Below are 56,667 nucleotides of genomic sequence, written 5' to 3' on the forward strand. Positions count from 1 at the left end.
CACCTGGGACTGCTCCTCCGGTCCCTCGCTCATCTCCGGTTACGACGGGACTCCCACGTCGTACGGCATCGGGCTGCGCGACCACCTGCGCGCCCTGAACGGATGATCCTCCCCGATCCTCTACAGGACAGGAAACCCGCACTCATGAGTCGTACCAGAACAGCGTTGCTCGCCGCCCTGGCGCTGATCGCCGCGTCCGCCGGGACGGCGGTGGCCGTCGCCCCCGTGGACGCCGCGCCCGCCGCCGTGCCCTGCACGGTGGACTACACGGTGCAGAACCAGTGGGACACCGGCTTCACCGCCGCCGTGACGGTCACCAACAACGGTGCCGCCAAGAGCAGTTGGGCGGTGAAGTGGTCGTACGCCGGAAACCAGAGGGTCACCAGCGGCTGGAACGCGAAGATCACCCAGAGCGGCACCGCCGTCACCGCGGCCAACGAGACCTACAACGCCACGCTGGGAGCGGGCGGTTCGGTGAGCTTCGGCTTCAACGGCTCCTACAGCGGCACCAACGCGGTGCCGACCGCCTTCACGCTCGACGGGGTCACCTGCAACGCCGACGACGGAAGCGGCGGCGGAGACGGTGGAGACGGCGGGGGCGGCACCACGGATCCCGGTGGCCGTGTCGACAACCCCTACGACGGCGCCACGGTGTACGTGAACCCCGAGTGGTCCGCGAAGGCCGCCGCCGAGCCGGGCGGCAGCCGTGTCTCCGGCCAGCCCACCGGCGTCTGGCTCGACCGCATCGCCGCGATCAACGGGGTGAACGGCGGCATGGGCCTGCGCGACCACCTCGACGCGGCGCTGCAGCAGCAGGGCGGCGGCGAGGAGGTCGTCCAGCTGGTGATCTACGACCTGCCCGGACGTGACTGCGCGGCCCTCGCCTCCAACGGCGAGCTCGGCCCGACGGAGATCGACACGTACAAGACGCAGTTCATCGACCCGATCGCGGCGATCCTCGGCGACAGCAAGTACAGCTCGCTGCGGATCGTCACCACCATCGAGATCGACTCGCTGCCCAACCTGGTCACCAACACCGGCAGCCGGGCGACGGCGACCCCGCAGTGCGACACCATGCTCGCCAACGGCAACTACGTGAAGGGCGTCGGCTACGCGCTGGCCACGCTCGGCGCGATCCCCAACGTCTACAACTACATCGACGCCGGTCACCACGGCTGGCTCGGCTGGGACGACAACTTCGCCCCCTCGGCCACCCTGTTCCACCAGGCGGCCACCAGCGAGGGCGCGACCGTCGACGACGTGCAGGGCTTCATCACCAACACGGCCAACTACAGCGCCCTGAAGGAGGACAACTTCACCGTCGACGACACGGTCGGCGGCACGTCGGTGCGCCAGTCCACATGGGTCGACTGGAACCGGTACGTCGACGAGCTGTCGTACGCGCAGGCCTTCCGCAACCAGCTGGTCTCGGCCGGCTTCAACTCCGGCATCGGCATGCTGATCGACACCTCCAGGAACGGCTGGGGCGGCAGTGCCCGGCCCACCGGACCGGGCGCCACGACCAGCGTGGACACCTATGTCGACGGCGGCCGCTACGACCGCCGGATCCACATCGGCAACTGGTGCAACCAGTCCGGAGCCGGCCTCGGCGAGCGTCCGCAGGCCGCCCCGGCCGCCGGGATCGACGCCTACGTGTGGATGAAGCCGCCGGGTGAGTCCGACGGTTCCAGCACCGCCATCGCCAACGACGAGGGCAAGGGCTTCGACCGGATGTGCGACCCGACGTACACGGGCAACGCCCGCAACGGCAACAACATGTCGGGCGCGCTGCCGAACGCCCCGCTGTCCGGGCACTGGTTCTCGGCGCAGTTCCAGCAGCTGATGCAGAACGCATACCCGCCGTTGTAGGACGCGGGTCGCGCCGAGACGGCGACCGCCGGCCGTTTCGTGGCCGGTCGCGCTGTTCCCCGCGCCTCTGAGGTACGCCGGGGTCACCCCTCGTGGGTCAGACCCCGGCGTATCGCGAACTCCACCGCCGAACAGTCGCCGTCCGCGCGGCTGAGATCGTGCGGGACCGCCGGCATGAGGGGCGGCTGGGCCATGAGGCGGGGGCGGGTGCCGTGGTGCGGCTGGGCGGCGTGGACCAGGAAGGGATGGCAGAGGTAGACGTCGCCGGGGCGGCCGGTGGCGTGCGCGAGGGGCCGGGCCGCGGAGGCGGCCGCGACCTTCGGGCCGAGTTCGAGGAAGGAGGCGCCGTCCTCGCCGTACGGTTCGAGCACCTTGGGCACGTCGAGGTGCGAGCCGACCCGGATACGGGTGGGGGCGTCGGCCTCGGTGACCTCGCTGAACAGGAACAGCAGGAGCAGGGCGCGCTCCCGCGAGCGGAGGTTGGTGTGCCAGAGCGTGGCGCCCTCCGGGAGATAGCTGCCCTCGATGTGCCAGCCCGCGTCGTCGGGCTCCTCCGCGTGCGGGAACCGGAGCGGGAAACTGCCCAGCGAGTAGCGCGGCTCCCAGCGGCGCTCGCCCACCAGCAGGTCGAACGCCTCGTGCAGGACGGGGGAGTTGGCGGCTGCGGCGAACGGGCCCTGGGCCATGCCGGCCACCCACACCACGGGGTCCTTCCAGGTGCCGGGGTCGTCCGGGTCGTACCCGGTCTCCCGCCACAGCAGCCGGGCGCAGCTCTCCGCGACACGCGGCGGGAAGGCTCCCTCGATCTTCACGAAGCCGTCCGCGAGGAAGTCCTCCACCAGCGTTTCGTCCATCGGGTCATCGTGGGTGACCCCCGCGGCGTCGCGCATCTCATTTTTCGGCGCCACTTTTTGCGGCGACGGCAACAGTGCTTGCCGTTGCGCGGTGCGGCGACGCACCCTGGCCGGACCTGGACGAGAGGCTGACCACCATGGCGCACGGACATCACGGCGGACACCACGGCGAACCCCGCGAGGGAGGAAGCCACGGGCCCCACGGGGGGCACCACCACGACCACACCGACATCGACTGGGCCGAGATGGCGCCGCTGCTGGAGTCGCAGGCGGAGCTGTTCGCGCCCCTGTACGAGCGGGCGATGGCCTGGCTCACCGACAAGCAGACCGAGCCGGGGCTGATCGTCGACGCGGGCAGCGGTCCGGGTGTCGTCGCGTGTCTGCTCGCCGAGGCATTCCCGGGGGCGCGGGTCGTCGCGGTCGACGGCTCCGAGCCGCTCCTCCAGCGGGCCCGCGCCCGTGCCGAGCGGCTCGGTGTGGGGGACCGCTTCGACACGATCGCCGGTGAACTCCCCGGAGTGCTCGAAGAGTTGGACTATCCGGCGGATCTGCTCTGGGCCAGCCGCAGCCTGCACCACCTCGGCGACCAGCGGGCCGCGCTGGCCGCCTTCGCCGACCGGCTCGCACCGGGCGGCACGCTGGCGATCCTGGAGGGCGGACTGCCCGCGCGCTTCCTGCCGCGGGACATCGGCATCGGCCGCCCCGGCCTGCAGGCACGTCTCGACGTGCTGGAGGAGGAGTGGTTCGCCGAGATGCGCGCGAGCCTGCCCGGCTCGGTCGCCGAGGCCGAGGACTGGGACGCCCTGATGTCCTCCGCGGGCCTCAGGCCGACCGGCACCCGCACCTTCATGCTCGACCTGCCCGCCCCGGCCAGGGACCGGGCCCGCGCCTACGTCGCCGCCTCCCTCGCCCGCCTGCGCGACGGCTTCGGCGACCACCTCGACGCGACCGACCGCGCCACCCTCGACCGCCTCCTCGACCCCGACGACAAGGCGAGCGTCCACCACCGCCCGGACGTGTTCGTGCTGGCGGCGCACACGGTGCATACGGCGGTTCACGCGATGTGAGGCGGCGGGGAGGACGCGGTGGTCCCCGCGGAGCGGCACCTGGGCGCTTGACTTCGAGAATGCTCCAACTGATCTACTCCCCCTGTCGGACCGGGGCTGCCGGACCGAGACACGTCGGACGAGACACAGGGGGTCGTCATGTCCACCAGCGCGGACAGCAACCGTCACGCGGAATCTCCCGTCACGCTGATCACCGGCGGTGCCACCGGCATCGGCGCCGCCGTCGCGCGGCAGCTGCTCGACGCCGGCGGCCGGGTGACCGTCACCGGCCGGCGGGAGGAGCGGCTGCGCGCCTTCGCCGGTGAACTCGGCAACCCCGAGGGCCTGTTGACGGTCGCCGGAAACGCGGCCGAGTACGCGGACGTGCAGTCCGCGGTGGATGCCACGCTCAAGGCGTACGGGCGGCTGGACACCGTCGTCGCCAACGCCGGGTTCGCCACCCACGACTCGGTGGCGGACGGCGACCCGGCGGGCTGGACCGAGATGGTGCTGACCAACGTCCTCGGCCCGGCGCTGCTGATCAGGGCCGCGGTCGAGGCACTCAAGGAGACCCGGGGCCGGATCGTGCTGGTGGGCAGCGTCGCCGGGTTCGTGAACACGCCCGGCAACATCTACGGGGCGACCAAGTGGGCGGTGACCGGCCTCGCCGAGAACACCCGCCGTCAGGTGACGGAGTTCGGCATCGGGGTCACGCTGATCGCGCCCGGCCGCGTGGAGACGCCGTTCTGGGACGGCAGCCTGCCGCCCGGTCATCTGCTGACCGCCGCCCAGATCGCGGACTCCGTCGTCTGGGCGCTGCGCCGGCCGGCCGGAGTGGACGTCAACACCGTCGTCGTACGGCCGGTCGGGCAGCCCAACTGACCTCCGTGCGAAGGCCCGCCGGGCTGCCCCGCGCCCTGCCCGGACGCCCTAGTTGTTCCGGAGGAACTGCCGGGCCAGCTTGTCGCCCAGCGTGACGGCCGCGCTGTGGCTCTCGATGGGGGAGACCCGTGAGTTCTTGAACAGGATGTAGGTCACCCCGGAGTCGGTGCCGCCGTTCTCGGGGTCGGGATCGATGCCGAGCGCCTGGGCGGTGGCGTAGGAGGCCTCGCCGATGATCTTCGTGGGGCCGGTGTCGCCGACGACGGCGTACTCGACCTTGTTGTGGTAGATCACGGCGACCACGCCGCCGCCCTTGATGCCGGCGCCGGAGTAGTTCCAGATGCCGCTGGAGCTGGGCACGACGACGTACGGCAGTGAATCCGCCCGCAGCGGGCTGCCGTCGGACTGGTGGAAGGCCGTGTCGTCCTGGTACCAGGGGTCGGTGTCCTCGTTGCACTTCGACGTGCGCCGGCCGTCGCAGTCGATGTCCATGTCGGCCTTCCAGAACACGGCGCCGTTCTTGCCGCAGACGGGAATCGTGGCCGACGTCTCGTCGTCGGTCCGGTACTTGCCGTGGGAGATCTGGGAGCAGGACGTCACCTTGGCGAGCAGGTCGGCCGCGCTGACCGAGCCCTCCTGGGTGGACGCCGGTCCCGGGGAGCCGGAGGCGTTCGCGGGGAGCACGCCGGCGGCGAGCAGGGCGGCCCCGGAGGCCGCGGCGAGGGTCAGTGTTCGGATGCGCACTGTGGGGGACCCTTCTGTTAGGAAAGTTTCCTTACCGGGTTGCCGTACAAGGTGGACCCGGGAGCATGCTCGCGTCAAGTCCGTGAACGCGGCCGTGTGCGGCGGCCGTTGGGGTCGGAAGGGTGAACCGGCAGCTCGCTGCGGGCAATCACCTGTCGCGGAGAACTGCCGTTGCAGTGCCCGGTCGGCGGGAGAAGACTGGCGATGTCGCACCATCCGGATACCGCCCGACTCTGGGAGGCGAGGCGACATGTTCGTTCGGACCGTGTACTCGACCGGCGACCCCTCGAAGATCGACGCGGCCGTCAGGGCGCTGAACGCGCAGGGGCGGGACCTGCTGGAGGACCGTCCCGGCTACCGGGGCTCGGGCATCTTCGTGGACCGGACCCTCGGCAAGCTGCTCGCGGTCAGCTGGTGGACGACCGAGGACGCCCGGCGCAACAGCGACGAGGTCATGCGGGAGCGGCGGGGACCGATGCTGGAGCCGTTCGCCGCGACGACGCTCGTGGAGAACTACGAGGCGGTGGTCTTCCACCGGATCCGCCCGCCCGGGGCGCACGGCGGACTGCGGCTGACCCGGCTGGAGTTCGACCCCATGGACACCGACCTGCTCGCCGAGACCTTCCGCGCCTCGGTGGTCCCCGGGCTGGAGGCGCTGGCCGGGCTGGCCCGCACGTCCCTGCTCGTCGACCGGGAACGCGGGCGCGGCATGGTCGGTGCCCTGTTCGCCGACCTCGCCTCCCTCGCCGGGTCCCGTGGCGCCCAGGCGGCGGTCCGGCACGAGGGCGCGGCCAAGGCGCATGTGGCCGTGACCGCGCTGGAGGAGTTCGAGACCGTCTTCACGGACGTACGGGGCGAGTGACGCGGCAAGCCGGTGCCCCGAACACGTCCGCCCCGCTCCGCCGGGATCGCGGGGCGGGGCGGACGCGCGTCCGGGGCCGGAGTCAGCCGGCGTTGAACGTGGCCGGGTCCGGGCCCAGGCGGCGGTCCTCGTTGAGCGCGCTGATGGCCGCCAGGTCCTCGGTGTCCAGGCTGAAGTCGAAGACCTCGATGTTCTCCTTGATCCGCGACGGCGTCACGGACTTGGGGATCACGATGTTGCCGAGCTGGAGGTGCCAGCGCAGCACGACCTGGGCCGGGGTGCGGCCGTGCTTCTGGGCGATGGCGACGATCGCCGGGACCCCCAGCAGGCCCTTGCCCGAGCCGAGCGGCGACCAGGCCTCGGTCGCGATGCCCTGCTCGGCGTGGAACTCCCGGGCGGCGTGCTGCTGGAGGTGCGGGTGCAGCTCGATCTGGTCGACCGCCGGGACGACCGAGGTCGCGTCGATCAGCCGGCGCAGGTGCTCCGGCTCGAAGTTGGAGACGCCGATCGCGCGGACGCGGCCGTCGGCGTGCAGCTTCTCGAACGCCTTGTAGGTGTCGACGTACCGGTCCCGGGCCGGGGCCGGCCAGTGGATCAGATACAGGTCGACGTACTCCAGGCCGAGCTTGCGCAGCGACGTGTCGAAGGCGCGCAGGGTCGAGTCGTAGCCCTGGTCGCCGTTCCAGAGCTTGGTGGTGACGAAGATGTCCTCGCGGGGGACGCCGGAGGCCGCGATCGCCCGGCCGGTGCCCTCCTCGTTGCCGTAGATCGCCGCTGTGTCGATGCTGCGGTACCCGGCCTGCAACGCGGTGGCGACAGCCTGCTCCGCCTCGTCGTCCGGCACCTGCCAGACGCCGAAGCCCAGCTGGGGCATCTCGACGCCGTTGTTGAGGATGATCGGGGGGACCTTGCTGCTCACGAGCTCTCGATCCTTACGGTTGTCGTCAGGTGTCACTCCCCATCGTCAACGATCACCGGCCGTGATGCATTCCTGACGGGGGAATTCACCGGAACCGGCCCGCGGGTCGGTGCAGGGTGCCCGGAGGTGACTCGGGCGACGGCGCGTCAGGCCTGGTAGAGGGCCTCGACCTCGTTGCCGTAGGCGTTCTCGATGGCCTTCCGCTTCAGCTTCAGGGACGGGGTCAGCAGACCGTGTTCCTCGGTGAACGGCTGGGCCAGTATCCGGAACGTGCGGATCGACTCGGCCTGGGAGACGAGGGTGTTGGCGGCGACCACCGCGCGCCGCACCTCCGTCTCCAGGTCGGCGTCGCGCACCAGCTGGGCGGGGGCCATCTGCGGCTTGCCGCGCATCTGCAGCCAGTGCTCCACGGCCTCCTGGTCGAGCGTGACCAGGGCGGCGATGTAGGGGCGGTCGTTGCCGACGACGATGCACTGGTTGACCAGCGGATGGTCGCGGACCCGCTCCTCCAGCACACCGGGCGAGACGCTCTTGCCGCCGGAGGTCACGAGGATCTCCTTCTTGCGGCCGGTGATGGTGAGGTAGCCGTCCTCGTCCAGGGAGCCCAGGTCGCCGGTGCCGAGCCAGCCGTCGTGCAGGGTCTGGTCGGTGGCCTTCTGGTTGTTGAGGTACCCCGCGAAGACGTTCGGGCCGTTCAGCCAGATCTCGCCGTCGTCCGCGATGTGCACGGTGACGCCGGGGATGGGCTGGCCGACGGTGCCGTAGCGGGTGCGCTCGGGCGGGTTGGCGGTCGCGGCCGCCGTCGACTCGGTGAGGCCGTAGCCCTCGTAGATCTGCACGCCCGCGCCCGCGAAGAACAGGCCGAGCCTGCGGTCCATCCCGGAGCCGCCCGACATGGCGTTGCGGATCCGGCCGCCCATCGCGGCGCGCACCTTGGAGTAGACGAGCTTGTCGAAGAGCTGGTGCTGCACGCGCAGACCCGCCGAGGGCCCGGGCCCGATGCCCCATGCCTTCGCCTCGATGGCGTCCGCGTACTTCACGGCGATGTCCACGGCCTTCTCGAAGGGCCCGGACTTGCCCTCCTTCTCGGCCTTGCGGCGGGAGGCGTTGAAGACCTTCTCGAAGATGTACGGCACCGCGAGGATGAACGTCGGCCGGAAGGCCTGCAGGTCGGGCAGCAGGGCGGACGCGTTCAGCTGCGGCTGGTGGCCGAGTCGCACCCCGCCGCGGACGGTGGCGACCTCCACCATGCGCCCGAAGACGTGCGCGAGCGGCAGGAAGAGCAGGGTCGAGGCCTCGTCGCCGCGCTTGGTGTGGAACACCGGCTCCCAGCGCTCGATGACGGTGTCCGACTCGTACATGAAGCTGCCGTGGGTGATCACACAGCCCTTGGGGCGGCCCGTCGTGCCCGAGGTGTAGATGATCGTCGCCACCGACTCCGGGGTGATCGCCTGCCGGTGCCGGTGCACCAGGTCGTCGTCGAGGTGGGCGCCGGCGTCGTAGAGCTCCTGCACGCAGTCGTTGTCGAGCTGCCACAGCTGGCGCAGCTGCGGCAGCCGGTCGATGACGGTGGCGATCGTCATCGCGTGGTCCTCGTGCTCCACGATCGCGGCCGTGCACTCGGCGTCGTAGAGCATCCAGAAGCACTGCTCGGCCGAGGACGTGGGGTAGATCGGCACCACCTGGGCGCCGATCGACCACAGCGCGAAGTCGAACAGGGTCCACTCGTAGCGGGTGCGGGACATGAGCGCGACGCGGTCGCCGAACCGGATGCCCCGGGCGAGCAGCCCCTTGGCCAGGGCCAGCACCTCGTCCCGGAACTCGGCGGCGGTCACGTCGCGCCAGTGCCCGCCGTCGTCCTTGCGGCCGAGCGCGATGTGCAGCGGATCCTTCTGGGCACGCTCGAACACCACGTCGGCCAGACCGCCCACTGTCGGTGCCAGCGTCAACGCAGGGCTGGTGAACTCGCGCAAACCCACTCCCCGCTCCCTCAGCGCTGTATCGAGTACTAGGCAAGCGCCGTGAAAGCTACCCCACCCCGAGACAGGGTGGGAGGGGGGTCAAAAGGGAACGGCGCTCAGCCGCGGCCTGGTCAGCGGCAGGAAAATGCGCTCACATCCGGAAGGGTCGGGCAGAAAACTGACGGTTGAGTAAGTTTCGGTTCCGTAATCTCCACCGAATCTGTACGACTGGACTACCGCCCTTGACCGCTGGTCAACGCCCCTCACCGGCGCGGCGGGGCCGTCTCCTGAGTCAGCGTGGAAGGGGCGGATTTCGTCACTGCGGTCCGGTCTGCGCGGGGCGTGCGGACCAGCGTCACGACCAGCGCCCCGGCGACGGCCGCGGTGAGTCCGGCCACCACCGCGGCGGTGTTCAGACCCGACGCGAACGCGGCCCGCAGCGTGTGCTCGGGGAAGGAACCGCGCAGCGCGCCCGCCGCCCCGCCCGCCAGCGCGTGGGCCGCGTCGTGCGGCAGCGTGTCGTTCATCCGCGAGGTCACCACCGTGCCGTAGACGGCGATGCCGAGCGCGTAGCCGAGCTGCCGGAACGTGTTCACGGCGCCACCCGCCATGCCGGACCGCTCCGGCGGCACGGCGGCCAGTGCGGCGCCCGCGATGCCGGGCGAGACGAGTCCCGTGCCGACGCCCACCAGGATCAGCCCCGGCACCAGCGCGGACGCCGTCGAACCCGCGTCCAGTCCGGTCATGCAGAACTGGCCCGTGCCGATCAGCAGCAGCCCGCCGCCGACGGTGATCCGCGCCGGCACCCCGTGCAGCAGCCGGCCGCCGGCCGCCGCCACCGCGAAGGACGACAGCGACAGCCACAGGAAGACCAGCCCGCCGCGCACCGGGCTCATCCCGAGCAGCGTCTGGAGCCAGATCGAGTCGTACGCCATGAGGCTGAACGCCGCCGCGTTGAAGGCGAGCGCGCCCACCATGACGCCCGAGAAGGCGGGCTTGAGGAACAGCCGGGGGTCCAGCAGCGGGTCGCCGCCGCGCCGCTCGACCGCGAGGAAGCACACCAGCGCCACGACCGCGGCCGCGAACGTGAGCAGCGTGCCCGTCTCGCCCCAGCCCCGCTGCCCGGCCCGCACCGCCCCGTACGTCAGCGCGCCCGCGAACGCGGCGAAGGTCACCGTGCCCGCCCAGTCCACGCGCCGTTCACGCGAGCCGTGCGACTCCGGCACGGCCCGCAGCGTCAGCCACACCGCGGCCACGCTCACCGGCAGATTGACGTAGAAGATCCAACGCCAGCCCGGACCGTCGGTCAGCAGCCCGCCGACCACCGGGCCCACCGCCGCCGCGGCGCCGCTGACCGCGCCCCACACACCGAGCGCCACGGACCGCTGCCTGCCCTGGTAGACGGAGCCGAGCAGCGGCAGCGTCGTGGCGAACATCGCCGCCGCGCCGAGCCCCTGCACCGCGCGCGAGGCGACCAGCATCCCCGGCCCGCTCGCGAGGCCGCACAGCAGCGAGGCACCGGCGAACACCACCACGCCCACCACGTGCACCCGCCGCCGTCCCAGGATGTCGGCGGCGGCGCCTGTGCCGAGCAGCAGGGCGGCCAGCGCCAGCGCGTACCCGTCCATCACCCACTGCAGATCGCTCAGCGACGCCTGCAGCGACCTGGCCATGTCCGGCAGCGCGACCACCGCGATCGTCACGTCCAGCAACAACATGAACGTGCCCAGGCACACGGCCGTGAGCGTCCCCCATGTACGCATGTCCTCAGCCCCTCGTCGATCTCCGCCGGTGCGTGCCGCCCCGGCGGCGTGGATCTCCGTACGATGGGCGTCGAGCGGCCGATCGCGGTGGTAAGGGGCCGCCTGGTGACGGAATCCGACGGGAGTGACCGTGCTGGAGATGGAATCCGACGTGTTCGACCGGCTCGACCTGCAGTTGCTGAACGCGCTGGAGGTCAACGGCCGGGCCTCCTTCAGCCGGATCGCCGCGGTGCTCGGCGTCTCCGACCAGACCGTCGCGCGCCGCTACCGGCGGCTGTGCGCGCGGGGCGGCCTCAGGGTCGTCGCGGTACGGGACGCCGACGCCCTCGGGCAGGACCAGTGGACGCTGCGGCTGCGCTGCGTCCCGGACAGCGCCCGGACCATCGCGGAGGCGCTCGCCAGGCGGCCCGACACCAACTGGGTCGGGCTCGCCTCCGGCGGCACCGAGATCGTCCTCGGCACCCGGCCGCGCAGCCCGGGCGACCGCGACGACCTGCTGCTCGGCAAACTGCCCCGCACCCCGCAGGTCCTGGAGATCCGCGCCCACCAGCTGCTGCACCGCTTCTACGGCGGCCCGAGCGGCTGGCTGCACAAGTTCGCGGCGATCACCCCGGACCAGGTCGCGGCCCTCACCCCGGACCCCGTACCGGATCCGGGTCCCGCCCGGATCGACCCGGAGGACGAGCCCCTGCTCGCCGTCCTGGAGCGCGACGGCCGCGCCACCCATCCCGAACTCCAGCGCGCCACCGGCCGCTCCGAGTCCGCCGTCAAGCGCCGCCTCGGCACGCTGCTCGCCTCGGGCGCCGTCTACCTGGACGTCGAGTACCACTCGGAGGCCATCGGCCACCCGGTGGCCGCGGCGCTCTGGCTCACCACGACCCCCGCGGCGCTGCACTCCGTGGGAGAGGCGCTCGCCCGGCACGACCAGATCGCCCACGCGGCCGCCACCGCGGGTCCCACCAACCTGACCGCGACGGCCGTGCTGCGCAACACGGCGGAGCTGTACGCCTACCTCAGCGGGCCGCTGGGCCGGCTGGAGGGCGTCCAGCACGTGGAGGCCACGCCGTTCCTGCGGCGGGTGAAGCAGCTGACGTACCGGCCCCGGCCGCGGTGAGCGCCGGTGCCCCGGGGGGCGCTACCCAGGCCGCCTCCGCTGCAACCTGTCGCCGCCCGCCAGGATCGTCGCCGCCAGGGCGTCCGCCGCCTCCTGGGCCGCGCCGTGGCGGCGGCCGTGGACCAGGACGAAGTCGACGCGGCCGAGTTCGGGCAGGCCCAGGCGGTCGGGGAGGCGGACCAGGCCCGGGGGGATCAGGCCGCGGGAGTGGGCCATGACGCCGAGGCCCGCGCGGGCCGCCGCGATCAGGGCGCTCAGACTGCCGCTGGTGCAGGCGATGCGCCAGGGCCGGCCCTCCCGCTCCAGCGACTCCAGGGCCACGGCCCGCGTGATGCCGGGCGGCGGGAAGACGATCAGCGGCACCGGGCGGTCCGCCTCCAGGCGCAGCCGCTCCGCGCCGATCCACACCAGCTCGTCGTGCCAGACCAGATCGCCGCGCCGGTCCTCGGGCCGCCGCTTGGCCAGCACCAGGTCCAGCTTCCCGGCCGCCAGCCGCTCGTGCAGCGTGCCCGACAGCTCGACCGTCAGCTCCAGGTCCACCTCGGGATGGTCGTGGCGGAAGCCCTCCAGGATCTCCGGCAGCCGGGTCAGCACGAAGTCCTCCGAGGCGCCGAAGCGCAGCCGGCCGCGCAGCCGGGTCCCCGTGAAGAACGCCGCCGCCTGCTCCTGCACCTCGAGGATGCGCCGGGCGAACCCGAGCATCGCCTCGCCGTCCTCGGTCAGCTCCACGGAGTGGGTGTCCCGGGAGAACAGCTGCCGCCCGGTCGCGTCCTCGAGCCGGCGCACGTGCTGGCTGACCGTCGACTGGCGCAGCCCGAGCCGCCGGGCGGCCTGGGTGAAACTCAGCGTCTGCGCGACCGCCAGGAAGGTACGCAGGTGAGAGGGGTCGTACATGAGGACAAGGCTAGTCGCTCATCATGGATCGCAATGACAGTCAGAGCGGTATGACGGATTCCCGATCAGCCGCCGGAGGAGGACGATGAAGAGGGGCCCTCCGGCCCCGGGACCGAAGACGAAGACCAGCAAGTGGAGCACCGTGAAACGCCTGCAATGGCCGAGTTGGATGCCGATCGACCCGTACATCCTGCTGCTGCTCGGGACGGTGGGGCTCGCGGCCCTGCTCCCCGCGCGCGGGACGGGGGCCGAGGTCGCCTCGGGCGCCTCCACGGCCGCGATCGCCTTCCTGTTCTTCCTCTACGGTGCGCGGCTGTCCACCCGCGAGGCGCTGGACGGGCTCAAGCACTGGCGGCTGCACGCCACGGTCCTCGCCTGCACCTTCGTCCTCTTCCCGCTGCTGGGCCTGGCCGCCCGCGGCCTCGTCCCGGTCGTGCTGAACCAGCCCCTCTACCAGGGCCTGCTCTTCCTCACGCTCGTGCCGTCGACCATCCAGTCCTCGATCGCCTTCACCTCGATCGCCCGCGGCAACGTGCCCGCCGCGATCTGCGCGGGCTCCTTCTCCTCCCTCGTCGGCATCGTCGTCACGCCGCTCCTCGCCGCCGCCGTGCTCGGCAACAGCGCCGGCGGGTTCTCCGCCGACTCGCTCGTGCAGATCGTGCTGCAGCTGCTGGTGCCGTTCGTCGCGGGGCAGTTGCTGCGCCCCTGGATCGGCGGCTTCATCACCCGGCACAAGAAGGTCCTCGGCCTGGTCGACCGCGGTTCCATCCTGCTCGTCGTCTACACCGCCTTCAGCGAGGGCATGGTCAAGGGCATCTGGCACCAGGTCAGCCCCGTGCGGCTCGGCGGCCTGCTGGTCGTGGAGGCCGTGCTGCTCGCCGTGATGCTGGCCCTGACCTGGTACGGCGCGAAGGCGCTGCGCTTCGGCCGCGAGGACCGCATCGCCATCCAGTTCGCCGGCTCCAAGAAGTCCCTGGCCTCCGGACTGCCCATGGCGAGCGTCCTGTTCGGCGCCCACGCCTCCCTGGCGGTACTGCCGCTGATGCTCTTCCACCAGATGCAGCTGATGGTGTGCGCGGTCATCGCCAAACGCCGTGCGCACGACGAGGACGGCGCGGACGGCGAGCCCGCGCCCCTCACTCCCCGCGCGTCAGCCGGACCGTCACGAACCGCGGTCGGTACAGGGCCACGTTCGCGTTGATGCCCGCCGAGGCGCCGTCCGCGGCCAGCGCGTTGACGTCGTAGCTCAGCACCAGCCGTCCGCCGCCCGCGCCGGAGGCGCCGTTCGACACGGCGGGGTGCGCCTGCGGGTTGTACGCGGCGACCCCCGCCGCCGGCAGCGAGGGGCTGAAGTCCCCCGCCGGGCCGTGCCACGGCCCGGCGGGCGAGCAGGACCAGTACGAGGTCACGGTCGTCAGGGCCGCCGTCCCCGAGGCCATGGTGAACAGCATGTACGTGCCGTCCACCGGCACCACCGAGAAGGCGCTGCCCACCTCGGCGCCGCGCAGGGGCCGCGGCCGCGGGCCCCATCCGGAGCCGCTGCGGTAGCGCCAGGCGGACGGTTCGCCGAGCCGGCCCTCCGGCACCCGCGCCACGTACGCCGACGAGGCCGGCCGGGACGCGGCCCGGCCGTCGTCGGCGCCGAACACGTACGTCCAGCCGTCCTTCTCGACCAGCGTGGTGCCGAACAGCACCCGCCGGGAGGGATCGGGGACGAGGCTCTGGTCGAGCACCTTCACGATCGACTCGACCCGCAGGCCGGGCAGGGACAGGGTGGCGACCTCGGTGGCGGTGGGCACCCCGTAGATCCACGGCGACTCCCCGGCCGTCCGCACCCACAACAGCACCCGGACGACCTTCTCGTCGGAGCCGGGGGAGCGGGGCTCGACCCGGGCGGCGACGGGCCAGCGCCACCGGCCCGGGGCGGGGTCCGGGAAGAGCGGGGCGGGGAGCGTGGTCCGCAGCCGGTCCGCGCCGTCCATCACCACGGCCGAGTTGCGCACCAGCGGCGCCGTCCCATCCCGCCAGGCGTACGACTGGCCCACGGGGTTGGGCGGGCCGTGCACCCGGCCGAGATAGGTGTCCGAGAACAGCCACAGCACCCGGCCGTCCGGCAGCCGCACCGAGTGGGTGCCGTCGCCGCCGGTCCAGTCGTCGGTGCGGGTGGTGTCGTCGCCGTAGCGGGCGAACTCACCGGTGAGACGGCGGTCGGCCGACCACGAGGCGACCTTGTGCGGTGCGCAGCCGCCGCCCTCCCGGCCCCGGTGGTCCGGGAGGGCGGTGAGCAGCACGGCCCCGAGAACCAGGGCCAGCAGCAGGCCGAGTCCGGTTCCCGTCCGCTGTCGTGCTCGTACGTCCTCGGGCACGCACGGGACGTTAGTGGCTGCCGCTCACACGTTCCATGGGCAGCCACGGCACGGTGCCCCGCGCCGCGGCCGCGCGGCCGGTCCTGGGGTCGACGACCGGGCCGGGTCGCCGTGCGTGTCCGGACGCGGCCCCCGGCGAAGGCCGGCAGCGTGCCGTCGACGGTCGGCACGATCGCCGGGGTGCGCAAGCACGCACAGCCGGGGTCCTGCGCGGCCGTGAAGAGGATCTGCTGCTCGAACACCGGTGTCCCGGACGGGGATTGGGCATGCGCGGGACCCGGGAGCGCGGCCGCCCCCGCCGGGAGGGCGGCCGCGGCGGCGAGGGATCCCAGACGTGCGCGAAGACGTGACGGCCGGGTGCGGCCTCCCGGGCCTCACAGGGACCGTGCGCCTAATCGGTGTGCTCGCGGCGGCGCAGTACGGCCGGCAGGACGGGAAGCACGGCCGCGGGCCCGGGACTCGGCGACGGCCCGCCCGCCGCGCCCGACGTGCGGCAGACCAGGGCGTCCGGATCGTCGGCCGGGACCTGGAGGGTGTAGCCGTCCGGGCAGGCCGGTCCCGGGTCGCCCTTGGGGCCGGTGTCGCCCTTGGGTCCCTGCGGACCCTGGACACCCCGGGTGCCGTCGGTCCCGGAACTGCCCGAGGGTCCGGTGGCGCCGTCGGCCCCGGCCGCTCCGGGGTCGCCGGGCGGACCCGACGGACCCGGCGAACCCTCCGGTCCCTCCTGCCCCTTGGGGCCCTCGGGCCCTTCGGGGCCGGGCGGTCCGGACGGGCCGGGCTCGCCGCGAGGGCCCGGCGAGCCGGAGGCCCCCGGCTCGCCGCCCGCGCCCCGGTCGCCCTTGTCGCCCTTCTGCCCGGGGGCGCCGGGCAGGGGCGCGGGCACCCGGATCCGGTCGATCAGGCCGTCGACCGCCTCGGACGGGTCGGGCGCCGCCGGGGTGCCGCCGCCGGCCCGGACCTGGGCGCGCAGCGCGCGGACGTCCTGGGCCAGCGTGGACACGGCCTGGCCGCGCCGGTCGGCCTCGGCCTGCATCTGGTCGGCGCGGCGGTTCCCGGCGTCGATGCGCGCCCAGAGGATCACGGCGACCCCGGACAGCGCGAGCAGTACGCAGACCAGGAAGACGCTGCGCCAGCGTGCGGCGAGCAGCCGCTCGAAACGGGACCTCACGGGGCACCTCCGAGCCGGTGGATGTCGAGTCTGAGCCGCGCGATCTCCGACTGATCGGCGGCGTGCAGCGAGGACAACTCGCTGATGCGCGTCTCCCGTTCGGCCACCTGGCGTTCGAGACGGTCGCGCTCGGACTGGAGTTTCTCCGTCAGGCTGGAGTAGCCGCTGAGCGCGTTCTCCCCACGTTTGCCGAGATAGGCCACGGCGGCGGCGCCCAGCACGCCCGCGGCCGCCAGTAACGAGCCGAGCAGGGTGGTGCCGGCATCCAAGTCATTGCCTCCCACTCGGACGACGGGCCGCACCTGGAGCGGCCCGCTGACTCATCCACAAGTCGCATCACTCATCCACAAGTAACGAGCCGCGCGCCGCGGGGGTGTGTGAAGCCGGAGGACTACGCCGGATGGGTGGCGCGGGGGTGCCCGCGTGGACGCATAGATGCAGATTTCGCGGCCGGAGCACCACTTTGCCCCGGCCGGCGCGCGACTCGATCACCGCGAGTGCCCGTGCCCCGCTCTCGGCGGCCGAACGTGACCAGTTCACGGCCCTGTTGATCCGGATCTCGGGCACGGAGGGCCGACGGCGGATAACGTTCCGTCATGACCGCACCTCTCGCCCTCGACCCCGCGCGCACCGCCCTGGTCCTCGTCGATCTGATGGACCGGATCGTCGCGCTGCCGCTGGAGCCCCACAAGGGGTCCGAAGTCCTCCTCGCCGCCCAGGAGTTGGCGGCGGTGTTCCGCCGGGTGGGCGCGCCCGTCGTGCTGATCCGCGTCGAACGCACCGGCGTCGCCGAGCAGCCGCCCGGCAGCGGGCTGGCCGCCGGACTGGCCCAGGACGGCGATCTCGAGATCGTCAAGCGGACCATCGGCGGCTTCCAGGGCACGGACCTGGACGAGCGGCTGCGTGAACACGGTGTGCGCACGCTGGTGTTCGGCGGTGTCGCCACCAACCTCGGTGTGGAGTCCACCGCCCGCGCCGCCGGAGACCTCGGCTACGACCTGGTCTTCGTCGAGGACGCCATGTCGGCGTTCACCGCGGCCGAGCACGACGCGTCGGTGCGGCTGGACTTTCCGCGGCTGGGGACGGTGGTCGCGGCCGGGGAGGTGCGGTTCGTGGGATGAGGCGCGCCCGCCCCGGCCGCACCTGCCCCGGCCACCTGGCTCAGACCAGCGTCCCGCCGCCGTCCACCGTCACGACCGAGCCCGTGCTGTAGCCGCCGCGCATCAGGTACAGGTACGCCTCGGCGACGTCGGCGGGTTCGCCGACGCGGCCCACCGGGAGGGCGCCCGCGGTGGACGCGTACAGGCCCTCGCGGTCGGCCTCGGACAGGTCGCGCCACAGGCGATGCTGCCCGGTGACCACCCGCTGGCCGGCAAGCAGGAGCTGGCCCTGGCCGACCTGGAGGGCGAGGCGTGGCTGCGCTACGCCGATCCCGGCCCCGACGACGTGCCGATCCGCACCGTCGAGGAGAAGTTCGAGCGGGTGGCGGCGGGCACAAGCATCACGCTCGTACCGGCGTCGATCGCCGAGCAGTACTCCCGCCCCGGCATCACCTATGTGCCGGTGCCGGACGCCGAGCCCGACCAGGTGTTCCTGGCCTGGGAGACCAGCCGCCGCTCACCGCTCGTCGCGGCCTTCGCGCAGGCGGCGCGCTCCCTGTCCTGAGGCGGGGCCCCTGCGGCGCAGGGGGCGCTCCCCGCCGGCCGGGGCCCCGCCGCCGTGACGCGGGGAGGCGACTCACCCCTGGGCGGCCGCGGTCCGCAGAGCGATGCGATCCTCGCCCGCGTACACGTTCATGGAGCTGCCCCGCAGGAATCCCACCAGGGTCAGCCCGGTCTCCGCGGCCAGGTCCACGGCCAGCGAGGACGGTGCCGAGACGGCCGCCAGTACGGGGACGCCGGCCATCACGGCCTTCTGGGCCAGCTCGAAGGAGGCCCGGCCCGAGACCAGCAGGACCGCCCGGGACAGCGGCAGGTTCCCGTGCTGCAGGGCGCGGCCCACCAGCTTGTCGACCGCGTTGTGCCGGCCCACGTCCTCCCGTACGTCCAGCAGCTCGCCGTCCTCGCCGAACAGGGCCGCGGCGTGCAGGCCCCCGGTCCGGTCGAAGACCCGCTGGGCGGCCCGCAGCCGGTCGGGGAGGCTCGCGAGCAGCTCGGGCTCGACGCGGACCGGGGGAGTGTCGGCGATCGGCCAGCGCGCCGTCGTACGGACCGCGTCCAGGCTCGCCTTGCCGCACAGGCCGCAGGACGACGTCGTGTAGACGTTCCGCTCCAGCGTGATGTCGGGGATCGCCACGCCCGGCGCCGTCGTCACGTCCACCACGTTGTACGTGTTCGACCCGTCGGCCGTGGCGCCCGCGCAGTACACGATGTTCTGCAGGTCCGACCGCTCGGCCAGCACGCCCTCGCTCACCAGGAAGCCCGCGGCCAGGGCGAAGTCGTCGCCCGGGGTGCGCATGGTGATCGCGAGCGGCCTGCCGTTGAGCCTGATCTCCAGGGGTTCCTCGGCGACGAGCGTGTCCGGGCGGGTGGAGACGGCTCCGTCCCGGATGCGGATCACCTTGCGTCGTTCCGTGACTCGTCCCATGTCGTGCCTCAGTCCCGGTTCTGTACGTGCTGGTAGCCGAAGCGGCCCTTGATGCAGAGGTTGCCGTGGGTCACCGGGTTGTCGTGCGGCGAGGTGACCTTCACGATCTCATTGTCCTGCACGTGCAGCGTGAGGTTGCAGCCCACTCCGCAGTAGGCGCAGATCGTCGTCGTCTCCGTCTGCGCCGACTCGTCCCAGGTACCCGCCGCGCGCATGTCGAACTCGGACTTGAACGACAGCGCCCCCGTGGGGCAGACCTCGATGCAGTTGCCGCAGTACACGCACGCCGAGTCGGTCAGCGCGGCGTCCTGCTCGACCGCGATCCGCGCGTCGAAGCCGCGGCCGGCGACCGAGATCGCGAAGGTGTTCTGCCACTGGTCGCCGCAGGCGTCCACGCACTTGTAGCAGAGGATGCACTTGTCGTAGTCGCGCACGTACAGATCGTTGTCGACCCTCGGTTCCTCGTTCAGGCGGGCCGCGTCCGGGCCGAAGCGGTCCGGCTTCGCCTCGTACTCCTTGATCCATTCGGCGACCTGTGGAGTCGTCGACAGGTCGACCGAGGAGGCGAGGAGTTCGAGGACGATCCTGCGGCTGTGGCGGGCCCGCTCCGTGCCGGTGCGCACCTCCATACCGGGTTCGGCCCTGCGGGAGCAGGCCGGGACCAGGGTCCGGGAGCCCTCCACCTCGACCACGCAGAGGCGGCAGGCGTTCTTGGGCCGCAGCGTGTCCCCCTCGCACAGGGTCGGGATGTCCTTCCCGGACGCCCGGCAGGCGTCCAGGATCGTCGAGCCCTCGGGAGCGCGGACCGGCTCCCCGTCGAGGGTGAACTCCAGCAGCCGGCGCGGGATCCCCAGCGGTGTCACGGTCATTCGTACGCCCCCAGACGGTCGATGGCGGATTCCACGGCGTTCCACGCGGTCTGCCCCAGACCGCAGATCGAGGCGTCCCGCATCGCGCGGCCGACCTCCCTGAGCAGGGCGATGTCGCCGGCCGCTGCCGCGCCCGTGCGCTCCACGATCCGGTGCAGCGCCTCCTCCTGGCGAACGGTCCCGACCCGGCAGGGCACGCACTGACCGCAGGACTCGTCACGGAAGAACTCCGCGATGCGCAGCAGCAGCCGGGGCAGCGGAACGGTGTCGTCGAAGGCCAGCACCACGCCCGAGCCGAGCGTGGTGCCCGCCTCCCGGGTGCCTTCGAAGGTGAGCGGGATGTCCCGTTCGTCGGCGCGTACGAAGCCCCCGGCGGCCCCGCCCAGGAGCACGGCCCGCAGCCCCGGGCGCACCCCGGCCAGCTCCAGCAGCTCCCCCAGCGTGGCGCCGAACGGCAGCTCGTAGACGCCGGGCCGGTCCACCGTGCCCGAGACGCAGTACAGCTTGGGGCCGGTGGACTTCTCCGTGCCGATCGCCGCGTAGGCCGGGGCCCCCATGGTCAGGATCGGCAGCACGTTGACCAGCGTCTCGACGTTGTTCTCCACCGTCGGCCTGCCGAACAGGCCCTTCTCCACGGGGAAGGGCGGCTTGGAGCGCGGTTCGCCCCGGTAGCCCTCGATGGAGTTGAACAGGGCCGTCTCCTCGCCGCAGATGTAGGCGCCCGCACCGCGCCGGATCTCGATGTCGAAGGCGTAGCCCTGACCGAGGACGTCGTCGCCGAGGAAACCCCGCGCGCGTGCCTGCGCGATCGCGTGCTCCATGCGCCGCAGTGCGCGCGGATACTCGCCGCGCAGATAGACGTACCCCCGGTGCGCGCCGGTCGCGTACGCGGCGATCGTCATCGCCTCCACCAGCGCGTACGGGTCGCCCTCCATGATCACGCGGTCCTTGAAGGTGCCCGGCTCCGACTCGTCGGCGTTGCACACCAGGTGGTGGGGGCGGTCGGGCTGCGCCGCCGTGGCCTGCCACTTGCGGCCGGTGGGGAAGGCGGCGCCGCCGCGCCCGACCAGGCCGGAGTCGGTGACCTCGCGGATGACTCCGGCGGGACCGAGCGCGAAGGCCCGGCGCAGGGCGGTGTAGCCGCCGTGCGAGCGGTAGTCGTCCAGCGACGACGGGTCCACCACGCCGACGCGGCCGAGCAGGGTCAGCCCGGGGCTCCCGGCCTGGGGCACCGCCATCGCCGCCGGGGGTTCCTCCGGTGCCGAGTCCGGCGAGCTCGCGGCCAGCACGGCCGCGTGCACGGTCGCGGGCGCCGACACCGCCGTACGCACGGGATCCCCGGCCTTGACCGCGAGCGCGGCCGGCGCCCGCTCGCACAGGCCCAGGCAGGGGCTGCGCTCGACATGGACGCCGCTGCCGGGGCCGAGCCGGGACTCCACGCCCGCGCACAGCTCGGACGCCCCGGCCGCCGCGCACGCGAGGTCGGTGCAGACGTGCAGGACGGTGGCCGGACGCGGCTTCACCGAGAACATGGCGTAGAAGGTGGCCACGCCGTACGCCTCCGCCGGCGGCACGGTCAGCCGCCGGCACAGGTAGTCGAGGGCCCCCTCGCTGATCCAGCCGATCCGGTCGTTGATCGCGTGCAGCCCCGGCAGCAGCAGGTCGCGCCGGTCCCTGGCCTCGCGGCCCCCGCGCGCCCACCTGAGGTCGGCGGCCCGCATCGCGTCGCGGGCGGCGCCCTCCCAGGAGGACTCCGGAGGGCCGAGCAGCGAGTCCACGGCCGCCCGTTCCTCGTCCGTCGGCTTGCTGTCGCCGAAGTGCAGATCCACCAGGTCACCTCACGATGGTCGCGACGGGAAGCTTCTCGATCCGGATGGCCGACGCCTTGAACTCCGCCGTGCCGGCGATCGGGCAGTTGGCCTCGATCGTCAGGCTGTTGGTGTCCACCTCGTCGGGGAAGTGCATGGTCATGAAGGCGAGTCCGGGCCGCAGCGCCGGATCGACCCACACCGGGGCCACGACCGCGCCCCGCCGGGAGGAGACCTGGACCTCCTCGCCCACCACGACCCCGTACCGCTCGGCGTCCTCCGGGCTCAGCTCGACGTACTCGCCGCGCCGCAGCGGGGAGGCGTAACCGCCGCTCTGCACACCGGTGTTGTAGGAGTCCAGGCGCCGGCCGGTGGTCAGCCGGAGCGGGTACCGCTCGTCCGTGAGGTCGACCGGCGGATCGTGCCGGACGAGCCCGAACGGCGCCGGCCTTCCCCGCCGGCCGGGGTCCGTCTCCCACAACCGGCCGTGCAGATGGCTCGGTTCGAGCCCGTCGGTGCTCGGGCAGGGCCACTGGATGCCCTGGTGCTCCTCCAGCCGGCCGTACGTCATGCCGTAGTGGTCGGGGGAGACGGACCTGAGCTCGTTCCAGACGGCCTCGGAGTCGGCGTACTTCCAGTCGTGGCCGAGGCGTGCGGCGATGTCGCACATGATGTCGACGTCCTCGCGGGCCTCGCCGGGCGGGTCGACCGCCTTGCGCACCCGCTGCACCCGCCGCTCGCTGCTGGTGGTCGTGCCGTCGGTCTCCGCCCAGCCCGCGGTCGCGGGCAGCACGACGTCGGCGAGCTCGGCCGTCCTCGTGAGGAAGATGTCCTGGACGGCGAGGAAGTCGAGCTGCCGCATGCGGCGCACCGCCTGCTCGCTGTCGGCCTCCGACTGGGCCGGGTTCTCGCCGATGCAGTAGACGGCCCGGACCGAGCCGTCCTCCATCGCCTCGAACATCTCGGTCAGGTTCAGGCCGTAGTGGGGCTGGATGGCGGTGTCCCAGGCCGACTCGAACTTCAGCCGGGTGTCGGGGTCGAGGATGTCCTGGAAGCCGGGCAGGCGGTTGGGGATGGCGCCCATGTCGCCGCCGCCCTGCACGTTGTTCTGGCCGCGCAGCGGCTGCAGCCCGGCGCCGTAGTGCCCCACTTGACCGGTCAGCAGGGAGAGGTTGATCAGCGCGCGGACGTTGTCGGTGCCGTTGTGGTGCTCGGTGATGCCGAGGGTCCAGCACAGCTGGGCGCGCTCGGCGCGGGCGTAGGCGTGCGCCAGTTCCTTGATGGCCCTGGCCGGTACGCCCGTCACCTTCTCGGCGAGCGAGAGCGTCCACGGCTCGACGAGCTTCCTGTACTCCTCGTAGCCGGTGGTGGCCCGTTCGATGAACGCCTCGTTGGCCAGGCCCGCGTGGATGATCTCGCGGGCGAGGGCGTGCGCCATCGGGATGTCGGTGCCGACGTTGAGGCCGAGCCAGCTCTCCGCCCACTCGGCGGTGGAGGTGCGGCGCGGGTCGACGGCGTACATCCGGGCGCCGTTCCTGATCCCCTTGAGCACGTGCTGGAAGAAGATCGGGTGCGCGAAGCGGGCGTTGGAGCCCCACATCACGATGACGTCCGTGTGCTCGATCTCCTCGTAGGAGGAGGTTCCGCCGCCCGAGCCGAACGCCGCCGAGAGGCCGGCGACGCTCGGCGCGTGGCAGGTGCGGTTGCAGGAGTCGACGTTGTTGGTGCCCATCACGACCCGCGCGAACTTCTGCGCCACGTAGTTCATCTCGTTGGTCGCGCGGGCGCAGGCGAACATGCCGAACGCGCCGCGGTTGCGCTCCAGGCCCCGCGCCACCCGGTCCAGGGCCTCCTCCCAGGTGGCCCGCCGCAGCGGCTCGTCGCGGGAGTCCCGTACGAGGGGATGGGTCAGTCGGGTGTAGGTCTTCGGTTGCCGCTTCCTCATACGAGACTCCTCATGCGGCGCTCCTCAGCGCGAGCAGGTCCGAGATGGCGTGCACGGTGCGCAGGGTGGGCACGTCGACGCCGGTGATCTCCGCCAACTCGACGACGGCGGACAGCAGTACGTCGAGTTCGAGCGGCTTGCCGCGCTCCAGGTCCTGGAGCGTGGAGGTGCGGTGGTCGCCGACCTTCTCGGCGCCCGCGAGCCGGCGTTCGATGGAGATGCCGACCTCGCAGCCGAGGGCCTCGGCGACGGCGAGCGTCTCGGCCATCATGGTCTCGATGACCTTGCGGGTGCCGCCGTGCAGGCACATCTGCCGCATGGTGGCGCGGGCCAGCGCGCTGATCGGGTTGAAGGAGATGTTGCCGAGCAGCTTGAGCCAGATGTCGTTGCGCAGATCCGGCTCCACCGGGCACTTCAGCCCACCGGCGACCATGGCCTCACTGAACTCCGCGCAGCGTGCGGAGATGCTGCGGTCGGGCTCGCCGACGGAGAACCGGGTGCCTTCCAAGTGCCGTACGACACCCGGCTCTTCGAGTTCGGTCGCCGCGTAGACGACGCATCCGACGGCCCGTTCGGGCGCGAGCACCGCACTGACCGCGCCGTCCGGGTCCACGCTGTCGACGCGGTGGCCGTCGTAGGGGCCGCCGTGCCGGTGGAAGTACCACCAGGGGATGCCGTTCTGGGCGGCGACGACCGCCGTGCCGCCGTGCAGCAGTGGCTCGATCAGCGGCCCGCACGCCGCGTACGAGTTGGCCTTCAGGCCGAGGAAGACGTAGTCGACCGGGCCGATCTCGGCCGGGTCGTCGGTGGCGTGGGCGCGCGCGGTGAAGTCGCCGCGCGGGCTGAGCACCCTGACTCCGTGCTGCCTCATGGCCGCGAGATGCGGTCCACGGGCCACGAGATGCACGTCGGCGCCGGCGCGATGCAGCGCGGCTCCGACATAGGCGCCGATCGCACCGGCGCCGAGGACTGCGACTTTCATGACGAGGGAGCTCCGTTCGGTCGAGGGTACCGAGGAGTTGTCGAACTTCGTCGACTGAATATTGTCTACAGTATGGTGAGGGGGGCAGCAAGAGGTCGCGCACGCTTTGGGAAACCGGTCGGTCCGACCGTTCGTCGCGTGCTGGATACCGTTCACCGCATACGGTCGACCCGTCGCCTGTTCAACAACCTTGCGACTGCCTACCGTTCGGGATCATGAGTCCCCCCGTCGCACCCGCCGGCTGGAGCCGCTGGCTCGTTCCCCCCGCCGCGCTCGCCGTCCACCTCTCCATCGGCCAGGCCTACGCCTGGAGCGTGTTCAAGCCGCCCCTCGAGTCCGCGCTGGGTCTCAGCGGCACGCAGAGCGCGCTGCCCTTCCAGCTCGGCATCGTCATGCTGGGCCTGTCGGCCGCGTTCGGCGGCACGCTGGTGGAGCGCAAGGGGCCGCGCTGGGCGATGACCGTCGCCCTGATCTGCTTCTCGTCCGGCTTCCTGCTCTCCTCGCTCGGCGCCTACACCGAGCAGTACTGGCTGATCGTCCTCGGCTACGGCTTCGTCGGCGGCGTCGGCCTGGGCATCGGCTACATCTCCCCCGTCTCCACCCTGATCAAGTGGTTCCCGGACCGGCCCGGCATGGCCACCGGCATCGCGATCATGGGCTTCGGCGGCGGCGCGCTCATCGCCTCGCCGTGGTCGGCGCAGATGCTGGAGTCGTTCGGCACCGACAGCTCCGGGATCGCGCTCGCGTTCCTGGTGCACGGGCTGTCGTACGCCCTGTTCATGTCCCTGGGGGTGCTGCTGGTGCGGGTCCCGCGCACCGAGAAGCCGGTCGCGGGCGCGCCGAGCGTCCTGCGGGGTCCGCAGGTCTCCGCGCGCAGCGCCGTACGGACCCCGCAGTTCTGGCTGCTGTGGTTCGTGCTGTGCATGAACGTCACCGCGGGCATCGGCATCCTGGAGAAGGCCGCCCCGATGATCACGGACTTCTTCGCCGGCACCTCCACGCCCGTGTCGGTCTCGGCCGCGGCCGGCTTCGTCGCGCTGCTGTCCGCCGCCAACATGGCGGGCCGCATCGGCTGGTCCTCGACCTCCGACCTGATCGGCCGCAAGAACATCTACCGCGTCTACCTGGGCGTCGGTGCGCTGATGTACGCGCTGATCGCGCTGTTCGGCGACTCCTCCAAGCCGCTGTTCGTCCTGTGCGCGCTGGTGATCCTCTCCTTCTACGGCGGCGGTTTCGCCACCGTCCCCGCCTACCTCAAGGACCTGTTCGGCACCTACCAGGTCGGTGCCATCCACGGCCGGCTGCTCACCGCCTGGTCCACGGCCGGCGTCCTCGGGCCGCTGATCGTGAACTGGATCGCCGACCGGCAGGAGAGCGCCGGAAAGCACGGCTCCGCGCTGTACGGCCTGTCCTTCCTCATCATGATCGGGCTGCTCGTCGTCGGTTTCGTCGCCAACGAGCTCGTCCGCCCCGTCGACGCCCGCCACCACATCCCCGCCCCGAGGGAGGCCGCCGATGTCGCACGACAGCAGCCAGAGTCCGCCTGACCTTCCGCACGCCGCGCCTCGTTCGAGCGGGGGGACCCGCATCCCGCTGATCGCCTTCTCCTGGCTGTGGGTGGGGGCGCCGCTCGTCTACGGCCTGTACGAACTCATCCGCAAGGCGACCCAGTTGTTCACGGGGTGAGGCGGCACCGGGTGCCTGTTCGGCAGGTGTTCGGGCGTCCGAGAGCCTGACGGAATCCGACAACCCGAACGCCGTAATCCTGTCAGCTCGGCTGTCTTCGTACCCGTGAGTCACTGATCAGACTGGTGGATCCGCTACCCAAGGCAACGAGGGGGACCACCGCATGAACGGCTCGCGCATCGCCGCAGTCGGCCACTACCAGCCCGCCAGGGTGCTCACCAACGAGGACCTGGCGGGCATGGTCGACACCAGTGACGAGTGGATCACGTCGCGGGTGGGCATCCGCACGCGCCACATCGCCGGGCCCGACGAGCCGGTCGACGAGCTGGCCGGCCACGCCGCCGCCAAGGCGCTCGCCGCGGCCGGCCTCGCCCCGGGCGACATCGACCTGGTACTGGTCGCCACCTCGACCGCCGTCGACCGCTCGCCCAACATGGCCGCCCGGGTCGCCGCCCGGCTCGGCATCCCCTCGCCCGCCGCGATGGACGTCAACGTCGTCTGCGCCGGGTTCACCCACGCCCTGGCCACCGCCGACCACGCGGTGCGGGCGGGCGCCTCGGGCCGCGCGCTGGTCATCGGCGCGGACAAGATGTCCGCGGTGACCGACTGGAGCGACCGCACCACCTGCGTGCTGGTCGGCGACGGCGCGGGGGCCGCCGTCGTGGAGGCGACGAACGACGTGGGCATCGGTCCCGTGCTGTGGGGCTCGGTGCCCGAGATGGGGAACGCCGTGCGGATCGAGGGCACCCCGCCGCGCTTCGCCCAGGAGGGCCAGAGCGTCTACCGCTGGGCGACCACCCAGCTGCCGCCCATCGCCCGCAAGGCCTGCGAGCGCGCCGGGCTCGCCCCCGAGGACCTGGCCGCGGTCGTGCTGCACCAGGCGAACCTGCGCATCATCGAGCCCCTCGCCGAGAAGCTGGGCGCGGTCAACGCCGTCGTCGCGCGGGACGTCTCCGAGTCCGGGAACACCTCGGCGGCGAGTATTCCGCTCGCCTTCTCCAAGCTCGTCGAACAGGGCGCGATCTCCACCGGCGACCCGGTCCTGCTCTTCGGCTTCGGCGGGAATCTCTCCTACGCCGGGCAGGTCGTCCGCTGCCCATGACCTGCGGGTACGGCAAGGTGTGACACATCAGACTCCCCGTCCGACTGGCCCCTGTGCGCCGTAGACTGTAGACGAAAGACAATTCATACTGGCTTTCCGGCTGCAGGTTGCTCCGTGCCGCCAAGGAGGGGGACCGACCGATGTTGTCGACAGGACTGCCGCAGGGCGCGGTGCCCAAGCTCGAACGGCCCGGCCCGCTGCGCGACCGCGTCTACGAGGCGCTCCTCGAACTCATCACCACGCGCGCGCTGCAGCCCGGCCAGCATCTCGTGGAGAGCGAACTCGCGGGCCACCTCGGGGTGTCCCGGCAGCCGGTGCGCGAGGCGCTGCAGCGCCTCAACACCGAGGGCTGGGTCGATCTGCGGCCCGCCCAGGGCGCGTTCGTGCACGAGCCCACCGAGGAGGAGGCCGACCAGCTCCTGACGGTCCGCACCCTCCTGGAGGCGGAGGCCGCCCGGCTCGCCGCGGCCAATGCGAACGCCGCGGGCATCAAGGCCCTAGAGGACCTCTGCGCGGAGGGCGAGAAGGCCGTCGCCGCGGACGACGTGGACGGGGCCGTCGGCATGAACGCCCGCTTCCACGCCAAGATCATGGAGCTCGCCGGCAACGCCGTGCTGTCCGAGCTGGCCGCCCAGGTGGACCGCCGGGTGCGCTGGTACTACACGCCGATCGCCCGGCAGCGCGGCAGCCAGTCCTGGATCGAGCACCGCGCGCTGATCGCCGCGATCGTGGAGCGGGACGAGCAGCGGGCCACCCAGCTGATGCGCGAGCACACGGAGCACACCCGGCGTTCGTACCACGAGCGCGTGAAGTCGTAGCGAAGCGGCGGCCGTTGGGCCGCTGGAGGCATGCGTCCCCGTCTTTGTCCTGTCCGTGGAGAAAGTCGTGGCAATTCCCGCACGACTTCTTCCCAGGTTCGGCGGCCGCTGCTACGTTCCCCTCGAAAGCCCGAACGCAGGCGTGGCCACTGAGGCGGGGAGGGGCTCGTGAGACGTATGACGGCACGACCCGCCAATGCTCACCAGGCCAAGCTGCTCAAGCTGTTGCGGGACGAGGGCCCCAACTCCCGTGCGCAGCTGGGCGATCTGGTCGACCTGTCACGGTCCAAGCTGGCCGTGGAGGTGGACCGGCTGCTGGAGACGGGCCTGGCCGTGGCCGACGGACTCGCCGCCTCGCGCGGCGGCCGCCGCTCCCACAACATCCGGCTCAATCCCGAGCTGCGCTTCCTCGGTGTGGACATCGGCGCGACCTCCGTCGACGTCGCGGTCACCAACGCCGAGCTGGAGATCCTCGGACACCTCAACCAGCCCATGGACGTACGCGAGGGGCCGGTCGCGGTGTTCGAGCAAGTGCTGTCCATGGCCGCCAAGTTGAGGGCATCCGGGCTGGCGGAGGGCTTCGACGGCGCCGGCATCGGCGTCCCGGGCCCGGTCCGCTTCCCCGAGGGCGTCCCCGTGGCTCCGCCGATCATGCCGGGCTGGGACGGCTTCCCCGTGCGGGAGGCGCTCAGCCAGGACCTCGGCTGCCCGGTCATGGTCGACAACGACGTGAACCTGATGGCGATGGGGGAGATGCACGCGGGCGTCGCGCGCTCCGTGGGCGACTTCCTCTGCGTCAAGATCGGTACCGGCATCGGCTGCGGCATCGTCGCCGGCGGTGAGGTCCACCGCGGGGCGACGGGCAGCGCCGGCGACATCGGGCACATCCAGGCCGTGCCCGGCGGACGCCCGTGCGCCTGCGGCAACCGGGGCTGTCTGGAGGCACACTTCGGCGGGGCGGCCCTCGCCCGGGACGCCGTGGAGGCGGCCGAGCAGGGGCGGTCGGACGAACTCGCGAGCCGGCTGGAGGCGAACGGCACCCTGAGCGCCGTCGACGTCGCCGCCGCGGCGGCCGCGGGCGACGCCACCGCCCTCGGCCTGATCCGCGCGGGCGGAGACCGCACCGGCCAGGTCATCGCCGGACTGGTCTCCTTCTTCAACCCGGGCCTGGTGGTGATCGGCGGCGGGGTGACCGGCCTCGGCCACACCCTGCTCGCCGCGATCCGCACCCAGGTCTACCGCCAGTCGCTGCCCCTGGCGACGGGCAACCTGCCCATCGTGCTGGGGGAGCTCGGAGCGACCGCCGGAGTCATCGGCGCGGCCCGGCTCATCAGCGACCACCTGTTCTCACCCGCGTAAGCACTCGGTTCGTACCCGGTCCCCGGCTCGCACGTCGTACCCGGCGCCGGCTCGCCCGTCGTACCCGGCACTCGGCTCGCACTACGTACCCGGCACCCGGCACCCAGCACAGCGCCCCGCTTCGCCCTGCCCTGAACTCGGCTGTCCGAAAGCACCCTGAAACCGGCCCGCACGCCCGCCAAGGGGATCCGTATGGCTCCAGAACCACCGCTGCTCAGCATGTCCGGCATCACCAAGTCCTTTCCCGGAGTCCGGGCCCTCGACGGCGTCGACCTCGAGGTCCAGGCCGGTGAAGTGCACTGCCTGCTCGGCCAGAACGGCGCCGGCAAGTCCACCCTGATCAAGGTGCTGGCCGGCGCCCACCAGCCCGACACCGGCGCCATCCGCTGGCGGGGCGAGGAGGTCACCCTCCGCTCGCCGATCGCCGCCATGCGCCTCGGTATCGCCACCATCTACCAGGAACTCGACCTGGTGGAGCATCTGTCGGTGGCCGAGAACGTCCACCTCGGGCACGAGCCGACCGTCGCCGGCTTCGTCGTACGGTCGAAGGCGGCCAAGGCCGCGACCGCCGCCCTGCTCGGGCGGCTCGGGCATCCGGAGATCGAACCCGCCCGGCCGGTGGGGGAGTTGTCGGCGGCGCAGCGGCAGATCGTGTCCATGGCGCGGGCGCTCTCCCACGACGTACGGCTCATCGTGATGGACGAGCCGTCCGCCGCGCTCGACCCGGACGAGGTCGACAACCTCTTCCGCATCGTCGGCGACCTGACCGCCGAGGGCGTCGCCGTCGTCCACATCTCCCACCGGCTGGAGGAGATCAGGCGGATCGGCGACCGTGTGACCGTGCTGAAGGACGGCCGGGCCGTCGCCGGCGGACTGCCCGCGAAGTCCACGCCGACCCGCGAGGTGGTCGCACTGATGACGGGCCGCAACGTGGAGTACGTCTTCCCGGAGCGGCCCGCCTCGGCCCCGGCGGGCACGCCGGTGCTGGAGGTGCGCGGCCTCACCCGGCACGGCGAGTTCGAGCCGCTGGACCTGGACGTCCACCCCGGCGAGATCGTCGGGCTGGCAGGGCTGGTCGGCTCCGGGCGCTCCGAGATCCTGGAGACGGTCTACGGAGCCCGTAAGGCGTCCGGCGGTCAAGTCCAGGTCGACGGGCGGGTGTTGCGGACCGGCAGTGTGCGCGCGGCCGTCCGCGCCGGGGTCGGACTCGCCCCCGAGGAGCGCAAGGCACAGGCCCTGCTCATGCTGGAGTCCGTCACCCGCAACGTCTCGGTCTCCTCCATGTCCCGCTTCTCACACGGGGGTTGGATCGACCGGCGGTCCGAGACACGGGCGGCGCGGGCGGCCACCCGCGCGCTGTCGCTGCGGCCCGACAATCCCTCCGTGCCGGTGCGCACCCTGTCCGGCGGCAACCAGCAGAAGGCCGTGCTGGCGCGCTGGCTGCTGCGCGGCTGCCGGGTGCTGCTGCTGGACGAGCCGACCCGGGGCGTGGACGTGGGCGCCCGCGCCGAGCTGTACGCCGTGATCCGCCGTCTCGCCGACGAGGGACTCGCCGTGCTGCTGGTCTCCAGCGAGGTCCCCGAGGTGCTCGGCCTCGCCGACCGCGTGCTGGTGCTCCGCGAGGGCCGTGTCGTGCACACCGCGCCCGCCCGCGAACTGGACGAACACCGCGTACTCGACCTGGTCATGGAAGGAGGCCCGGCCTCATGACGCAGCATGCCTCCCCGCCACGGGACACCACCGACAAGGTGCCGGCGGTGGGCCGACCACCGCACTGGCGCCGCCTGTCCGCCCGCGCCGATGTCCGTACCCTCTCGCTCCTCGGCGTCCTCGCCGCGCTGGTCCTGATCGGCGGGATCACCACACCGGACGAGTTCCTGGACACCCGCAACCTCCAGCTCGTCCTCACCCAGGCCTCGGTCATCGGCGTCGTCACCGTCGGCATGACCTTCGTCATCGCCTCCGGCGGCATCGACCTGTCGGTCGGCGCGATCGTCGCCCTCGCCTCCGTGTGGGCGACGACGGTGGCCACCCAGGAGTACGGCCTCGCGGGCATCCTCTTCACCGCGGTGATCGTCGGCCTCGGCTGCGGCCTGGTCAACGGGCTGCTCATCGCCTACGGCGGCATGGTCCCGTTCATCGCCACCCTCGCCATGCTGGCCTCGGCGCGCGGCCTGGCGCTCCAGATCACCGACGGCAGGACGCAGATCGTCACCATAGGGAGCGTCCTCGACCTCGGCGAGCGCGACGCGTATGTGCTCGGCGTACCCCCGCTGGTGATCGTCTTCGCGATCGTGACGGTCATCGGCCGGCTCATCCTCAACCACACCACCTTCGGGCGGCGCACCGTGGCCGTCGGCGGCAACGCGGAGGCGGCCCGGCTCGCCGGCATCGACGTACGGCGCCAGCGGCTGTACCTCTACCTGCTGTCGGGGCTGTGCTGCGGCATCGCCGCCTTCCTGCTGATCATCCTGTCCGGCTCCGGCCAGAACACCAACGGCAACCTCTACGAACTGGACGCCATCGCGGCCGCGATCATCGGCGGCACGCTGCTCAACGGGGGTCGCGGCACCATCACCGGCTCCGTGCTCGGTGTCCTGATCTTCACGACGATCACCGACATCTTCGCCTTGAACAACCTGCAGAGCGACGTCCAGCAGATCGCCAAGGGCGCGATCATCGTGGCCGCCGTACTGGTCCAGCGCCGTACCGCCGGCACGACCTGAGGAAAGGGTCACTACCCATGTCGCAACCCACCCGTGCCATGTCACCCACCACCAGTCGCAGAGGCCTGCTCTTCGGGACCGCGGCCGTCTCCGCCACCGCCTTCCTCGCGGGTTGCACCAGCAACGAGCCGAGGGACGAGAAGCCGGCCGCGAACGACCAGCCCTCCGCCGACGACAAGCCCGGCAAGCACGTCACCATCGGCTTCGCCGGACCCCAGGCCGACCACGGCTGGCTCAACGCGATCAACGACAACGCCAAGAACCGCGCCGAGAAGTACTCCGACGTCACGCTGGAGATCACCGAGGGTTCCAACGACACGGCCGCCCAGATCGGCCAGATCGAGACCCTCATCAACAAGAAGGTCGACGTCCTGGTCGTCCTGCCCGCCGACGGCAAGGCCCTCACCCAGGTCGGGCTGAAGGCGATGCGGGCCGGCATCCCGGTCGTCAACCTCGACCGGATCTTCAACTCCCCCCAGGCGTACCGCTGCTGGATCGGCGGCGACAACTACGGCATGGGGCTCAACGCCGGCACGTACATCGGCGAGCAGCTCAAGGACACGAAGGGCGCCAAGGTCGTCGAACTGGCCGGCCTGGACAACCTGGAACTGACCAGGCAGCGCACCCAGGGCTTCGACGACGCCCTGAGGAACTACCCCGGCATCAAGAAGGTGGCCCGCCAGGCCGCCGAGTTCACGGTGGAGTCCGGGCAGGCCAAGATGGCCCAGCTCCTGCAGGCGCAGCCGAGGTTCGACGCCCTGTGGAACCACGACGACGACCAGGGCGTGGGCGCCCTGCGCGCCATCGAGCAGGCGGGCCGCGACGACTTCCTGATGGTCGGCGGGGCGGGGGCGCTCTCCGCCTTCCAGGCCATCAAGCAGGACGACGGGGTGCTGAAGGCGACGGTGCTCTACCCGCCGACGATGGCCGCGTCCGCGATCGACCTCGCCCGGGCGCTGGGCCGGTCCAAGGGCGTCGGCGGCCTGGCGGAGTTCGAGATCCCGGCCTCGCTGACGCTCTACTCGGCCGTCGTCGACAAGGACAACGTCGACCGGTACATGCCCACGGGCTTCCGCTGACCGGACCCGCCCCGCACCCCTCACGGCGCCATCACCACCAGGACGAGGAGGACATCCGTATGGGACAGCCCCAGCAGCCGGACGGACCGGAGGCCGCGAAGCCGCCGTTGCGCGTCGGCATGGTCGGCTACGCCTTCATGGGCGCCGCCCACTCCCAGGGCTGGCGCACCGTGGGCCGCGCCTTCGACCTGCCGCTGAGCCCGGTCCTGTCCGTGATCTGCGGGCGGGACGCGGACGCCGTGCGCCGGGCCGCCGACCGGCACGGCTGGGCGGCGGCCGTGACCGACTGGCGGGACCTGGTCGAGCGGGACGACGTCGACCTCGTCGACATCTGCACCCCCGGTGACAGCCATGCCGAGATCGCGCTCGCCGCGCTCGCCGCGGGCAGGCACGTGCTGTGCGAGAAGCCCCTGGCGAACACCGTGGGGGAGGCCGAGGCGATGACGGCGGCGGCCCAGGCGGCCGACCGGCGCGGGCAGTTGGCGATGGTCGGCTTCAACTACCGCCGCGTCCCGGCGACCGCGCTCGCCAGGAACATGGTCGCCGAGGGCAGGATCGGCACCCTGCGGCACCTGCGGGTGACCTACCTCCAGGACTGGCTGGTGGACCCGGAGTTCCCGCTCACCTGGCGGCTGCGCAGGGAGCGGGCCGGCTCCGGGGCGCTCGGCGACCTCGGCGCGCACATCGTCGACCTCGCGCAGTACCTGGCCGGCGAACGGCTGGCGGGAGTGTCCGCGATGACCGAGACCTTCGTACGGGAACGGCCGCTGCCCGCCGGCGCCTCCAGCGGCCTGTCCGCGGTGCGGTCCGACGGCGCCGGGCAGGTCACCGTCGACGACGCCGCCCTGTTCACCGGCCGCTTCGCCTCCGGCGCCCTCGCCTCCTTCGAGGCCACCCGCTGCGCGACCGGCCGCAAGAACGCCCTGCGCATCGAACTCAACGGCACACACGGCTCGTTGGCCTTCGATCTGGAGCGGCTCAACGAGCTGTCGTACCACGACGGCACGGAGCCCGGGACGTACGCCGGCTTCCGCCGCATCCTCGTCACCGAACCCGACCACCCCTATCTGCACGCCTGGTGGCCGCCGGGGCACGGCCTCGGCTACGAGCACACCTTCGTCCATCAGGCCCGCGACCTCGTCCACGCGATCGCCGAGGGCCGCGGACCCGACCCCTCCTTCGCCGACGGGCTGCAGGTCCAGCGTGTGCTGGCGGCGGTGCAGGAGAGCGCGGAGAAGAACTCCGTCTACACGACCGTCGCCGTCTGAGGAGGTTCAGCACCATGCCGCGCCCGTTCACGCTCTTCACCGGACAGTGGGCCGACCTGCCGCTCGAAGAGGTCTGCCGCCTCGCCCGCGACTTCGGCTACGACGGCCTCGAACTCGCCTGCTGGGGCGACCACTTCGAGGTCGACAGGGCGCTCGCCGACCCTTCCTACCTCGACTCCAGGAAGCAACTGCTCGACGCGTACGGCCTGACGTGCTGGGCCGTCTCCAACCACCTGACCGGCCAGGCCGTGTGCGACGCCGTCATCGACGAACGCCACCGGGCGATCGTGCCGCGCGAGGTGTGGGGGGACGGGGACCCGGAGGGTGTGCGCCGGCGTGCCGCGCAGCGCGTGAAGGACACCGCGCGGGCCGCGGCGGCCTTCGGCGTCGACACCGTCGTCGGCTTCACCGGCTCCGCCATCTGGCACCTGGTCGCGATGTTCCCGCCCGTGCCGGAGTCGATGATCGAGCGCGGCTACGAGGACTTCGCCGAACGGTGGAACCCGATCCTGGACGTCTTCGACCAGGAGGGCGTGCGGTTCGCGCACGAGGTCCACCCGGGCGAGATCGCCTACGATTACTGGACGACCCGACGCGCCCTGGAAGCAGTCGACGGCCGGGCCGCCTTCGGCCTGAACTTCGACCCCTCGCACTTCGTCTGGCAGGACCTCGACCCGGTCGGCTTCCTGTGGGACTTCCGCGAGCGCATCTACCACGTGGACTGCAAGGAGGCCCGCAGGCGTCTCGACGGCCGCAACGGACGCCTCGGCTCCCACCTGCCCTGGGGCGACCCGCGCCGCGGCTGGGACTTCGTCTCGGCCGGGCACGGCGACGTCCCCTGGGAGGACGTCTTCCGGATGCTGCGGTCCATCGGCTACCGGGGCCCGGTCTCGGTCGAGTGGGAGGACGCCGGCATGGACCGGCTCCAGGGCGCACCCGAGGCGCTGACCCGCCTGAAGGCCTACGACTTCGAGCCGCCCTCGGCCTCCTTCGACGCGGCGTTCGGCGGCAACGGCTAGGGGTGCTGTTCGGGTGCGGCCACGCGCGTGTGAGGAGGCCCTCCCCGGATCCGGGGAGGGCCTCCTCACACGCGCGTGGCCGTCAGCTCGCGGGCTGCGGCTGCGCCGTCAGCGCGTCCCTGCTGTTGCGGCCGGGCTGACGCAGCATCAGCGCGATCGCCGCCGCGACCATCGAGACGCCGCCCGCCAGGGCGTACGCCCCGTTGTAGCCCCAGGCCGCGACCACCATGGAGCCCAGGCCGCCGCCGAACAGGCCGCTGACCAGCTTTCCGCTGTAGACCAGGCCGTAGTTGGTGGCGTTGTAGTTCTCGCCGAAGTAGTCCGGGGTGAGGGCGGCGAACATCGGGTAGAAGGCGCCGCCGCCGAATCCGGAGAGGAAGGCGAAGAACAGGAACAGCCACTCGTTCTTGATGTCACCGGCCCAGATGACGCCGAACTGGGCGAGGCCGAGGACCACGATGACGAACACCAGCGACGTCTTGCGCCCCCACAGGTCCGACAGCCAGCCGATGATGGCACGCCCCACGCCGTTGATGACGGCCATGACACCCATCGAGGACGCGGCGACCAGCGGCCCGAAGCCGGCCTCCTTGGCGAAGTCGACCTGGAAGGAGATCCCGAAGATCGACACGCCGGCGGTGGCGACCATGGTGATCCACATCAGCGGGAGCATGCCGGTCCTGATGGCCTCCTTCGGCGTGAACTGCCGTACCGCCGGCGGGTTCTTGGCCAGGCTGTGCGCGCTCTTGACGTTGCCGGAGTAGGACAGCGGGTCGATGTCGGCGGGCCACCAGTTCCTCGGCGGGTCCTTGAAGAAGAACGCGCAGACGGCCACCACGATCAGCACGTAGACGCCGATCAGGTCGAGCACCTCGTTGTAGTTCCCGGTGTCGAAGGCGTAGTTGAAGATGAAGATGAACGGCAGCGCGCCGTAGGCGAAGCCGCCGTTGACGAAGCCGGTCTTCGCGCCGCGCCGCTCCGGGAACCACTTGCCGACCATGTTGATGGAGGTGGCGTAGATCAGGCCGGAGCCCAGACCGCCGACCACACCGAAGCCGAGGATGGCCAGCATCACGTTGTGGAAGTGGGACAGGGCCAGGAAGCCGACCAGGCACATCGCCGAGCCGGTGAACATCGCCCGGCGTGCGGTGAGGATGCCGCGCTCGCGCAGCCATCCGGCCGGGAAGGCGATGCCCGCCTGGAAGAACACCCAGACGCTCAGGATCCAGAAGGTGTTGCTCTGCGTCCAGCCGTGCGCCGTGGACAGGGTGTCCTCCGCGGAGCCGTACGCGTACTCGGAGACGCTGATGGCCATCATGGCGATCCACGGGAGATACACCATCAGCTTGCGCGAGTGGCCGAGGATGTCCCTGTCGGTCTCGCCGACGCGGTAGACACGGCCGTGGGAGTCTTTGACTTCTCGGTAGGGACGGTTTGCGGCGCCGGGCTCTGCCGGCGAGCTGCCTGTTGCTATCGGGTCCGCGGTCATGTCAGGGACATCTCCTCGCCGAGCGGGTGCGGGTTGGGGACGATGCGCCGGGCGTTGGGCCTGCCCGGGGATTTCAGGAAGAGGGCCGGTACTGCGGAGGCCAGACCGAGGGAGCCGGCCAGGACGAACGCGCCGTGGTGGTCCCACGCGCCGGCGACGAGCGCGATCACGCCCGAGGCGACGAGCCCGGCGATCAGCGCCGTGCCGTGCAGCAGGCCATGGATGGCGGCGTTGTGGTTCTCACCGAAGTGGTCCGCCGTCATCGCCGCGAACAGCGGGAGGACCGCCCCGCCGCCGAGACCGGAGACCACGGAGCAGAGCAGGAGGAGCGGCATGCTGCCGGCCTGCCCGGAGACCAGCACGCCGAACTGCGCCGTGCCGAGGACGATGCACACGGCGATGAGCGTGTTGCGGCGTCCCCAGCGGTCGGAGATCCGGCCGGCGGCCACGCCTCCGGTGCCGTACGCGACGACCGTCAGGGCCAGCGCGCCGGCCATGGACCCGTCCGTGAAGCCGGACCTGTCGCCGAACGGCACCAGGACCGCGAGGCCGTGGACGGCGACGCCGGCCGTGCACAGCAGGCACAGCCACATCATCCACAGCACGGGGGTGCGGACGGCTTCCTTCACGGTGTACTGCCTGACCGCCGGCGGGTTCTTCCGCAGTGCCCGGCGGGTCTTCGGGGTGCCGGTCAACCGCAGCGGGTCGACGTCGGCCGGCCACCAGTTCCTCGGCGGGTCCACGAGGAACCGCCCGGCCACGGCCACCACCAGGCACAGCCCGATGCCGGCGGCGGTGAGCGGGGCCCGGTGGCCGCCCAGGTCGAGCCCCGAGGCGACCAGCACGGCGAAGGGCACGGATCCGAAGGCGAGACCGCTGCCCACGAGGCCCGTCCTGAAGCCCTTGCGCTCCGGATACCACTTGCCGACGGTGTTCAGGCAGGTCGCCTGCACCAGCCCGGCGCCGATGCCGCCCAGGACGCCGGACCCGGCCTGGGCGACCGCCGCGTCCGGCACGAACGCCGGCCACAGACATGCCAGCAGTGCGCCCACGGCGCCGAAGGACATCGCCGTACGGGCGGGGAGCCTGCCGTTCTCCCGCAGAACTCCGGCGGGGTAGGCCGTGGCCGCCTGGAAGAAGACCCAGACGCCCAGCAGCCGGACGATGGTCCCGCCGCTCCACGCGTGCGCCTGGTGGAGCGTGCCCCCCGCGGAGGCGAATGCGAGCTCGGCGGAGGTGATGCCCGTCATGCCTGCCCAGGACAGGACGACCATCGATGCGCGTGTGCGGCCCATCAGATCGACATCCGATTCGCCGACCCGGTACACGCGGCCCTTGCGGTCCGTCACCTCCCTACAGGGGACGGACGGATGGTGGGTGGTTGTCATGTACTCAGTGCCCCTTGCGTCGAAAGCTCTGGCCAGCGCCCCCTGTCCAATGCATTTCGCGTGCGCACGGGTCCCGGGGGCCGACCGGCCGCACTGCCGGCCGGCCCCGCTGTCGCTCACCTCATGAACCGCCCCCCAACAGTCCCGCGGCCCTGGCCCAGCGGTACTTGGCGCCGAGCGCGGCCACCGGCTTCTCGGTCGTGTACGGGTACGCCACGACCCCGCGCTCGTAGAGGTACTGGCAGGCCTCCTCGACCTCGACGTCGCCGGCGAGCGAGGCCACCACGGGCTTCTCGATGCCGCGCTCGCGGAACTCGGCCACCACGCGCGCGGTGAGCTCCGCGAAGACCATCGGGGGAGTCACGATGGTGTGCCAGTAGCCGAGGACGAGCGCGTGGATGCGCGGGTCCTGCAGGCCCAGCCGGATCGTCGCCTCGTACGTCGACGGCGGCTCGCCCCCGGTGATGTCGACCGGGTTGCCCGCGGCCCCGAAGGGCGGGATGAACGTCCGGAAGGAGGCGTCCAGGTCCTCCGGTATCTCCATCAGGGACAGACCGTTGTCGGTCACCGCGTCCGACAGCAGCACACCGCTGCCGCCCGCCCCGGTGATGATCACGACGTTGTCGCCCCGGGGAGTGGGGAGCACCGGCAACGCGCGCGCGTACTCGAGCATCTCGTTGAGTCCGGGCGCCCTGATGACGCCGGCCTGCTTCAGGATGTCGTCGTACACGGCGTCGTCGCCCGCCAGCGCCCCGGTGTGCGAGCCGGCCGCCTTCGCGCCGGCGGCCGTACGGCCCGCCTTCAGCACCACGACCGGCTTCTTCGGCACGGTCGCACGCGCGGCCTCCACGAAGGCGCGCCCGTCCTTGAGGTCCTCCAGGTGCATCGCGATGCACTCGGTGTGGGGGTCCTCGCCGAACCAGGTCAGCAGGTCGTCCTCGTCCAGGTCCGACTTGTTGCCCAGGCCCACGATGGCCGACACACCCGTCTTGGTGGTGCGGGCGAAGCCCAGGATGGCCATGCCGATGCCGCCGGACTGCGAGGTCAGCGCCACCCCGCCCTTGACGTCGTACGGCGTGCAGAACGTGGCGCACAGGTCCTGCCACGTGGAGTAGTAGCCGTAGATGTTCGGTCCGAGGAGGCGGACGCCGTACCGCTCGGCGATCGCGACGATCTCCGCCTGGAGTTCGTGCTCGCCGGTCTCCGCGAAACCGGAGGGGATCAGCACGGCGTTGGGGATGTTCTTGCGTCCGACCTCCTCCAGGGCCGAGGCCACGAACTTGGCGGGGATAGCGAAGACCGCCACATCCACCTCACCGGGAACGTCCGTGACACTCTTGTACGCCTTGCGGCCCAGAATGTCATCGGCCTTGGGGTTCACCGGATGGATCTCCCCGGAGAAGCCGCCGTCGATGAGGTTGCGCATCACCGAGTTGCCGATCTTGCCCTGCTCGTTGGAGGCGCCGATCACGGCGACCGAGGCGGGCTGCATCAGGCGCCGCATCGAGGTGAGGATCTCCTCGCGCGTGTACTTCCTGCGCGGGGGCGGCTGCTTCTCGGCGAGGATCACGCGGATGTCGGCCGCGACCGCGCCCTGCGGGGTCGCGATCACCGGGTTGAGGTCGACCTCGGCGATCTCCGGGAAGTCCGCCACCAGTTGCGACACCCGGCGGATCTGCTCGGCGACCGCCCACCGGTCCACGCCCGGGGCGCCGCGCACCCCGCGAAGGATCTCCGCCGACCGGATCGAGTCCAGCATGGACATCGCCTCGTCGGCGCTCACCGGCGCCAGCCGGAACGTGACGTCCTTGAGGACCTCGACGAGCACCCCGCCGAGCCCGAAGGCGACGACCTTCCCGAACGTCGGGTCGGTCACCGCGCCGACGATGACCTCCTGCCCCGCGGGCAGCAGCTCCTGTACCTGCACACCCTCGATACGCGCTGCCGCGTCGTACGCGCGCGCGTTCTCGATGATCCTGCAGAACGCGGCCCGTACGTCCGCGGCGCCCTCGACGCCGACGACGACACCGCCGGCGTCGGTCTTGTGCAGGATGTCGGGCGAGACGATCTTCATCACGACCGGCCCGCCGAAGCGCGCCGCGTACGCCACCGCCTCGTCGACGTCCCTCGCCAGCTCCTCTCCCGGGACGGCGATCCCGTACGCGTCGGCGATCACCTTGCCCTCGGGCGCGGTCAGCGCGGTCCGCCCCTCGGCCCGCACGGTGTCGAGGAGCGACCGCACCCGCAGCTCCCGGTCTTCCGCCATCACGTCAGATCACTCCGTTCGACTTGAGCAGGCGCAGCTCCTCGTCGCCGAGGCCGAGCTCGCCGACGTACACCTCTTCGTTGTGCTCACCGAGCAGCGGTGAACTGGTCACCTCGACGGGGGAGTCGGAGAGCTTCAGCGGGCTGCCGACCGTGGTGAACTCGCCGCGCTCGGGGTGCGGCACGGTGACGACCATCTCGTTGGCGACCAGCGACCGGTCCTCGATGATCTCCCTGGTGGACAGGATCGGCCCGCACGGGATGTTGTGCGCGTTCAGCCGCTCCAGCACCTCCCACTTGGGCAGCGTCGAGGACCACTCCTCGATCAGCTGGAACATCTTGTTGAGCTTGGGCAGGCGTGCCTCGGGCGTCGACCACTCGGGGTCCTCCGCCAGTTCCGGCCGGCCGATCAGCTCGCTGAGCGGCTTCCAGCCGACGGGCTGGACGATGACGTACACGTAGTCGTTCGGGCCGCCCGGCGCGCACTGCACCGCCCAGCCCGGCTGGCCGCCGCCGGAGGCGTTTCCCGACCGGGGAACCTCGGTGCCGAAGTCCTCGTTGGGATACTCGGCGAGCGGGCCGTGGGCCAGACGCTGCTGGTCGCGCAGCTTCACCCGGCAGAGGTTGAGCACGGCGTGCTGCATGGCGACGTTCACCCGCTGGCCCCGCCCGGTGCTCTCGCGCTGGAACAGCGCCGCGAGGATGCCCGCCACGACGTGGACTCCCGTGCCCGAGTCACCGATCTGGGCCCCCGTCGCCATCGGCGGCCCGTCCTCGAAACCGGTGGTCGCCATCGACCCGCCCATGGCCTGCGCGACGACCTCGTACGCCTTGAAGTTGGTGTACGGGCCCTCGCCGAACCCCTTGATGGAGGCGTAGACGATCCGGGGGTTGATCTCCTGGATGCGGTCCCAGGTGAAGCCCATGCGGTCGATCGCGCCCGGTCCGAAGTTCTCGACCATGACGTCGGAGCGCCGGATCAGCTCGGTCAGGATGTCCTTGCCGCGCTCGGTCTTGGTGTTGAGGGTGATGCTCCGCTTGTTGCAGTTGAGCATCGTGAAGTAGAGGGAGTCGACGTCCGGCAGATCGCGCAGCTGCTTGCGCGTGATGTCTCCGGTCGGCGCCTCCAGCTTGATCACGTCCGCGCCGAGCCAGGCCAGCAACTGGGTCGCCGAGGGCCCGGACTGGACGTGGGTCATGTCGAGGACGCGGATGCCGGCGAGAGCCTTGGTCGGCTGCGAGGTCGAAATGATCTCCGTGGTCACCAGGTCACCTCACTTGTACATGGTCTGGTTCATGGTTCCGGGGGCGTACGCGTCCGGGTCGACCCAGACGTTGATCAGCGACGGCTTGCCCGACTCGCGGGCGCGCCGCAGGGCGGGTCCGATGTCGGCGGGGTCGCGGACCTCCTCGCCGTAACCGCCCAGCATCTGCGCGAACTTGTCGTAGTGGACGTCGCCGAGCGTGTTGCCGACCCGTTCGCGCTCCTCGCCGTACTTGGCCTTCTGGCCGTAACGGATCTGGTTCATGGAGGAGTTGTTGCCGACGATGCCGACGAACGGGAGGTCGTAGCGGACGAGGGTCTCGAAGTCCCAGCCGGTGAGGGAGAAGGCGCCGTCGCCGAAGAGGGCCACCACCTCCTTGTCGGGCCGCGCCTGCTTGGCCGCGAGCACGAAGGGGACCCCGACGCCGAGGGTGCCGAGCGGGCCCGGATCCATCCAGTGCCCGGGGGACTTGGGCTGCACCACCTGGCCGGAGAAGGTGACGATGTCGCCGCCGTCGCCGATGTAGATCGAGTCCTCGGTCAGGAAGTCGTTGATCTCGCTGACCAGGCGGTAGGGGTGGATCGGTGAGGCGTCGGACCGCAGGCTGGGCAGCCGCTTCTCGATGGCGGCCTGCTCGGCGGCGCGCAGCTCGTCGAGCCACTCCTTGCGCTTGGCGGCCCCGCCGTTGACGCGTCCGGAGGCGGCCTCGGTGACCGACTTCAGGACGAGCCCGGCGTCGCCGACGATGCCGAGGTCGATGTCGCGGTTCTTGCCGACGGTGCGGTAGTCGAGGTCGATCTGCACGACGGTCGCGTCCGGCGAGAGCCGCTTGCCGTAGCCCATGCGGAAGTCGAACGGCGTGCCGACGATGACGATGACGTCGGCGTTCGAGAAGGCGTAGCGGCGGGACAGCTGGAAGTGGTGCGGGTCGCCCGGTGGCAGGGTGCCGCGGCCGGCGCCGTTCATGTACGCGGGGATGTTGAGGGTGCGGACGAGGTCGATGGCCGCCTCGGTGCCGCGGGTCGTCCAGACCTGGCTGCCCAGCAGGATGGCCGGCTTCTCGGCGTGCACGAGCAGGTCGGCCAGCTTCTCCAGCGCCTCGGGGTCGCCGGCCGAGCGGGTGGAGGCGCGGTAGGCGCCGGCCTTCGGCACGCGTGCCTTGTCCACCGGCACCTTGGCGTCCAGCACGTCGCGCGGGATCTCCAGGAAGGAGGGCCCGGGCGCGCCGTTGTAGCACTCGCGGAACGCCATCGACACCATGTCCGCGGCGCGCGCCGTGTCCGGCACGGTCGCCGCGAACTTGGTGATCGGCGTCATCATGTCGACGTGCGGCAGGTCCTGCAGCGATCCCATCTTGTGCTGGGTCAGGGCCCCTTGGCCGCCGATCAGCAGCATCGGTGACTCCGCGCGGAAGGCGTTGGCGACACCGGTGACGGCGTCCGTCGTCCCCGGGCCCGCGGTGACCACCGCGCAGCCGGGCTTGCCGGTGATCCGGGCGTAACCGTCGGCGGCGTGCGCGGCGACCTGCTCGTGGCGGACGTCGACGACCTCGATGCCCTCGTCGACGCAACCGTCGTAGATGTCGATGATGTGGCCGCCGCACAACGTGTAGATGCGATCGACTCCCTCGGCCTTGAGGGCCTTGGCCACCAGATGACCGCCGGAAATCACGTCCTGGGTGTCGTCGGGCATGGCGAAGTCCTGTCCCTTCGTAGGGGGGTGGAACTGCTCTCGCGGTACATTGCATACAGTCGACGAATACTGTATGAACCTTGTTATCCCGCATCCGGTGGGTGGTGTCCAGGGGGCGTGCGGCACTTTTAAGACAGGAGCCGAAATGGACCTGTACGAACACCAGGCAAGAGAACTCTTCGAGGAGCACGGCATCGTCGTGCCGAGGGCGGAGGTCACCGACTCGCCCAAGCAGGCACGCGAGATCGCCCGCAGGCTGGGCGGGCGAGTGGTGGTGAAGGCCCAGGTCAAGACAGGCGGGCGAGGCAAGGCGGGCGGGGTGAAACCGGCTGCCGACCCGGCCGCCGCGGAACTCACCGCACGGCAGATCCTGGGGATGGACATCAAGGGCCACAGGGTCGCGAAGGTGATGCTGGCCCAGCCCGTCGACATCCAGGCCGAGTACTACGTCTCCTACGTGCTCGACCGCGCGGCGGGCACGTTCCTCGCGATCGCCTCCGCCGAGGGCGGCATGGAGATCGAGGAGGTGGCCGCCACCCGGCCCGAGGCCGTGGCCCGCGTCCCGATCGACCCGGCCGAGGGCGTGACCTCGGCCAAGGCGGGCGAGATCGCGCGGGCGGCGGGCCTGCCGCCGCAGACCGTCGACGTGCTCGTACGGCTGTGGCAGGTCCTGGTCCGCGAGGACGCGCTGCTGGTCGAGGTCAACCCGCTGGTGCGCACCGGGCAGGGCCAGATCCTCGCACTCGACGGCAAGGTCACCCTCGACGACAACGCCCGCTTCCGGCAGGCGCGTTGGGGCGCCGAGACCGTGGAGCACGACGACCGGCTGGAGGCGGCGGCCGCCGCCAAGGGCCTCAACTACGTGAAGCTGGACGGCGAGGTCGGCATCATCGGCAACGGCGCCGGCCTGGTCATGTCGACCCTCGACGTGGTCGCGGGCTGCGGCGCCCGCCCCGCCAACTTCCTCGACATCGGCGGCGGAGCCTCCGCCCAGATCATGGCCGACGGCCTGTCCGTGATCCTGTCCGACCCGGCCGTGAAGTCGGTCTTCGTCAACGTCTTCGGCGGCATCACCGCCTGCGACGCGGTCGCCGACGGCATCGTGCAGGCTCTGGACGCCGTGCAGTTGACCAGGCCGCTGGTCGTGCGGCTCGACGGGAACAACGCGGCCCGCGGCCGCGCCATCCTCGACGAGCGCGCCCACCCGCTGGTGCAGCAGGCCACCACGATGGACGGCGCCGCCGCCCGGGCCGCCCAACTCGCCACCGCCAACTGAGGAGACGGGACGACATGGCCATCTATCTCACCAAGGAGAGCAAGGTTCTCGTCCAGGGCATGACCGGCGGCGAGGGCATGAAGCACACCCGGCGGATGCTCGCCGCCGGCACGAACGTCGTCGGCGGCGTCAACCCGCGCAAGGCCGGCCGCAGCGTCGACTTCGACGTCCCCCAGTGCCTGAACGGCCTGGGAGGTACCCCCATGGCCGTCCCCGTCTTCGGCTCGGTCGCCGAGGGCATCCACGCCACCGGCGCCGACGTCACCGTCGTCTTCGTGCCGCCCGCCTTCGCGAAGGCCGCCGTGACCGAGGCCGCGGACGCGGGCATCGGCCTGGCGGTCGTCATCACCGAGGGCATCCCGGTCCACGACTCCGTCGCCTTCCACACGTACGCGAAGGAGAAGGGCACGCGGGTCATCGGCCCCAACTGCCCCGGCCTGATCACCCCGGGACAGTCCAACGCGGGCATCATCCCGTCCGACATCACCAAGCCGGGCCGCATCGGACTGGTGTCGAAGTCGGGCACGCTCACCTATCAACTCATGTACGAACTCCGCGACATCGGCTTCTCCACCTGCGTCGGCATCGGCGGCGACCCGGTCGTGGGCACCACCCACATCGACTGCCTGGCCGCCTTCCAGGACGACCCCGACACCGAACTCATCGTCCTCATCGGCGAGATCGGCGGCGACGCCGAGGAGCGGGCGGCGGCGTACATCCAGGAGCGCGTCACCAAGCCCGTGGTCGGCTACATCGCCGGTTTCACCGCACCCGAGGGCAAGACGATGGGGCACGCCGGCGCGATCGTGTCCGGCTCCTCCGGCACCGCACAGGCGAAGAAGGAGGCGCTGGAGGCAGTCGGGGTGGGTGTGGGAAGCACCCCGACGGAGACGGCGAAACTTGTGCTCGCACGTCTCGAAGAAGAGTCCTGACGGCCCCATAGTTGGGCATGTCCGCGCCCGGCAGTGCGAACCGGCGCGCGAGACGGCCATGCATCCCCGCCCCCGACTGTGCACCGAGAGCGGAGCAACCGAATGGCATCGACCCTCACCACCAACTCCCTCACACTCAAGGCGGACACGTCCTGGCGGGATGCCTGGCGGCGCTGCCTCGCCGTCGCCCCCGAGGCGTTCCGCGACGACCGCGTCCTCAACCTCTGGGGCGCCGGCTGGCAGGCGGACGGCCGGGCGCTGCCCGCCACCAGCCCGGTCGACGGCAGCCCCGTCGCCGGCCCGCCCCGCCTGGACGGCGACACCGCGCACCGGGCCGTCCGCGCCTCGCTCGACCAGCACCGCGCCTGGCGGCACGTCCCCCTCGACGAACGCCGCGCCCGGGTCGCGGCCACCCTCGACGCACTGACCCAGCACCGCGAACTGCTGGCCCTGCTGCTCGTCTGGGAGATCGGCAAGCCCTGGCGGCTCGCGCAGGCGGACGTCGACCGGGCGATCGACGGGGTGCGCTGGTACGTCGACGGCATCGAGCCCATGCTCGACGGCCGGGCCCCGCTGGACGGCCCGGTCTCCAACATCGCGAGCTGGAACTACCCGATGAGCGTGCTCGTGCACGCCATGCTGGTCCAGGCCCTGGCCGGGAACGCGGTGATCGCCAAGACCCCGACCGACGGCGGCGTCGCCTGTCTCACGCTGGCCTGCGCGCTCGCCGCCCGCGAGGGCATCCCGGCCACCCTCGTCAGCGGCAGCGGCGGCGAGCTGTCCCCGGCGCTGGTGCGGGCGCCGGAGATCGGCTGCGTCTCCTTCGTCGGCGGCCGCGACACCGGCGCCGCGGTGGCCACGGCCGTCGCCGACCTCGGCAAGCGCCATGTGCTCGAACAGGAGGGACTCAACACCTGGGGCATCTGGAACCACTCGGACTGGGACGGGCTCGCCGCGGTGGTCCCCAAGCTCTTCGACTACGGCAAGCAGCGCTGCACGGCGTATCCGCGCTTCGTCGTCCAGCGGCAGCTCTTCGACGACTTCCTGGCGGCCTACCTCCCGGCGGTGCGCACCCTGAAGGTCGGCCACCCGCTCGCCGTCGAGCGGCCCGACGACCCCTACCCGCAGCTGGACTTCGGTCCGGTCATCAACGCCGCCAAGGCCAAGGAACTGCGCGACCAGGTCGCCGAGGCCATCGAGCGCGGCGCGGTCCCGCTGCACCGCGCCGACGCGGCCGGGGCCCGCTTCCTGCCCGGCCAGGACACCTCGGCCTACGTCCAGCCGGTCACGCTCCTGGCGCCGCCGCCGTCGTCGCCGCTGCACCACGCGGAGCCGTTCGGCCCGGTCGACACGATCGTCCTGGTCGACACGGAGGCGGAGCTGCTGGCCGCGATGAACGCCTCCAACGGCGCGCTCGTGGCCACGCTGTCCACCGACGACCGGGCCACCTTCGACCGGCTGGCCCCGCAGATCCGCGCGTTCAAGACCGGACACGGCAAGCCCCGCTCCCGCGGCGACCGGGACGAGCTGTTCGGCGGCTTCGGAGCGTCCTGGCGGGGCGCCTTCGTCGGCGGCGAACTCCTCGTCCGCGCCGTGACCCAGGGGCCGGCGGGGGAGCGGCTGCCCGGGAACTTCCCGGACTACCACCTCATGCCGTGACCGTAGCGGTCCGATCGCTGCCGATGACGCGTTCCCGGCCCGCCCCGGCGGGCCGGGAACGCGTCCCGGCGGCCCGGATATGCAGGTGAAGGCCACTGTGAAACCTTGGTATCGTTGTTCATGTCGCCGCGGGGAACACCCCCGTCAAGGCGGCGGACACCTCGTCCGGGTGGCGGAATGGCAGACGCGCTAGCTTGAGGTGCTAGTGCCCTTTATCGGGCGTGGGGGTTCAAGTCCCCCCTCGGACACCAGCAAGGACCCCTGTTCGTCAGGGGTCCTTCGCGTTTCGAAGACGACGTGCGTGATGACCCGCTCGGCGCGATCGGAGGGCCGGAAGCGATGACCGAACCGGCGAAGCCGCCTGCCGGCACCCTGTCGTTCGAGCCGCTCACCCCCGTCTCGTACCTGGACCGGGCCGCGGCGGCGCACGGGGAGCGGACCGCGGTCGTGGACGGCGACCGGCGCTGGTCGTACACGGAGTTCCACGACCGCTGCCGCCGGCTGGCCGGCGCGCTGGCGCCCCTGGCGCGGGGCCGGCCCGTCGCGGTGCTCGCGCCCAACACGCATGTGCTGCTGGAGGCGAGCTTCGGGGTGCCGTGGGCGGGAGTGCCCCTGGTGGCCGTCAACACCCGGCTGTCGGCCCGGGAGATCGCCTCCATCCTGCGCCACAGCGAGGCGTCGGTGCTGGTGCACGACCCCGTCCTCGACGACGTGGCCGACGCGGCGGTCGCCGGACTGCCCGAGCCCCCGCACCGGATCCGTGCGGGGGAGCCGTACGAGCGCCTGCTGGCCGGCGCGACCCCCACCGCGATCCGCCCGCGGGACGAGCGGTCGCTGCTGTCGATCAACTACACGTCCGGGACGACCGGACGGCCCAAGGGCGTGATGTACCACCATCGCGGCGCCTATCTGCAGGCGCTGGCGATGGTGGGCCACACCGGGCTGTCGCCGTCCGCGGTGCACCTGTGGACCCTGCCGATGTTCCACTGCAACGGCTGGTGCTTCCCGTGGGCGGTGACCGCGGCGGCGGCCACGCACGTATGCCTGCCGAAGGTCGAACCCGCCGAGGTGTGGCGGCTGTTGCGCACGGAGGGGGTGACCCATCTGGAGGGCGCCCCGACCGTGCTGTCGATGCTCGCCCACGCGCCGGAGGCGTCCCCGCTCGCGCGGACGGTGAAGGTCGCCACCGGCGGCGCGCCGCCGACCCCGGCGATCCTGCGGCGGATGGGGCGGCTGGGCTTCGACGTGACCCATCTGTACGGGCTGACCGAGACCTTCGGCCCGGCCATGATCTGCGACTGGCGCCCGGAGTGGGACGGCCTCGACGAACAGGTCCGGGCGCGTCTCAAGGCGCGCCAGGGCGTCGGCAACATGATCTCCTGCGCGGCGCGCGTGATCGGCCCGGACGGCCGCGACGTCCCCGCGGACGGGACCACGGTGGGGGAGATCTCGTTGCGCGGCAACAACCTCATGCTCGGCTACTTCAAGGACGAGGAGGCCACCAGGCAGGCCGCACCGGACGGCTGGTTCCGCACCGGCGACCTCGGTGTCGTCCATCCGGACGGGTACGTCGAGCTGCGCGACCGCAGCAAGGACGTGATCATCTCCGGCGGGGAGAACATCGCGTCGGTCGAGGTCGAGCAGGTCATCGCCGACCATCCGGCCGTCTCGGAGGTCGCGGTCGTCGCGGTGCCGGACGAGCGGTGGGGGGAGGTGCCCGCCGCGTACGTGAGTCTGCTGGACGGCGCCGAGGCCACCGAGGCCGAGATCATCGAGTTCGTCCGGGCCCGGCTGGCCCGGTTCAAGGCGCCCAGGCACGTGGTGTTCGGGCAGCTGCCCAAGACGTCCACGGGCAAGATCCAGAAGTTCGTGCTGCGCGACCGGGCCCGGGCCGGCGCGGAACGCCGGATCCGGTAGCGATCCGGCCGGCCGGCACCCTCAGGACGGCTGTGGTTCCTGCGCGGTACGCCGGAACGCCCAGTTCATCCGGGGCTCCGTGACACAGCGGAAGATCCGCCGGACCGGGGCCGTGCACAGCACGGTCACCGCCGTGGCCGCGACGAGCGTCACGGTGATCTCGCCGAACGGGCCGTGGATCCACGCGGGGTCGTACCAGCCCCAGAACTTCGACCCCTGGGCGAGGAAGCCGTGCAGCAGATAGCCGTAGAGCGTGCCCGCGCCCAGCGCGGTGAAGAACAGGCGGCGGCCCGGTACCCAGGACAGGAAGCAGGCGACCAGGATCGTCGAGCAGCCGAAGGCGGCCAGCGTCACCACGGGTCCGTACCAGGCCGGCGCACCGAGCTCCTGCGCACTGTCGCGGTGGAAGAACCAGGCGCCGGTCATGCGCGGGACCGCCCAGTACGACACGGCGAGCGCACCGGCGACCACCGGCACGGCCAGCGCGCGCACCCGCCAACGGCGCAGCAGCCGGAAGTGCTCCGGCCGCAGGCACAGACCGAGCACGAAGTACGGCAGGAACTGCAGCACACGCTGGAGGTCGAGGTCGTTGCCGATGGACGGCGAGACGGTCGCCAGCATCGCGATCACGAGCGCCACCGGCAGCGGCCACCGCAGGGTCCTCCAGATCGGGGTCGTCAGCCGCCAGACGAACAGCGCGATCAGGAACCACGTCAGATACAGCGGGTCCAGCAGCGTGATCGGCCGGTCCGGGACGCCGTCGGTCCAGCGGGTGAAGAGGGTGTACGCCGTCTCGAAGACGACGTACGGCACCAGGACGCCCGTCACCAGGCGCTTGATCTTCGCCGGACGCGCGTCGAAGGTGCGGGAGAAGTAGCCGGAGATCACGATGAACGCCGGCATGTGGAAGGCGTAGACGAAGGTGTAGAGCGCGGTGACGGTCCGGCTGCCGTCCCGCAGCGGTTCCCACGCGTGTCCCATCGCCACCAGCACGATCGCCAGGTACTTCGCGTTGTCGAAGTACGCGTCGCGCCGGGCCGGCCGTTGCTGCTGTTCGCCCTGCCGGGAATCCGACGTCTCGGTGGACTGACGTGCCTGGGGTGCGGCTGTGGCCTGAGGACGGGACATCACCCCCGCCTGACCGATTCTCGGCCGGGTAAACCACCGGCCACGCGACGCTCCTGTGTGCTGCGCGGGTGGGGCCTGTGCCGCGGGCACCGGCGCACAGGCCGTCTCACTACGATGGGGCGGATGTCGAGCGGTGCGCGATGCCGTGCAGGGGAGGCCGGGTGGGACAGCAGGACGGGCGCGGCGGCGGAGGTCCGGGTGGGCCGGCCCGCCGGCGGGGCCAGGGCGAACTGGAGGTCCAGGTCCTCGCCGCCCTGCGGGCCGCGCCGGAACCGGTGCCCGCGCGCTGGGTCCGCGAGCACCTCGGCGGCACCCTCGCCTACACCACCGTCATCACCATCCTGACCCGGCTCCAGGCCAAGGGCGTGGTGACCCGGCAGCGCGCGGGCCGCTCCTTCGCGTGGACCGCCGCGGCCGACGAGGCGGGCCTGGCCGCGCACCGCATGCGCCGGGTGCTGGACGGCGAGACCGACCGGCAGGCGGTGCTGACCAGCTTCGTCTCCTCCCTCCCGCCGCAGGACGAGGAACTGCTGCGCAGGCTCTTCCGGCAGACGCAGGAGACCGGACCGGCGCGCGAGAGCGCGCACGCGGAGCGCGGCGACGGCGATGCGTGCGCGGACGGCCGGGAGCGCTGAGCCATGGGCGTGTTCGTCTTCCTGCCGCTGGTCCTGCCGCTGACCGCCTGGCCCGTCGCACGCCTCGCCGAGTACCGGCTGCACCCGCACCTGGCGACCCTGCTGCTGTCCGCGGCCGCCGCCGTGCTCGGCCTGTGCAGCACGCTGTGCCTCGCCCTGCTCGCGATCGTGGGCACCGCGCAACTGCCGGGCAACCCCCTGCCCGACGGCTGGGCCGACCGCGAGGTCCGTGCGGCCGTGCCGCACGACGCGGTGGTCGGCAAGGCCGCGGTGTGCGCGCTCGCCCTCGCGGGCGCCGCCTGCGCGGCCCTCCTGCTGCGCCACCGCCGGGTGCGGCGCCGCGCCGCACGCGCGCTGCGCGGACTGCCCGCGACGCAGGTCGCCGTCCTCCCGGACGAGGTGGCCTACGCCCACACGCTGCCCGGGCGGGGCGGCCGGCCCGGGCGCATCCTGGTCTCCACCGGCATGCTGGGCTGCCTGGACTCCCCCGAGCGGCGGGCCCTGTTCGCCCACGAACGCGCCCATCTCACCGGGCGCCACGACCGGCATCTGCTGCTGGCGGGCCTCGCGGCCCGCGCCAATCCGTTCCTGCGGCCGCTGCGGACCGCCGTCGCCTACACCGTGGAGCGCTGGGCGGACGAGGAGGCGGCCCGGGCGGTCGGCAGCCGGCGGATCACCGCCCGGGCGATCGCCAAGGCCGCCCTGGTCTCGCGGCCGGATCCCGCGCCGACCCTGGCCGCGTTCGCCGCGCCGGGCGGACCCGTGCCGCGCAGGGTGGCGGCCCTGCTGGGTCCGGCGCCCGCCGCCCGCACCCTGCCGCCGATGTGCACGGGCGTGGGCGTGGCCGTCTGGACGGCGGCCGCGGGGACCACTCTCTCCGCCATGTCCTCGGCGAACTCCGCGGTCACCATGTTCCTGATCCTCAAGGCGGCGGCTCCGCTGTAGCGCGCCAGGGGGCCGCCGCCGGGCGGGTCAGAGGTCGAACTCGTGCGGCGGCAGGTCGAGCGTGAAGCACGCCTCCCGCACGACGGCCTGCTCCGTCTTGTCGAAGTCGCCGTCGGCGCCGCCGATGACGATGCCGATCTGGATGACGGCACGGGCCTCGGCGGGCTTCTTCTTCGCCTTGGCGACCTCCTGGAGCACGCTGACCTTGCCGAAGGCGAAGTCGGCCGTCAGCTTGTTGAGGTTCTCCTCGAAACGGCGGCGCAGGTCGTCCGCGGGGAAGTTCTGCAGGACCTCGTTGGTGGCGATCAACTGGGCCACGCGCTGCCGCTCGGCCGGGTCGATGGTGCCGTCCGCGGCGGCGACCAGGGCGCACATCGCCATGCTCGCGTCCCGGAAGGCGCCGCTCTTCAGATCGTTCTTCTTCGCCACGAGCTGGGTCTGCATCGTCGACGCGGATTCCTTGATGCGGTCCCACAGGGCCATGAGAACTCCATGTTGTCGGTGGTCGTAAAGATCTACAGCACCGTAGAAACTAGCGACGGGCCGGATAAGTTCCGGCCGTTCCAGGAAACTTCACCTGCCGCGGACCGCCGGAAAACCGGGTGCCCCGACCGCTGGGCGTTCCCTACACTCGCCACGCGCCGTGCGTCGCCGGGACGCGCGGGACGAGTGAGGGGGGACGGTCGTGCGCCACCGCATCGATGTCGTCGTCCCCTGTTCGCAGTACGAGGTGATCCTCGTGTCCCCGACCGTCCGGTGCCCGCTGCGCGGCCGGTACCGGATGCCCGTGACGAACGTCTGACGCGACCCGCCGGCCTCGCCGGCGCCCCGCGGCCGGGCCCGTTCGTCCGCAATCGCGCTGCCCTGTTCCGATCACCGGCGATGATCAGCGATCAGCAGAAAGGCCAACGGGCCGTGCGCACCCACACCCTTCCCCACACGAAGCCTGCCCTCGTCCGCAACCTCGGCATCCTCGCCCACGTCGACGCGGGCAAGACGGGTCTCCGGCTCGACCGCGCGCGGCGCCGCGGCGTTCGTCACGGCCACCGTGCCGCTGGCCGAACTCTTCGGCTACGCCACGCGGTTGCGCAGCCGGAGCCAGGGCCGCGGCACGTTCACCACCCGCCCGGCCGGGTACGCGCCGGCGCCGGCGGCGCCCGTGCGGTGACCGGTCGCCGGTCGTGGGACCGGTGCGGTGACCGGCCCGGCGGCCCCGTCCTCAAACGGACGGGGCCGCCCCCGGCTCACGGGTAGGACACCACCGTGGACGGCGTCGTCGACGTGCCCGAGGTCGGCGCTCCCGTCTCGTTGACGACGTGCTCGTACTGGCCCTGGCCGCCGAGCGAGACCACCAGCAGGTTGTGGAACCTCACCCCCGGCCGGTTCGGCGCGGCGAAGCCGTTGTGCTGCACGATCGTCGGGTCGACGTTGTAGTAGCAGTAACTGCCCAGGCCCCAGCCCTCGTGCGTGGTCACCGCGTCGCCGACCTGGTAGGCGGCGTAGCCCTTCACCGAGCCGTTCTGGATCGCGGCCTGGTTCGGGGCGTCGTAGGCCTTCTCGTTCTGGAAGAAGATCGTGCGGCCCCGCTGGCCGTTCCACTGCACGTCGTACTTGTTGAAGTGCTCGACGAACAGGCCGGTGCACAGCACGTCGTCGCCGTTGACGACGATGCCGTAGTCGGCCCGGTTGGTGTCCCAGCCGACGCCCGTGCCGTGGTCGGCGCGCCACACCCAGGTGTGGTCGACGATGGTGTGCCGGTTGTTGATCACCATGCTGGTGGTGGCCTTGCCGGCGCCCGCGCCGCCGATACGGACGAACACGTCCTGGACGGTGGTCGGATTGGCGGAGTGGTTCCTGGAGGCGCCCTGCGGGCCGATCTCCAGCAGGGTGGGGGAGTTGACCGGCCCGGCGTCGACGAGGAATCCCGCGAGCCGCACGCCGTCCACGTCGGCGACCCGCAGGGCCGTGACGCCGTTGTCGGGGACGAGCGTCGCGTAACCGAGGCCCAGCACCACGGTGTTGGCCCGGTCGACCTGGATGGGCCGGTCGAGGTGGTAGATGCCGGGCGTCAGCAGCAGGTGAAGTCCCTGGGCGAGCGCCTGGTTGAGGGTCGCCGCGCTGACGCCCGGCCTGGCGACGTAGAACCGCGACAGCGGCAGCGACGTCCCCCTGGGCGTGCCGTTGCCCCAGGTCACCCCGCGGGCGTTCGTCCGCTTCGCCGGCAGGAAGACGCGGTAGCCGTTGCCGTCGAGGTGGAGGAAGGGCTTCTCACGGGAGACCGGGGTGGTGTCGAGCGTGGTGTAGGGCGGGTTGGGGAAGCTCTGCGCGGGGGCGCCCTCGACGCCCGAGAACACCATGTTCCACACGCCGTTGAGCCAGCTGCCGATCGCGCTGTCGCGGGTGTACCACTGCTGCTGCGAGTACGGGCCGACCTGGCCGTCGATGCGGCTGTCGGCGATGTAGCCGCCGCTGGCCCAGCCGTAGCCGGTGGGTGAGAGGTTGAGGCCGCCGCGGACGTGCATCCGGCGGAAGGGGGCCGCCTGCGCGACCGCCCACCGGTCGGTGCCGTTCGCCGGGACCAGGGCCAGGTTCTCCGCCGAACGCCAGAAGTTCTGGGTGGCGTTGCCGTCGAACCAGCCCGCGTCGACCGTGACGTCGCCGTTGATGGTGGTGTCGTCGGGGGAGAGGCCGAGGCCCGCGATGGAGGTGTAGAAGCCGAGCTGGGCGTTGAGGCCGCTGTACGAGCCGGGCTTGAAGAGCAGGGCGTAGCGGCCGGTGCCGAACTGGGCCGACTCCTGCTGCTCGAAGACCTCGTCCAGCCTGGCCTGGATGCCGGGCGTGGACGGGTCGAAGACCAGGACGTTCGGGCCGAGGTCGCCGCCGCCGGGGAGGTGGCACGGCTTCTTCGGCCGCTTCTTCGGCCGTGGGGCGGCCGAGGCCTGGGCGGACAGGCCCAGCACCGCTGGCGCGGAGGCGGCTGCGGCGCCGAGGACGGTTCTGCGGCCTATGTCGGGCAGGGGCATGGGGCGGCTCTCCTGTTCATGAAGTGAACGGGGTGGGGTGTTGGGAGCGCTCTCTCGCCGGTGAATGCTTCAACTACCCGAAGGAGTGCGTCAAGGGGTGCGACCCGAGTTCCACAAGGGTTGCCGAACCCCTTGACTAGGCCATCTCCTGAGGTTTAACTCACGTCCTAAATTAAGCCGTGAGTGCAATCCCTGAAGGGACACCCAGAGCCATGCGCAGCATCCGAGCCGCGGCCGTAGGCGCCGTCACCATGTCACTCGCCCTTGCCGCCACGGCCTGCGGAGGCGGTTCGTCCAGCGGCGGCGGTTCCAACGACTCGCCGAAGACGCTCACCTACTGGGCCTCCAACCAGGGCGCGAGCATCGCCGTGGACAAGAAGGTCCTGCAGCCCGAACTCGACAAGTTCGAGAAGCAGTCGGGCATCAAGGTCAAGCTGGAGGTCGTCCCCTGGTCCGACCTGCTCAACCGGATCCTCACCGCGACCACCTCCGGCCAGGGCCCCGACGTCCTGAACATCGGCAACACCTGGAGCGCCTCGCTCCAGGCCACCGGCGCGCTGCTGCCGTGGGACGCCAAGAACTTCGGCAAGATCGGCGGCAGGGACCGCTTCGTGGACTCGGCCCTCGGCTCGACGGGTGCCGAGGGCAAGGACCCGGCCGCGGTCCCCCTGTACTCGATGGCCTACGCGCTGTACTACAACAAGCAGATCTTCGCCGACGCCGGCATCAGCAAGCCGCCGGCCACCTGGGACGAGCTGATCGCGGACGGCAAGAAGATCAAGGCGAAGGGCAAGTCGCCGCTCGGCGCCGAGGGCGCCAACGTGTCGGAGAACATCCACCACGTCTTCGTCTTCGCCAAGCAGCACGGCGGCGACTTCTTCACCGCCGACGGCAAGCCCGACTTCACCAACCCCAAGGTGGTCGACGCCGTCAAGCAGTACGTCGACCTGATGGCCAAGGACAAGGTCATCCCGACCGGCGACGCCGAGTACGCGCAGAACCAGTCGGTGAGCGACTTCGCCAAGGGCAAGCAGGCCATGCTGCTGTGGCAGTCGGCGGCGGCCAACCTCAAGTCGCAGGGCATGAGCGAGGACGCGTACGGCATCGCACCCGTGCCCGTGCAGTCCGGCACCCCGGGCACCGGCACCCAGGTCAACTCGATGGTCGCGGGCATCAACCTCGCCGTCTTCAAGAACAGCCACAACATGGACGGCGCCACGCAGTTCGTGAAGTTCATGACCAGCGACGCCGAGCAGAAGATCCTCAACACGGCCTACAGCTCCATCCCGCCGGTCAAGGGAGCGCAGTCGGACGCCGCCTTCAACTCCGCCTCCAACGCCGTGCTGAAGCAGACCCTGGCGACG

50 protein-coding genes, 1 tRNA gene and 1 pseudogene (2 of these 52 running past the window's edge) are annotated in these 56,667 nt (G+C 71.7%); 28 read left to right on the forward strand and 24 right to left on the reverse strand.

Features of this window, described 5'->3' with window-relative positions; translation table 11 throughout:
• Positions 1-106 carry the final stretch of a cellulose binding domain-containing protein gene (locus tag ACIRPX_RS14370; RefSeq protein WP_404193222.1) on the forward strand. Its footprint begins 1,370 nt before the window's first position, so 106 of the gene's 1,476 nt are visible here — the last part of the coding sequence; its start codon lies off the left edge, out of view; it ends in the stop codon at positions 104-106.
• Between the two features lie 38 nt (positions 107-144).
• Positions 145-1,869, forward strand: coding sequence for a glycoside hydrolase family 6 protein (locus ACIRPX_RS14375; protein WP_404193225.1), 1,725 nt, complete (start codon positions 145-147; stop codon positions 1,867-1,869).
• Positions 1,870-1,952: 83 nt separating this feature from the next.
• On the opposite strand, the gene ACIRPX_RS14380 is transcribed toward ACIRPX_RS14375, so the two are convergent.
• Positions 1,953-2,723 (reverse strand): phytanoyl-CoA dioxygenase family protein, encoded by a 771-nt coding sequence (locus ACIRPX_RS14380; RefSeq protein WP_404193228.1) that lies wholly within the window; start codon positions 2,721-2,723, stop codon positions 1,953-1,955.
• A 137-nt stretch (positions 2,724-2,860) separates the two neighbouring features.
• Here ACIRPX_RS14380 and ACIRPX_RS14385 point away from each other — a divergent pair, with 137 nt between their 5' ends.
• Together ACIRPX_RS14385 and ACIRPX_RS14390 are read left to right on the forward strand one after the other, a co-directional pair.
• On the forward strand, positions 2,861-3,790 hold the full coding sequence (locus ACIRPX_RS14385; RefSeq protein WP_404193231.1) for a class I SAM-dependent methyltransferase: 930 nt from the start codon (positions 2,861-2,863) through the stop codon (positions 3,788-3,790).
• 138 nt (positions 3,791-3,928) lie between these two features.
• Positions 3,929-4,651, forward strand: coding sequence for an SDR family oxidoreductase (locus ACIRPX_RS14390; protein ID WP_404193233.1), 723 nt, complete (start codon positions 3,929-3,931; stop codon positions 4,649-4,651).
• Between the two features lie 48 nt (positions 4,652-4,699).
• Here the strand turns inward: ACIRPX_RS14390 and ACIRPX_RS14395 are convergent, their stop codons facing one another.
• On the reverse strand, positions 4,700-5,395 hold the full coding sequence (locus tag ACIRPX_RS14395) for a glycoside hydrolase family 75 protein (protein WP_404193236.1): 696 nt from the start codon (positions 5,393-5,395) through the stop codon (positions 4,700-4,702).
• 250 nt (positions 5,396-5,645) lie between these two features.
• Between ACIRPX_RS14395 and ACIRPX_RS14400 the strand changes: the two genes are divergently transcribed.
• On the forward strand, positions 5,646-6,257 hold the full coding sequence (locus tag ACIRPX_RS14400) for a hypothetical protein (protein ID WP_404193239.1): 612 nt from the start codon (positions 5,646-5,648) through the stop codon (positions 6,255-6,257).
• A gap of 82 nt (positions 6,258-6,339) precedes the next feature.
• Here ACIRPX_RS14400 and ACIRPX_RS14405 read toward each other — a convergent pair whose 3' ends face one another.
• The 3 genes from ACIRPX_RS14405 to ACIRPX_RS14415 all read right to left on the reverse strand — a co-directional run bounded on the left by ACIRPX_RS14405 (position 6,340) and on the right by ACIRPX_RS14415 (position 10,900).
• On the reverse strand, positions 6,340-7,176 hold the full coding sequence (locus ACIRPX_RS14405) for an aldo/keto reductase (protein WP_404193242.1): 837 nt from the start codon (positions 7,174-7,176) through the stop codon (positions 6,340-6,342).
• 146 nt (positions 7,177-7,322) lie between these two features.
• Positions 7,323-9,149, reverse strand: coding sequence for an AMP-dependent synthetase/ligase (locus tag ACIRPX_RS14410; RefSeq protein WP_404193618.1), 1,827 nt, complete (start codon positions 9,147-9,149; stop codon positions 7,323-7,325).
• 251 nt (positions 9,150-9,400) lie between these two features.
• Entirely contained in the window at positions 9,401-10,900 is a 1,500-nt protein-coding gene (locus ACIRPX_RS14415; RefSeq protein WP_404193244.1) for an MFS transporter, read from the reverse strand.
• A 139-nt stretch (positions 10,901-11,039) separates the two neighbouring features.
• On the opposite strand from ACIRPX_RS14415, the gene ACIRPX_RS14420 reads away from it, so the two are divergent.
• Entirely contained in the window at positions 11,040-12,014 is a 975-nt protein-coding gene (locus ACIRPX_RS14420) for an Lrp/AsnC family transcriptional regulator (protein WP_404193247.1), read from the forward strand.
• 21 nt (positions 12,015-12,035) lie between these two features.
• Here the strand turns inward: ACIRPX_RS14420 and ACIRPX_RS14425 are convergent, their stop codons facing one another.
• On the reverse strand, positions 12,036-12,908 hold the full coding sequence (locus ACIRPX_RS14425; protein WP_404193249.1) for a LysR substrate-binding domain-containing protein: 873 nt from the start codon (positions 12,906-12,908) through the stop codon (positions 12,036-12,038).
• 142 nt (positions 12,909-13,050) lie between these two features.
• Between ACIRPX_RS14425 and ACIRPX_RS14430 the strand changes: the two genes are divergently transcribed.
• Positions 13,051-14,109: a bile acid:sodium symporter family protein gene (locus ACIRPX_RS14430; protein WP_404193252.1), complete on the forward strand. Its 1,059-nt coding sequence runs from the start codon at positions 13,051-13,053 to the stop codon at positions 14,107-14,109.
• Here ACIRPX_RS14430 and ACIRPX_RS14435 read toward each other — a convergent pair.
• The 3 genes from ACIRPX_RS14435 to ACIRPX_RS14445 all read right to left on the reverse strand — a co-directional run bounded on the left by ACIRPX_RS14435 (position 14,045) and on the right by ACIRPX_RS14445 (position 16,726).
• Positions 14,045-15,274: a hypothetical protein gene (locus ACIRPX_RS14435; protein ID WP_404193255.1), complete on the reverse strand. Its 1,230-nt coding sequence runs from the start codon at positions 15,272-15,274 to the stop codon at positions 14,045-14,047. The genes ACIRPX_RS14430 and ACIRPX_RS14435 overlap by 65 nt on opposite strands.
• Before the next feature lie 391 nt (positions 15,275-15,665).
• Positions 15,666-16,442, reverse strand: coding sequence for a collagen-like protein (locus ACIRPX_RS14440; RefSeq protein ID WP_404193258.1), 777 nt, complete (start codon positions 16,440-16,442; stop codon positions 15,666-15,668).
• A complete protein-coding gene (locus ACIRPX_RS14445) occupies positions 16,439-16,726 on the reverse strand; it encodes a hypothetical protein (RefSeq protein ID WP_404193261.1) in 288 nt (95 codons plus the stop codon). Before ACIRPX_RS14445 ends, ACIRPX_RS14440 begins: the two co-directional genes overlap by 4 nt.
• A 312-nt stretch (positions 16,727-17,038) precedes the next feature.
• On the opposite strand from ACIRPX_RS14445, the gene ACIRPX_RS14450 reads away from it, so the two are divergent.
• Positions 17,039-17,563 (forward strand): isochorismatase family protein, encoded by a 525-nt coding sequence (locus ACIRPX_RS14450; RefSeq protein ID WP_404193263.1) that lies wholly within the window; start codon positions 17,039-17,041, stop codon positions 17,561-17,563.
• Positions 17,564-17,603: 40 nt separating this feature from the next.
• Here ACIRPX_RS14450 and ACIRPX_RS14455 read toward each other — a convergent pair whose 3' ends face one another.
• Positions 17,604-17,804 (reverse strand): SDR family oxidoreductase, encoded by a 201-nt coding sequence (locus ACIRPX_RS14455; protein WP_404193266.1) that lies wholly within the window; start codon positions 17,802-17,804, stop codon positions 17,604-17,606.
• On the opposite strand from ACIRPX_RS14455, the gene ACIRPX_RS14460 reads away from it, so the two are divergent.
• On the forward strand, positions 17,787-18,107 hold the full coding sequence (locus tag ACIRPX_RS14460; RefSeq protein WP_404193269.1) for a LysR substrate-binding domain-containing protein: 321 nt from the start codon (positions 17,787-17,789) through the stop codon (positions 18,105-18,107). The two genes, ACIRPX_RS14455 and ACIRPX_RS14460, sit on opposite strands and share 18 nt — an antisense overlap.
• Before the next feature lie 72 nt (positions 18,108-18,179).
• On the opposite strand, the gene fdhD is transcribed toward ACIRPX_RS14460, so the two are convergent.
• Genes fdhD through ACIRPX_RS14485 form a run of 5 tightly spaced genes read right to left on the reverse strand, consistent with a single transcriptional unit; the run spans position 18,180 to position 24,632 of the window.
• A complete protein-coding gene (gene fdhD, locus ACIRPX_RS14465) occupies positions 18,180-19,028 on the reverse strand; it encodes a formate dehydrogenase accessory sulfurtransferase FdhD (protein ID WP_404193272.1) in 849 nt (282 codons plus the stop codon).
• 8 nt (positions 19,029-19,036) lie between these two features.
• Entirely contained in the window at positions 19,037-19,897 is an 861-nt protein-coding gene (locus ACIRPX_RS14470) for a 2Fe-2S iron-sulfur cluster-binding protein (protein ID WP_404193275.1), read from the reverse strand.
• Positions 19,894-21,726, reverse strand: coding sequence for an NAD(P)H-dependent oxidoreductase subunit E (locus ACIRPX_RS14475; protein ID WP_404193278.1), 1,833 nt, complete (start codon positions 21,724-21,726; stop codon positions 19,894-19,896). The genes ACIRPX_RS14470 and ACIRPX_RS14475 overlap by 4 nt, the downstream gene beginning before the upstream one ends.
• Positions 21,727-21,730: 4 nt before the next feature.
• Entirely contained in the window at positions 21,731-23,650 is a 1,920-nt protein-coding gene (locus ACIRPX_RS14480) for a molybdopterin oxidoreductase family protein (protein ID WP_404193281.1), read from the reverse strand.
• A gap of 10 nt (positions 23,651-23,660) precedes the next feature.
• Positions 23,661-24,632 (reverse strand): 2-dehydropantoate 2-reductase, encoded by a 972-nt coding sequence (locus tag ACIRPX_RS14485; protein ID WP_404193283.1) that lies wholly within the window; start codon positions 24,630-24,632, stop codon positions 23,661-23,663.
• Between the two features lie 215 nt (positions 24,633-24,847).
• On the opposite strand from ACIRPX_RS14485, the gene ACIRPX_RS14490 reads away from it, so the two are divergent.
• The 10 genes from ACIRPX_RS14490 to ACIRPX_RS14535 all read left to right on the forward strand — a co-directional run bounded on the left by ACIRPX_RS14490 (position 24,848) and on the right by ACIRPX_RS14535 (position 35,689).
• Positions 24,848-26,179 carry an OFA family MFS transporter gene (locus ACIRPX_RS14490; protein ID WP_404193286.1) on the forward strand — a complete coding sequence of 444 codons (1,332 nt, stop codon included), beginning with the start codon at positions 24,848-24,850 and terminating at the stop codon, positions 26,177-26,179.
• Positions 26,148-26,318: a hypothetical protein gene (locus ACIRPX_RS14495; protein ID WP_404193289.1), complete on the forward strand. Its 171-nt coding sequence runs from the start codon at positions 26,148-26,150 to the stop codon at positions 26,316-26,318. The genes ACIRPX_RS14490 and ACIRPX_RS14495 overlap by 32 nt, the downstream gene beginning before the upstream one ends.
• Positions 26,319-26,481: 163 nt before the next feature.
• The gene (locus ACIRPX_RS14500) at positions 26,482-27,420 is read left to right on the forward strand and encodes a beta-ketoacyl-ACP synthase III (RefSeq protein WP_404193291.1); all 939 of its coding nucleotides are present in this window, start codon (positions 26,482-26,484) and stop codon (positions 27,418-27,420) included.
• A 140-nt stretch (positions 27,421-27,560) separates the two neighbouring features.
• Positions 27,561-28,238 (forward strand): GntR family transcriptional regulator, encoded by a 678-nt coding sequence (locus ACIRPX_RS14505; protein WP_404193294.1) that lies wholly within the window; start codon positions 27,561-27,563, stop codon positions 28,236-28,238.
• 177 nt (positions 28,239-28,415) lie between these two features.
• Positions 28,416-29,597, forward strand: a complete 1,182-nt coding sequence (locus tag ACIRPX_RS14510; RefSeq protein WP_404193296.1) for an ROK family protein — start codon at positions 28,416-28,418, stop codon at positions 29,595-29,597.
• A gap of 192 nt (positions 29,598-29,789) precedes the next feature.
• Positions 29,790-31,307 carry a sugar ABC transporter ATP-binding protein gene (locus ACIRPX_RS14515; protein ID WP_404193298.1) on the forward strand — a complete coding sequence of 506 codons (1,518 nt, stop codon included), beginning with the start codon at positions 29,790-29,792 and terminating at the stop codon, positions 31,305-31,307.
• Positions 31,304-32,323, forward strand: coding sequence for an ABC transporter permease (locus ACIRPX_RS14520; RefSeq protein ID WP_404193300.1), 1,020 nt, complete (start codon positions 31,304-31,306; stop codon positions 32,321-32,323). The genes ACIRPX_RS14515 and ACIRPX_RS14520 overlap by 4 nt, the downstream gene beginning before the upstream one ends.
• A gap of 38 nt (positions 32,324-32,361) precedes the next feature.
• Positions 32,362-33,402 carry a substrate-binding domain-containing protein gene (locus ACIRPX_RS14525; protein WP_404193621.1) on the forward strand — a complete coding sequence of 347 codons (1,041 nt, stop codon included), beginning with the start codon at positions 32,362-32,364 and terminating at the stop codon, positions 33,400-33,402.
• Positions 33,403-33,461: 59 nt separating this feature from the next.
• Entirely contained in the window at positions 33,462-34,670 is a 1,209-nt protein-coding gene (locus ACIRPX_RS14530; RefSeq protein WP_404193302.1) for a Gfo/Idh/MocA family protein, read from the forward strand.
• Positions 34,671-34,684: 14 nt separating this feature from the next.
• On the forward strand, positions 34,685-35,689 hold the full coding sequence (locus ACIRPX_RS14535) for a sugar phosphate isomerase/epimerase family protein (RefSeq protein WP_404193304.1): 1,005 nt from the start codon (positions 34,685-34,687) through the stop codon (positions 35,687-35,689).
• Between the two features lie 82 nt (positions 35,690-35,771).
• Here ACIRPX_RS14535 and ACIRPX_RS14540 read toward each other — a convergent pair whose 3' ends face one another.
• The 5 genes from ACIRPX_RS14540 to ACIRPX_RS14560 form a co-directional block, all read right to left on the reverse strand.
• Positions 35,772-37,178 (reverse strand): OFA family MFS transporter, encoded by a 1,407-nt coding sequence (locus ACIRPX_RS14540; RefSeq protein WP_404193307.1) that lies wholly within the window; start codon positions 37,176-37,178, stop codon positions 35,772-35,774.
• On the reverse strand, positions 37,175-38,566 hold the full coding sequence (locus tag ACIRPX_RS14545) for an OFA family MFS transporter (RefSeq protein ID WP_404193310.1): 1,392 nt from the start codon (positions 38,564-38,566) through the stop codon (positions 37,175-37,177). The genes ACIRPX_RS14540 and ACIRPX_RS14545 overlap by 4 nt, the downstream gene beginning before the upstream one ends.
• A gap of 121 nt (positions 38,567-38,687) precedes the next feature.
• A complete protein-coding gene (locus tag ACIRPX_RS14550) occupies positions 38,688-40,832 on the reverse strand; it encodes an acetate--CoA ligase family protein (protein WP_404193624.1) in 2,145 nt (714 codons plus the stop codon).
• Positions 40,833-40,836: 4 nt separating this feature from the next.
• Positions 40,837-42,096, reverse strand: coding sequence for a formyl-CoA transferase (gene frc / locus ACIRPX_RS14555; RefSeq protein ID WP_404193313.1), 1,260 nt, complete (start codon positions 42,094-42,096; stop codon positions 40,837-40,839).
• 9 nt (positions 42,097-42,105) lie between these two features.
• Complete coding sequence (locus ACIRPX_RS14560) at positions 42,106-43,788, reverse strand: thiamine pyrophosphate-binding protein (protein ID WP_404193316.1); 1,683 nt, start codon at positions 43,786-43,788, stop codon at positions 42,106-42,108.
• Positions 43,789-43,933: 145 nt separating this feature from the next.
• Between ACIRPX_RS14560 and sucC the strand changes: the two genes are divergently transcribed.
• The 5 genes from sucC to ACIRPX_RS14585 all read left to right on the forward strand — a co-directional run bounded on the left by sucC (position 43,934) and on the right by ACIRPX_RS14585 (position 49,572).
• On the forward strand, positions 43,934-45,064 hold the full coding sequence (gene sucC, locus ACIRPX_RS14565; protein WP_404193318.1) for an ADP-forming succinate--CoA ligase subunit beta: 1,131 nt from the start codon (positions 43,934-43,936) through the stop codon (positions 45,062-45,064).
• 14 nt (positions 45,065-45,078) lie between these two features.
• Positions 45,079-45,996 carry a succinate--CoA ligase subunit alpha gene (gene sucD, locus ACIRPX_RS14570; RefSeq protein ID WP_404193321.1) on the forward strand — a complete coding sequence of 306 codons (918 nt, stop codon included), beginning with the start codon at positions 45,079-45,081 and terminating at the stop codon, positions 45,994-45,996.
• Positions 45,997-46,098: 102 nt separating this feature from the next.
• Entirely contained in the window at positions 46,099-47,655 is a 1,557-nt protein-coding gene (locus ACIRPX_RS14575) for an aldehyde dehydrogenase family protein (protein WP_404193324.1), read from the forward strand.
• Positions 47,656-47,818: 163 nt separating this feature from the next.
• A tRNA-Leu gene (locus ACIRPX_RS14580) sits at positions 47,819-47,906 on the forward strand.
• An 88-nt stretch (positions 47,907-47,994) separates the two neighbouring features.
• Positions 47,995-49,572, forward strand: a complete 1,578-nt coding sequence (locus tag ACIRPX_RS14585; RefSeq protein ID WP_404193326.1) for an AMP-binding protein — start codon at positions 47,995-47,997, stop codon at positions 49,570-49,572.
• A 21-nt stretch (positions 49,573-49,593) separates the two neighbouring features.
• Here ACIRPX_RS14585 and ACIRPX_RS14590 read toward each other — a convergent pair whose 3' ends face one another.
• A complete protein-coding gene (locus ACIRPX_RS14590) occupies positions 49,594-50,700 on the reverse strand; it encodes an acyltransferase family protein (protein WP_404193329.1) in 1,107 nt (368 codons plus the stop codon).
• Between the two features lie 161 nt (positions 50,701-50,861).
• Here ACIRPX_RS14590 and ACIRPX_RS14595 point away from each other — a divergent pair, with 161 nt between their 5' ends.
• Positions 50,862-51,335, forward strand: a complete 474-nt coding sequence (locus ACIRPX_RS14595) for a BlaI/MecI/CopY family transcriptional regulator (protein WP_404193331.1) — start codon at positions 50,862-50,864, stop codon at positions 51,333-51,335.
• A gap of 3 nt (positions 51,336-51,338) precedes the next feature.
• Positions 51,339-52,280 (forward strand): M56 family metallopeptidase, encoded by a 942-nt coding sequence (locus ACIRPX_RS14600; protein ID WP_404193333.1) that lies wholly within the window; start codon positions 51,339-51,341, stop codon positions 52,278-52,280.
• Positions 52,281-52,307: 27 nt separating this feature from the next.
• Here ACIRPX_RS14600 and ACIRPX_RS14605 read toward each other — a convergent pair whose 3' ends face one another.
• Positions 52,308-52,763: a TerB family tellurite resistance protein gene (locus ACIRPX_RS14605; RefSeq protein WP_351348371.1), complete on the reverse strand. Its 456-nt coding sequence runs from the start codon at positions 52,761-52,763 to the stop codon at positions 52,308-52,310.
• A 390-nt stretch (positions 52,764-53,153) separates the two neighbouring features.
• Positions 53,154-53,321, reverse strand: coding sequence for a hypothetical protein (locus tag ACIRPX_RS14610; RefSeq protein ID WP_404193336.1), 168 nt, complete (start codon positions 53,319-53,321; stop codon positions 53,154-53,156).
• Here ACIRPX_RS14610 and ACIRPX_RS14615 point away from each other — a divergent pair.
• A pseudogene (locus tag ACIRPX_RS14615) lies at positions 53,263-53,448 on the forward strand (hypothetical protein); the annotation flags it as partial. The gene ACIRPX_RS14610 and the pseudogene ACIRPX_RS14615 overlap by 59 nt on opposite strands.
• 76 nt (positions 53,449-53,524) lie before the next feature.
• Here the strand turns inward: ACIRPX_RS14615 and ACIRPX_RS14620 are convergent.
• Positions 53,525-55,303 (reverse strand): coagulation factor 5/8 type domain-containing protein, encoded by a 1,779-nt coding sequence (locus tag ACIRPX_RS14620; protein ID WP_404193339.1) that lies wholly within the window; start codon positions 55,301-55,303, stop codon positions 53,525-53,527.
• A 212-nt stretch (positions 55,304-55,515) separates the two neighbouring features.
• On the opposite strand from ACIRPX_RS14620, the gene ACIRPX_RS14625 reads away from it, so the two are divergent.
• A protein-coding gene (locus tag ACIRPX_RS14625) for an ABC transporter substrate-binding protein (RefSeq protein WP_404193342.1) crosses the window boundary here: on the forward strand, positions 55,516-56,667 show its 5' portion. 165 nt of this gene lie beyond the right edge of the window; the window shows 1,152 of its 1,317 coding nt (coding positions 1-1,152); its start codon is at positions 55,516-55,518; its stop codon lies beyond the right edge, outside the window.

The sequence above is a fragment of the Streptomyces sp. NPDC101225 genome (assembly GCF_044767585.1).
In the GTDB taxonomy this organism is placed as follows: Bacteria; Actinomycetota; Actinomycetes; order Streptomycetales; family Streptomycetaceae; genus Streptomyces.

Coding starts and splice junctions, on each gene's coding strand:
- ACIRPX_RS14375 (WP_404193225.1), top strand. CDS start 145: ATGAGTCGTACCAGAACAGCGTTGCTCGCCGCCCTGGCGCTGATCGCC.
- ACIRPX_RS14380 (WP_404193228.1), bottom strand. CDS start 2,723: ATGGACGAAACGCTGGTGGAGGACTTCCTCGCGGACGGCTTCGTGAAG.
- ACIRPX_RS14385 (WP_404193231.1), top strand. CDS start 2,861: ATGGCGCACGGACATCACGGCGGACACCACGGCGAACCCCGCGAGGGA.
- ACIRPX_RS14390 (WP_404193233.1), top strand. CDS start 3,929: ATGTCCACCAGCGCGGACAGCAACCGTCACGCGGAATCTCCCGTCACG.
- ACIRPX_RS14400 (WP_404193239.1), top strand. CDS start 5,646: ATGTTCGTTCGGACCGTGTACTCGACCGGCGACCCCTCGAAGATCGAC.
- ACIRPX_RS14415 (WP_404193244.1), bottom strand. CDS start 10,900: ATGCGTACATGGGGGACGCTCACGGCCGTGTGCCTGGGCACGTTCATG.
- ACIRPX_RS14420 (WP_404193247.1), top strand. CDS start 11,040: ATGGAATCCGACGTGTTCGACCGGCTCGACCTGCAGTTGCTGAACGCG.
- ACIRPX_RS14425 (WP_404193249.1), bottom strand. CDS start 12,908: ATGTACGACCCCTCTCACCTGCGTACCTTCCTGGCGGTCGCGCAGACG.
- ACIRPX_RS14450 (WP_404193263.1), top strand. CDS start 17,039: ATGACCGCACCTCTCGCCCTCGACCCCGCGCGCACCGCCCTGGTCCTC.
- ACIRPX_RS14460 (WP_404193269.1), top strand. CDS start 17,787: ATGCTGCCCGGTGACCACCCGCTGGCCGGCAAGCAGGAGCTGGCCCTG.
- fdhD (WP_404193272.1), bottom strand. CDS start 19,028: ATGGGACGAGTCACGGAACGACGCAAGGTGATCCGCATCCGGGACGGA.
- ACIRPX_RS14470 (WP_404193275.1), bottom strand. CDS start 19,897: ATGACCGTGACACCGCTGGGGATCCCGCGCCGGCTGCTGGAGTTCACC.
- ACIRPX_RS14480 (WP_404193281.1), bottom strand. CDS start 23,650: ATGAGGAAGCGGCAACCGAAGACCTACACCCGACTGACCCATCCCCTC.
- ACIRPX_RS14485 (WP_404193283.1), bottom strand. CDS start 24,632: ATGAAAGTCGCAGTCCTCGGCGCCGGTGCGATCGGCGCCTATGTCGGA.
- ACIRPX_RS14490 (WP_404193286.1), top strand. CDS start 24,848: ATGAGTCCCCCCGTCGCACCCGCCGGCTGGAGCCGCTGGCTCGTTCCC.
- ACIRPX_RS14495 (WP_404193289.1), top strand. CDS start 26,148: ATGTCGCACGACAGCAGCCAGAGTCCGCCTGACCTTCCGCACGCCGCG.
- ACIRPX_RS14500 (WP_404193291.1), top strand. CDS start 26,482: ATGAACGGCTCGCGCATCGCCGCAGTCGGCCACTACCAGCCCGCCAGG.
- ACIRPX_RS14505 (WP_404193294.1), top strand. CDS start 27,561: ATGTTGTCGACAGGACTGCCGCAGGGCGCGGTGCCCAAGCTCGAACGG.
- ACIRPX_RS14510 (WP_404193296.1), top strand. CDS start 28,416: ATGACGGCACGACCCGCCAATGCTCACCAGGCCAAGCTGCTCAAGCTG.
- ACIRPX_RS14515 (WP_404193298.1), top strand. CDS start 29,790: ATGGCTCCAGAACCACCGCTGCTCAGCATGTCCGGCATCACCAAGTCC.
- ACIRPX_RS14520 (WP_404193300.1), top strand. CDS start 31,304: ATGACGCAGCATGCCTCCCCGCCACGGGACACCACCGACAAGGTGCCG.
- ACIRPX_RS14525 (WP_404193621.1), top strand. CDS start 32,362: ATGTCACCCACCACCAGTCGCAGAGGCCTGCTCTTCGGGACCGCGGCC.
- ACIRPX_RS14530 (WP_404193302.1), top strand. CDS start 33,462: ATGGGACAGCCCCAGCAGCCGGACGGACCGGAGGCCGCGAAGCCGCCG.
- ACIRPX_RS14535 (WP_404193304.1), top strand. CDS start 34,685: ATGCCGCGCCCGTTCACGCTCTTCACCGGACAGTGGGCCGACCTGCCG.
- ACIRPX_RS14540 (WP_404193307.1), bottom strand. CDS start 37,178: ATGACCGCGGACCCGATAGCAACAGGCAGCTCGCCGGCAGAGCCCGGC.
- ACIRPX_RS14545 (WP_404193310.1), bottom strand. CDS start 38,566: ATGACAACCACCCACCATCCGTCCGTCCCCTGTAGGGAGGTGACGGAC.
- ACIRPX_RS14550 (WP_404193624.1), bottom strand. CDS start 40,832: ATGGCGGAAGACCGGGAGCTGCGGGTGCGGTCGCTCCTCGACACCGTG.
- ACIRPX_RS14560 (WP_404193316.1), bottom strand. CDS start 43,788: ATGCCCGACGACACCCAGGACGTGATTTCCGGCGGTCATCTGGTGGCC.
- sucC (WP_404193318.1), top strand. CDS start 43,934: ATGGACCTGTACGAACACCAGGCAAGAGAACTCTTCGAGGAGCACGGC.
- sucD (WP_404193321.1), top strand. CDS start 45,079: ATGGCCATCTATCTCACCAAGGAGAGCAAGGTTCTCGTCCAGGGCATG.
- ACIRPX_RS14575 (WP_404193324.1), top strand. CDS start 46,099: ATGGCATCGACCCTCACCACCAACTCCCTCACACTCAAGGCGGACACG.
- ACIRPX_RS14585 (WP_404193326.1), top strand. CDS start 47,995: ATGACCGAACCGGCGAAGCCGCCTGCCGGCACCCTGTCGTTCGAGCCG.
- ACIRPX_RS14590 (WP_404193329.1), bottom strand. CDS start 50,700: ATGTCCCGTCCTCAGGCCACAGCCGCACCCCAGGCACGTCAGTCCACC.
- ACIRPX_RS14600 (WP_404193333.1), top strand. CDS start 51,339: ATGGGCGTGTTCGTCTTCCTGCCGCTGGTCCTGCCGCTGACCGCCTGG.
- ACIRPX_RS14605 (WP_351348371.1), bottom strand. CDS start 52,763: ATGGCCCTGTGGGACCGCATCAAGGAATCCGCGTCGACGATGCAGACC.
- ACIRPX_RS14620 (WP_404193339.1), bottom strand. CDS start 55,303: ATGCCCCTGCCCGACATAGGCCGCAGAACCGTCCTCGGCGCCGCAGCC.